The organism is Nonomuraea gerenzanensis (assembly GCF_020215645.1).
GTDB lineage: Bacteria > Actinomycetota > Actinomycetes > Streptosporangiales > Streptosporangiaceae > Nonomuraea > Nonomuraea gerenzanensis.
Window position 1 is genome coordinate 8,661,542 of record NZ_CP084058.1, and the last position, 56,965, is coordinate 8,718,506.

50 protein-coding genes (2 of these 50 cut by a window edge) are annotated in these 56,965 nt (G+C 71.9%); 24 read left to right on the plus strand and 26 right to left on the minus strand.

Going from position 1 to position 56,965, the window contains the following annotated elements; translation table 11 throughout:
* The 4 genes in view from LCN96_RS40250 to LCN96_RS40265 are tightly spaced (each overlapping or abutting the next) and all read right to left on the minus strand, a layout consistent with a single transcriptional unit that may run on beyond the window.
* Positions 1 to 2,092, minus strand: partial view of a DUF5682 family protein gene (locus LCN96_RS40250; protein ID WP_225267654.1) — the 5' portion only. Its footprint begins 137 nt before the window's first position; only the first 2,092 of its 2,229 coding nucleotides appear in the window; its start codon is at positions 2,090 to 2,092; its stop codon lies beyond the left edge, outside the window.
* Positions 2,089 to 3,153 (minus strand): ATP-binding protein, encoded by a 1,065-nt coding sequence (locus LCN96_RS40255; RefSeq protein ID WP_225267655.1) that lies wholly within the window; start codon positions 3,151 to 3,153, stop codon positions 2,089 to 2,091. The genes LCN96_RS40250 and LCN96_RS40255 overlap by 4 nt, the downstream gene beginning before the upstream one ends.
* Entirely contained in the window at positions 3,153 to 4,574 is a 1,422-nt protein-coding gene (locus LCN96_RS40260) for a DUF5691 domain-containing protein (protein WP_225267656.1), read from the minus strand. The genes LCN96_RS40255 and LCN96_RS40260 overlap by 1 nt, the downstream gene beginning before the upstream one ends.
* Positions 4,571 to 6,232: an SWIM zinc finger family protein gene (locus tag LCN96_RS40265; protein WP_225267657.1), complete on the minus strand. Its 1,662-nt coding sequence runs from the start codon at positions 6,230 to 6,232 to the stop codon at positions 4,571 to 4,573. Before LCN96_RS40265 ends, LCN96_RS40260 begins: the two co-directional genes overlap by 4 nt.
* A gap of 91 nt (positions 6,233 to 6,323) precedes the next feature.
* Here LCN96_RS40265 and LCN96_RS40270 point away from each other — a divergent pair, with 91 nt between their 5' ends.
* Complete coding sequence (locus LCN96_RS40270) at positions 6,324 to 6,875, plus strand: cupin domain-containing protein (RefSeq protein WP_225267658.1); 552 nt, start codon at positions 6,324 to 6,326, stop codon at positions 6,873 to 6,875.
* Between the two features lie 180 nt (positions 6,876 to 7,055).
* Here LCN96_RS40270 and LCN96_RS40275 read toward each other — a convergent pair whose 3' ends face one another.
* Positions 7,056 to 7,796: an SDR family oxidoreductase gene (locus tag LCN96_RS40275; protein ID WP_225267659.1), complete on the minus strand. Its 741-nt coding sequence runs from the start codon at positions 7,794 to 7,796 to the stop codon at positions 7,056 to 7,058.
* A 97-nt stretch (positions 7,797 to 7,893) separates the two neighbouring features.
* On the opposite strand from LCN96_RS40275, the gene LCN96_RS40280 reads away from it, so the two are divergent.
* The 4 genes from LCN96_RS40280 to LCN96_RS40295 all read left to right on the plus strand — a co-directional run bounded on the left by LCN96_RS40280 (position 7,894) and on the right by LCN96_RS40295 (position 11,300).
* On the plus strand, positions 7,894 to 8,448 hold the full coding sequence (locus tag LCN96_RS40280; RefSeq protein WP_225267660.1) for a TetR/AcrR family transcriptional regulator: 555 nt from the start codon (positions 7,894 to 7,896) through the stop codon (positions 8,446 to 8,448).
* A gap of 43 nt (positions 8,449 to 8,491) precedes the next feature.
* Positions 8,492 to 8,764, plus strand: a complete 273-nt coding sequence (locus tag LCN96_RS40285) for a DUF1876 domain-containing protein (RefSeq protein ID WP_225267661.1) — start codon at positions 8,492 to 8,494, stop codon at positions 8,762 to 8,764.
* Between the two features lie 95 nt (positions 8,765 to 8,859).
* Complete coding sequence (locus LCN96_RS40290) at positions 8,860 to 9,729, plus strand: UTP--glucose-1-phosphate uridylyltransferase (protein WP_225267662.1); 870 nt, start codon at positions 8,860 to 8,862, stop codon at positions 9,727 to 9,729.
* A gap of 32 nt (positions 9,730 to 9,761) precedes the next feature.
* Entirely contained in the window at positions 9,762 to 11,300 is a 1,539-nt protein-coding gene (locus LCN96_RS40295; protein WP_225267663.1) for an aldehyde dehydrogenase family protein, read from the plus strand.
* Positions 11,301 to 11,348: 48 nt separating this feature from the next.
* On the opposite strand, the gene glnII is transcribed toward LCN96_RS40295, so the two are convergent.
* Entirely contained in the window at positions 11,349 to 12,368 is a 1,020-nt protein-coding gene (gene glnII / locus LCN96_RS40300) for a glutamine synthetase (protein ID WP_225267664.1), read from the minus strand.
* 210 nt (positions 12,369 to 12,578) lie between these two features.
* Positions 12,579 to 13,670: an NAD(P)/FAD-dependent oxidoreductase gene (locus LCN96_RS40305; protein WP_225267665.1), complete on the minus strand. Its 1,092-nt coding sequence runs from the start codon at positions 13,668 to 13,670 to the stop codon at positions 12,579 to 12,581.
* A 113-nt stretch (positions 13,671 to 13,783) separates the two neighbouring features.
* On the opposite strand from LCN96_RS40305, the gene LCN96_RS40310 reads away from it, so the two are divergent.
* A complete protein-coding gene (locus LCN96_RS40310; protein ID WP_225267666.1) occupies positions 13,784 to 14,956 on the plus strand; it encodes a TerC family protein in 1,173 nt (390 codons plus the stop codon).
* A 98-nt stretch (positions 14,957 to 15,054) separates the two neighbouring features.
* Here LCN96_RS40310 and LCN96_RS40315 read toward each other — a convergent pair whose 3' ends face one another.
* The gene (locus tag LCN96_RS40315; RefSeq protein WP_225267667.1) at positions 15,055 to 18,198 is read right to left on the minus strand and encodes an AAA family ATPase; all 3,144 of its coding nucleotides are present in this window, start codon (positions 18,196 to 18,198) and stop codon (positions 15,055 to 15,057) included.
* Positions 18,199 to 18,208: 10 nt separating this feature from the next.
* A complete protein-coding gene (locus LCN96_RS40320; protein WP_225267668.1) occupies positions 18,209 to 18,886 on the minus strand; it encodes an LptM family lipoprotein in 678 nt (225 codons plus the stop codon).
* 261 nt (positions 18,887 to 19,147) lie between these two features.
* Between LCN96_RS40320 and LCN96_RS40325 the strand changes: the two genes are divergently transcribed.
* The gene (locus LCN96_RS40325) at positions 19,148 to 19,468 is read left to right on the plus strand and encodes a carboxymuconolactone decarboxylase family protein (RefSeq protein WP_225267669.1); all 321 of its coding nucleotides are present in this window, start codon (positions 19,148 to 19,150) and stop codon (positions 19,466 to 19,468) included.
* Here the strand turns inward: LCN96_RS40325 and LCN96_RS40330 are convergent.
* A complete protein-coding gene (locus tag LCN96_RS40330; RefSeq protein WP_225267670.1) occupies positions 19,428 to 20,597 on the minus strand; it encodes a PQQ-dependent sugar dehydrogenase in 1,170 nt (389 codons plus the stop codon). The genes LCN96_RS40325 and LCN96_RS40330 overlap by 41 nt on opposite strands.
* Positions 20,598 to 20,632: 35 nt before the next feature.
* On the opposite strand from LCN96_RS40330, the gene LCN96_RS40335 reads away from it, so the two are divergent.
* Positions 20,633 to 21,382 carry an SDR family NAD(P)-dependent oxidoreductase gene (locus LCN96_RS40335; protein WP_225267671.1) on the plus strand — a complete coding sequence of 250 codons (750 nt, stop codon included), beginning with the start codon at positions 20,633 to 20,635 and terminating at the stop codon, positions 21,380 to 21,382.
* Between the two features lie 122 nt (positions 21,383 to 21,504).
* Here LCN96_RS40335 and LCN96_RS40340 read toward each other — a convergent pair whose 3' ends face one another.
* Positions 21,505 to 22,719 carry an ABC transporter ATP-binding protein gene (locus LCN96_RS40340; protein ID WP_225267672.1) on the minus strand — a complete coding sequence of 405 codons (1,215 nt, stop codon included), beginning with the start codon at positions 22,717 to 22,719 and terminating at the stop codon, positions 21,505 to 21,507.
* Positions 22,720 to 22,921: 202 nt separating this feature from the next.
* Between LCN96_RS40340 and LCN96_RS40345 the strand changes: the two genes are divergently transcribed.
* Positions 22,922 to 23,992, plus strand: coding sequence for a LacI family DNA-binding transcriptional regulator (locus LCN96_RS40345; RefSeq protein WP_225267673.1), 1,071 nt, complete (start codon positions 22,922 to 22,924; stop codon positions 23,990 to 23,992).
* Here the strand turns inward: LCN96_RS40345 and LCN96_RS40350 are convergent.
* Positions 23,961 to 25,115 carry a M29 family metallopeptidase gene (locus LCN96_RS40350; RefSeq protein ID WP_225267674.1) on the minus strand — a complete coding sequence of 385 codons (1,155 nt, stop codon included), beginning with the start codon at positions 25,113 to 25,115 and terminating at the stop codon, positions 23,961 to 23,963. The two genes, LCN96_RS40345 and LCN96_RS40350, sit on opposite strands and share 32 nt — an antisense overlap.
* Positions 25,116 to 25,214: 99 nt before the next feature.
* Between LCN96_RS40350 and LCN96_RS56915 the strand changes: the two genes are divergently transcribed.
* The gene (locus tag LCN96_RS56915; RefSeq protein ID WP_263657381.1) at positions 25,215 to 28,553 is read left to right on the plus strand and encodes a helix-turn-helix transcriptional regulator; all 3,339 of its coding nucleotides are present in this window, start codon (positions 25,215 to 25,217) and stop codon (positions 28,551 to 28,553) included.
* 2 nt (positions 28,554 to 28,555) lie between these two features.
* Positions 28,556 to 29,440, plus strand: coding sequence for an alpha/beta fold hydrolase (locus LCN96_RS40365; protein ID WP_225267675.1), 885 nt, complete (start codon positions 28,556 to 28,558; stop codon positions 29,438 to 29,440).
* A gap of 65 nt (positions 29,441 to 29,505) precedes the next feature.
* Here LCN96_RS40365 and LCN96_RS40370 read toward each other — a convergent pair whose 3' ends face one another.
* Positions 29,506 to 29,991: a glutathione peroxidase gene (locus tag LCN96_RS40370; protein ID WP_225267676.1), complete on the minus strand. Its 486-nt coding sequence runs from the start codon at positions 29,989 to 29,991 to the stop codon at positions 29,506 to 29,508.
* A gap of 188 nt (positions 29,992 to 30,179) precedes the next feature.
* Between LCN96_RS40370 and LCN96_RS40375 the strand changes: the two genes are divergently transcribed.
* Both LCN96_RS40375 and LCN96_RS40380 read left to right on the plus strand, forming a co-directional pair.
* Entirely contained in the window at positions 30,180 to 30,569 is a 390-nt protein-coding gene (locus LCN96_RS40375; protein WP_225267677.1) for an aggregation-promoting factor C-terminal-like domain-containing protein, read from the plus strand.
* Positions 30,570 to 30,906: 337 nt separating this feature from the next.
* Entirely contained in the window at positions 30,907 to 31,386 is a 480-nt protein-coding gene (locus tag LCN96_RS40380) for an aggregation-promoting factor C-terminal-like domain-containing protein (protein ID WP_225267678.1), read from the plus strand.
* Positions 31,387 to 31,414: 28 nt separating this feature from the next.
* Here LCN96_RS40380 and LCN96_RS40385 read toward each other — a convergent pair whose 3' ends face one another.
* Complete coding sequence (locus tag LCN96_RS40385; protein ID WP_225267679.1) at positions 31,415 to 32,062, minus strand: TetR/AcrR family transcriptional regulator; 648 nt, start codon at positions 32,060 to 32,062, stop codon at positions 31,415 to 31,417.
* Between the two features lie 86 nt (positions 32,063 to 32,148).
* Here LCN96_RS40385 and LCN96_RS40390 point away from each other — a divergent pair, with 86 nt between their 5' ends.
* Positions 32,149 to 33,264 carry a ferritin-like domain-containing protein gene (locus LCN96_RS40390; RefSeq protein WP_225267680.1) on the plus strand — a complete coding sequence of 372 codons (1,116 nt, stop codon included), beginning with the start codon at positions 32,149 to 32,151 and terminating at the stop codon, positions 33,262 to 33,264.
* Positions 33,265 to 33,407: 143 nt separating this feature from the next.
* Positions 33,408 to 36,452, plus strand: coding sequence for an NACHT domain-containing protein (locus LCN96_RS40395; protein ID WP_225267681.1), 3,045 nt, complete (start codon positions 33,408 to 33,410; stop codon positions 36,450 to 36,452).
* On the opposite strand, the gene LCN96_RS40400 is transcribed toward LCN96_RS40395, so the two are convergent.
* Positions 36,348 to 37,661 carry a sensor histidine kinase gene (locus LCN96_RS40400; RefSeq protein ID WP_225267682.1) on the minus strand — a complete coding sequence of 438 codons (1,314 nt, stop codon included), beginning with the start codon at positions 37,659 to 37,661 and terminating at the stop codon, positions 36,348 to 36,350. The genes LCN96_RS40395 and LCN96_RS40400 overlap by 105 nt on opposite strands.
* 36 nt (positions 37,662 to 37,697) lie before the next feature.
* A complete protein-coding gene (locus LCN96_RS40405) occupies positions 37,698 to 38,177 on the minus strand; it encodes a nucleoside deaminase (protein WP_225267683.1) in 480 nt (159 codons plus the stop codon).
* Between the two features lie 187 nt (positions 38,178 to 38,364).
* Here LCN96_RS40405 and LCN96_RS40410 point away from each other — a divergent pair, with 187 nt between their 5' ends.
* Both LCN96_RS40410 and LCN96_RS40415 read left to right on the plus strand, forming a co-directional pair.
* Complete coding sequence (locus tag LCN96_RS40410) at positions 38,365 to 40,089, plus strand: ABC transporter ATP-binding protein (RefSeq protein WP_225267684.1); 1,725 nt, start codon at positions 38,365 to 38,367, stop codon at positions 40,087 to 40,089.
* A complete protein-coding gene (locus LCN96_RS40415) occupies positions 40,086 to 41,930 on the plus strand; it encodes an ABC transporter ATP-binding protein (RefSeq protein WP_225267685.1) in 1,845 nt (614 codons plus the stop codon). The genes LCN96_RS40410 and LCN96_RS40415 overlap by 4 nt, the downstream gene beginning before the upstream one ends.
* On the opposite strand, the gene LCN96_RS40420 is transcribed toward LCN96_RS40415, so the two are convergent.
* From LCN96_RS40420 to LCN96_RS40445, 6 genes are read right to left on the minus strand one after another with little or no spacing between them, the layout of a single operon-like run.
* Positions 41,927 to 42,427, minus strand: a complete 501-nt coding sequence (locus LCN96_RS40420) for a hypothetical protein (protein WP_225267686.1) — start codon at positions 42,425 to 42,427, stop codon at positions 41,927 to 41,929. The two genes, LCN96_RS40415 and LCN96_RS40420, sit on opposite strands and share 4 nt — an antisense overlap.
* A gap of 56 nt (positions 42,428 to 42,483) precedes the next feature.
* Positions 42,484 to 42,798, minus strand: a complete 315-nt coding sequence (locus LCN96_RS40425) for a hypothetical protein (RefSeq protein ID WP_225267687.1) — start codon at positions 42,796 to 42,798, stop codon at positions 42,484 to 42,486.
* A 48-nt stretch (positions 42,799 to 42,846) separates the two neighbouring features.
* A complete protein-coding gene (locus tag LCN96_RS40430) occupies positions 42,847 to 43,182 on the minus strand; it encodes a DUF202 domain-containing protein (protein ID WP_225267688.1) in 336 nt (111 codons plus the stop codon).
* A 4-nt stretch (positions 43,183 to 43,186) separates the two neighbouring features.
* The gene (locus tag LCN96_RS40435) at positions 43,187 to 43,513 is read right to left on the minus strand and encodes a YidH family protein (protein WP_225267689.1); all 327 of its coding nucleotides are present in this window, start codon (positions 43,511 to 43,513) and stop codon (positions 43,187 to 43,189) included.
* Between the two features lie 58 nt (positions 43,514 to 43,571).
* Positions 43,572 to 43,958 (minus strand): hypothetical protein, encoded by a 387-nt coding sequence (locus tag LCN96_RS40440; RefSeq protein WP_225267690.1) that lies wholly within the window; start codon positions 43,956 to 43,958, stop codon positions 43,572 to 43,574.
* A gap of 9 nt (positions 43,959 to 43,967) precedes the next feature.
* Positions 43,968 to 44,933, minus strand: coding sequence for an alpha/beta fold hydrolase (locus tag LCN96_RS40445; RefSeq protein ID WP_225267691.1), 966 nt, complete (start codon positions 44,931 to 44,933; stop codon positions 43,968 to 43,970).
* 236 nt (positions 44,934 to 45,169) lie between these two features.
* Here LCN96_RS40445 and bla point away from each other — a divergent pair, with 236 nt between their 5' ends.
* The 4 genes from bla to LCN96_RS40465 all read left to right on the plus strand — a co-directional run bounded on the left by bla (position 45,170) and on the right by LCN96_RS40465 (position 49,961).
* Positions 45,170 to 46,114, plus strand: a complete 945-nt coding sequence (gene bla / locus LCN96_RS40450; protein ID WP_225267692.1) for a class A beta-lactamase — start codon at positions 45,170 to 45,172, stop codon at positions 46,112 to 46,114.
* Entirely contained in the window at positions 46,114 to 48,300 is a 2,187-nt protein-coding gene (locus LCN96_RS40455; RefSeq protein ID WP_225267693.1) for a transglycosylase domain-containing protein, read from the plus strand. The genes bla and LCN96_RS40455 overlap by 1 nt, the downstream gene beginning before the upstream one ends.
* 599 nt (positions 48,301 to 48,899) lie before the next feature.
* Entirely contained in the window at positions 48,900 to 49,109 is a 210-nt protein-coding gene (locus LCN96_RS40460; RefSeq protein WP_225267694.1) for a hypothetical protein, read from the plus strand.
* A gap of 39 nt (positions 49,110 to 49,148) precedes the next feature.
* Positions 49,149 to 49,961 (plus strand): endonuclease/exonuclease/phosphatase family protein, encoded by an 813-nt coding sequence (locus LCN96_RS40465; RefSeq protein WP_225267695.1) that lies wholly within the window; start codon positions 49,149 to 49,151, stop codon positions 49,959 to 49,961.
* Between the two features lie 116 nt (positions 49,962 to 50,077).
* Here the strand turns inward: LCN96_RS40465 and LCN96_RS40470 are convergent, their stop codons facing one another.
* The 3 genes from LCN96_RS40470 to LCN96_RS40480 form a co-directional block, all read right to left on the minus strand.
* Positions 50,078 to 50,605, minus strand: coding sequence for a DinB family protein (locus LCN96_RS40470; RefSeq protein WP_225267696.1), 528 nt, complete (start codon positions 50,603 to 50,605; stop codon positions 50,078 to 50,080).
* A 54-nt stretch (positions 50,606 to 50,659) separates the two neighbouring features.
* Complete coding sequence (locus LCN96_RS40475; RefSeq protein ID WP_225267697.1) at positions 50,660 to 51,319, minus strand: GntR family transcriptional regulator; 660 nt, start codon at positions 51,317 to 51,319, stop codon at positions 50,660 to 50,662.
* Between the two features lie 63 nt (positions 51,320 to 51,382).
* Positions 51,383 to 51,595, minus strand: coding sequence for a hypothetical protein (locus tag LCN96_RS40480; RefSeq protein WP_225267698.1), 213 nt, complete (start codon positions 51,593 to 51,595; stop codon positions 51,383 to 51,385).
* A 259-nt stretch (positions 51,596 to 51,854) separates the two neighbouring features.
* On the opposite strand from LCN96_RS40480, the gene LCN96_RS40485 reads away from it, so the two are divergent.
* The gene (locus tag LCN96_RS40485) at positions 51,855 to 53,171 is read left to right on the plus strand and encodes an acyltransferase family protein (protein WP_225267699.1); all 1,317 of its coding nucleotides are present in this window, start codon (positions 51,855 to 51,857) and stop codon (positions 53,169 to 53,171) included.
* A gap of 6 nt (positions 53,172 to 53,177) precedes the next feature.
* On the opposite strand, the gene LCN96_RS40490 is transcribed toward LCN96_RS40485, so the two are convergent.
* On the minus strand, positions 53,178 to 54,275 hold the full coding sequence (locus tag LCN96_RS40490; protein WP_225267700.1) for a VLRF1 family aeRF1-type release factor: 1,098 nt from the start codon (positions 54,273 to 54,275) through the stop codon (positions 53,178 to 53,180).
* 302 nt (positions 54,276 to 54,577) lie between these two features.
* On the opposite strand from LCN96_RS40490, the gene LCN96_RS40495 reads away from it, so the two are divergent.
* Entirely contained in the window at positions 54,578 to 56,368 is a 1,791-nt protein-coding gene (locus LCN96_RS40495; protein ID WP_225267701.1) for an AMP-dependent synthetase/ligase, read from the plus strand.
* 59 nt (positions 56,369 to 56,427) lie between these two features.
* Positions 56,428 to 56,965, plus strand: partial view of an acyltransferase family protein gene (locus LCN96_RS40500; protein WP_225267702.1) — the beginning only. 545 nt of this gene lie beyond the right edge of the window; only the first 538 of its 1,083 coding nucleotides appear in the window; its start codon is at positions 56,428 to 56,430; the stop codon falls past the right edge of the window.

The following is a 56,965-nucleotide window of genomic DNA, read 5'->3' on the forward strand; positions in this document are numbered from 1 at the left end:
CCGGCGCGGCGAAGGCGCCGAACGTGCGGCGCAGCAGCGGCAGCACGTCCGTGAACTGCTCACCCGACAGCCCCGTCAGCCACCCGTCCACCAGCCCCAGCAGCCGCGGATCATGCACCAGCAACAACCCGCCCCCGGCCAGGAACCCCTCCACCCACGCCGCCGCCCGCGCCGGCGCCTGCCCCCTGGACATGGCCCTGGACATGCGGTCACCGGCGTCGTCCAGCTCACCGCAGTCGAGCAGAATCCGGGTGAGCCGCCCCTCGACGAGCCCGTGCAGGTCCTGCCGGTCGCTCATCCCCCGCAACGTGCCCAGCCACCGCCCGCGCGGCCCCGCCGGATCCCGCGCGGCCTCGTCGCCGGACAGGAGGGCGACGGCCGAGTGCACCGCGTCCACGTGCTTGAGCAGGTCGGCCGCCGCGTCGTCGGCCAGCCCCGTCACCGCCACCGGCAGCCCGACGCAGATCCGCTCCAGCATCGAGCGCACGATCACCGCCAGCCCCGCCGCCGAGGTGCCGCGCACATCGCCGTACCGCTGGGCGCGCACCATCGCGGGCAGCGCCGCCATCAGGCCGGTGACGTCCGTGTCGAGGGCCGCCTTGGCCGACAGGGCCGCCAGCACGCCGGGCAGCGCCTCCGGCAGGTCCGCCAGCAGGCAGCGCTCCACCAGCGACGTCAGCTCGGCCAGCGCCGCCGACGGCTTCCCCGCCAGGTCCCTGGCCCGCTGCGCCGCCGCCCCGGCCACGGTGGTGCCGAGGGCGGCGTGCTCGATGAGCGCCAGGTCGTGCTCGGGCCGCCACCGCAGCGTCCACGTCTCCCTGAACGTGCCCTTGCCGCGCGCCTGCCCCGGCGTGCCCCAGCCCACCCCGAGCAGCGCCAGCCGGTGCAGCAGGTGGCTTCGGTCGAGGTCGAGGGGCTTGCGCAGGTCGAGGTCGAGCTCCCGGTCGAGGGCCTCCGGCTTGAGCTTGAGCCGCCGCTGCTGCTCACGCAGGTCGCGCTGCAACGGCACCATGGGGGTGCCGTCGCAGACCTGGCCGAGCCGGTCGCCGACCACCAGGCGCCGCTGGATCAGCTCCACCGCCAGGTCGTCACCCTCGCACAGGACCGCCCTGGCCGCCTCGGTGACCTCCCCCAGCCCGGCCAGCGGCCTGCCGCGCAGGGTGGCCAGGCCGTGCGCGAGCCGTACGGACTCGATGACGTGCGCCGACGACACCGCCAGCCCCTCCTCGCGCAGCACCCCCGCCGCCAGCGCCAGCCACCGCTCCACCGGCCGGTCGGGCGCCTCGAACAGGTGGTGGTACCAGCCCGGCGAGGTGATGCCCGCGCCGTAGCCGCTCCACGAGGCCAGCCGCCCGTACGTCCACGGCACCCACGTCAGCTCCGCCTTCACCTTCGGCAGGCCGCGCAGCACCGCGTTGTCCGCCGCGACGGGCGGCAGCGGGCCGGTCAGCGCGGGCACGTGCCAGGCGCCGCAGATCACCGCGATCCGCTCGTGGCCCTGCTTGAGGGCCGCGCGGAGGGTCTTGCGCATGTACGCCTCGCGCCTGGCCTCCCGCTCGTCCGGCCGGTACCCCTCGCGGACGGCGGCCATCGCCTCGGCGATCACCTCGAACGGCGTGTCTCCGGCGCGGTGCTCGACGACGTCCTCCCACCAGCGTTCCGGGTCGTCGTGACCGGCTGCGGCGGCCAGCGCGCCGATGGGGTCGGTCGGCACCTCCTGCGCGGGCTCGGCCTCGTCACGGTCGGCCACGGCGCGGTCGGCAGCCACGTCACGGTCTTCGGCCAGGGAGTGGGCGGCGGGCAGATCGCAGAAGCGCACCGGGATGCCCGCGGACGTGCCGTACAGGATCGCCTGCCACTCGGGGGAGAACACCGCGAACGGCCAGAACGCGGCCCGTGTCGGCGCGCCCGGCACGTGCGCGAGCAGCGCGACCGGCGGCTCCAGGCCGGGGGCGAGCGCGACCAGGGCGTCGGCCTCCGGCGGGCCCTCGATGAGGATCGCGTCGGGACGCAGCCGCTCCAGCTCCCGCCGCACGGCCCGCGCTGAGCCCGGCCCGTGATGCCGCACCCCCAGAATCGACACGGAGCTCATGACACCTCGCGGCAGGCGCGGTAGAAGTCGCGCCAGTCGGAGCGCTCGCGCACCACCGTCTCCAGGTACTCCCGCCACACCACCCGGTCCGACACCGGCTCCTGCACCACCGCGCCGACGATCCCGGCGGCCACGTCGGACGGCCGCAGCACCCCGTCGCCGAAGTGCGCGGCCAGGGCGATGCCGCTGGTCAGGACCGAGATGGCCTCCGCCGTGGACAGGGTGCCGCTCGGCGACTTGACCTTCGTGCGGCCGTCCTCGGTGACCCCCGTGCGCAGCTCCCTGAACACCGTCACCACCCGCCGGATCTCCGCCAGCCCCGTCGTCGTCTCCGGCAGCTCCAGGGAACGGCCGAGCTGGGCGACACGGCGGGCGACGATGTCGACCTCCTCCTCGGCGGTGGCGGGGACCGGCAGCACGACGGTGTTGAAGCGGCGGCGCAGCGCGCTGGACAGCTCGTTGACGCCCCGGTCGCGGTCGTTGGCCGTGGCGATCACGTTGAAGCCGCGCTGCGCCTGCACCTCGCGGTTCAGCTCGGGGATGGGCAGCGTCTTCTCCGACAGCACGGTGATCAGGGCGTCCTGCACGTCGGACGGCATGCGGGTGAGCTCCTCGACCCGCGCCACCCGGCCCTCGGCCATCGCGCGCATCACGGGCGAGGGGGTCAGCGCGTCCATCGAGGGGCCCTCGGCCAGCAGCCTGGCGTAGTTCCAGCCGTACCGGACGGCCTCCTCCGCGGTGCCCGCGGTGCCCTGCACGAGCAGCGTCGAGTCGCCGCTGATCGCGGCGGCCAGGTGCTCCGACAGCCACGTCTTCGCGGTGCCCGGCACGCCGAGCAGCAGCAGCGCCCGGTCGGTGGCCAGCGTCGCCACGGCCACCTCGACGATGCGGCGGGCGCCGACGTACTTGGGTGTGATGTGCTCGCCGTCGCCCAGGATGTACGTGGTCACCGCCCACGGCGACAGCTTCCAGCCCGGCGGCCTGGGCCGGTCGTCGTCCTTGGCGAGGACGGCCAGCTCCTCGGCGTACTGGTCTTCCGCGTGCGGGCGCAGAACGGTCATCAGGAGAGCTCCTTGTACATGTCAGCACGGAAACGCAGCAGGGCGGCGACCTGCTGGACGGGCTCGGCGGGCGAGTAGTCCTCTGCCAGCTCGAACAGGGCCGGGTCGATGTGCTCGCCGGCCAGCTTGACCAGCTCGCCGAGGTTCCACGGCTGTGTGGTGTTCACCTTCACGATCTTGTTGAGCACGGCCGTCGCCAGGCCCTCGCGCCAGTGGGACGACACGCCGCCCAGCACCATGATCAACTGGCTGTCCAGGTCGTGGGCGCGCACGAACCGGGCGGCCAGCTCCTGCTGCTCCTGCGCAGGGAGCGATTCGAGCAGGTCCGCGATCGGGTCCCAGGCGAACATCGCCCGTGCCCACTCCGGGTCCCTCTGCAGCACGGCGGCCCTGACCCAGGCCGCCTTCACCTCGGCGTCCCAGTCGGGGATCCGCATGCCCAGCACGTCGTGCGGCCGTCCCCAGAAGGACAGGGGCGCGCGGGCGATGATCTGCTGCAGCCACCAGGCCCGCTCGCCGATGCCCCGGGGCGGCTTCGGCCGCACGCCGTCGCGCTCCATCGCCTTGTCGCAGGCCGCCGGCGCCTCGACGGCGATCACGTCCCCGCTGATGGTCACGCAGGCGCGCACCCGCTCGGCCATGCGCCGCGCCAGGCGGGAGCCGGGCAGGCGGGCCAGGAGGTTCGCGGCGGCCTGGCGCACCTCCCTGCGGCGGTCGTCCAGCGCCTGCTCCAGGAACGGCTCGTCGGCCATGCTCAGCCCGTCGGCCAGCACCTCCACGAACCCGGCCCGCTCGTCCGGCGTCTCCCGCTCCCAGGTGCTCTCCAGCAGCCGCCTGGCCTGCGCGGGGTCGGCCGCCCGCAGCACGCTCAGGTGCGCGCGCCGGTCGGCGGCGCCGCCCAGCTCCCAGGTCTCGCCCGTCGGCTCCTCCAGCAGGTACGCCCAGGCGGGGTTGAGCCCGGCCAGCCAACGGCCGCGCTGCCCGGCAAGGACGCCGAGATGCACCCTGATCGAACGGTCGCGGCGGCCTCGCTCCAGCAGCTCGGGCAGCACGTACGGGGGCACCCTGCGGCCGGTGGCGGCAGCTGCGGCCAGCCATTCGGGGATCAGCCTCTCGTGCTCGCCGCCGAGCAGCCTGCCCAGCCGCTCGGCCGCCCGCCTTCCGACCGCTTCCCGCTCCTCGTCGGGCGCTACCTTCTGCTGCGGGTCGGGGCCGCCCTCCTGCGTGCCCGGCGCCTGCTCATCCGCCGCCCCTGGCGCTTGATTGCCCGTCGTCCCTGGCGCTTGATTGCCCGTCGCCACGCGGCGGCCCGCGCGGCGCCGCGCCACCTCGACGGCCGCCGCTTCGAGCAGGTCGCCAGGGTACGGTCTGCGGTCGGTGCCCACGAGTGCCGTCGAGGCCAGCTCGTCCCAGCCGGTCACAGGATCACCGCCGTTCCGTCGTCGTCCCAGGTCGTCAGGGGGCGCAGGCCCTGCGGCGTCCACTCGACCGCCACCGTGACCGGGTGACCGCCGGAGACGGCGATCAGCCGCCAGGGGTCGTGCGCGCGGGGGTGCAGCGGGAGGCCGCCGATGGCGGTGCGTCCGGGCACCACGCCTGCCAGGACCAGCGGCCAGGACTCGGTCCACGGATCCTCGGCCAGCGCCCACGCCACCTCGTCGAGCGCCTCGTCGGGCGACATCCCGGGCGGCACGGTGGCGGATCGCGGGGTGCCGGACGCCGGGGAGGCCATCGCGGGCGCCGGGGTGGCGGTCGGAGATGGGCGGGAGGCTGCCCCAGCGCCGGGTGGCGAGATGGTGATCCCGGGCGCCGGAGTGGCGGTCGCGGAGGGCGTGACGGGGGCGTGGCGGGTGGCCACGAGGGCGCGGAGGGGGGCGGCGCCCGGGTAGTAGGTGAGGTCGGCGTCGATGGTCGTACCTGTGACCAGGGAGGCGTCCAGCGGCTGGCCCTGCGGCGCGAACGACAGGATGAGGGCGGGGCGGCCGGTGTGGCGGCCACGGAGCCAGACGCGGCGGGCCGTCAGCCGGTCCTGTACCTCGTCGCGCCTGCCCAGCACGTCCCAGTGATCCCGCACCGGCGGCCCGGCCAGGACCTCTTCCCTTGTCACAGGGAAGCCGGCGCGGATCAGGACGGTCTGGGCCAGGCCATCCGGCAGGTCGGCCCGGCGGCGGTAGGCGATGGCCAGCAGGTTGACGAGCGCGTACTCCTCCAGGAGCCGCCCCGGCCAGCCCTCCTCGGCACGCACCCGGGCCAGCCGCGACACGACGCCTGCCACGCCGGGCGCCTGGGCGTCGATGAGTCGCTTGGCCAGGCCGTCCCAGTCGTGCTCCTGCGCTCCCGCCAGGCCCTGCCGCACCTGGTCGGCCAGCCACCGCTCCAGCTCGGCCAGCCCGGCGGCGACCCGCTGATGACGTACGGACTCCACCCGCCCACCGGCCCCCGACCGGACGCCACTGCCCTGCCCGGCCCGTCCAGCGCCCATGCCGCCCTGCTCGGCGGGCCCCGGGCCCGTCCGGGCGTCGGAGCCAGCGCCGAGGACCGGATCCCCGGCCGGGCCCTGGGCTGAGGCCGAAGGCGGCGAGCCGTCGGCGGTGGCCGGCTGAGCGCGAGCACCCTCCTGAGAAGACCCCTCCGCGCGAGCACCTTCCCTACGGGCGGCCTCCACACGGGCGGCCTCCAGCCGGGCAGCCTCCAGCCGGGCAGCCTCCGCGCGGGCAGCCTCCAGCCGGGCCGCCGATTTGACCGCCCGTTCGGCGCGCCCATCCATCCATTCCGTCACCCACTGCGGCGCCGCCTCCGCATCAGGCACCCCATCGGCGGACCACAACAGCAGCAACCCCAGCGCATGCTTGCACGGAAACTTCCTGCTCGGGCAACTGCACCGATACGCGGGCTCGCTCAGATCAACGGCCGCGAGGTAAGGCTTGGCACCGCTGCCCTTGCACTCCCCGTACAACACCGTGCCCGTAGTGCCGCGCAGCGACCACTTGCCGGCAGCCGCCACCCCTTGCGCCGCCTTCTGGGACGACGTGTCGGGCGCGAGGGCGAGCACCTGATCGCGGCTCCACCGTTCAATCACCTGCCGCAGACTAGCCAGGCTGACCGACATTTCGCGCGAGAGCGGCGGCGACGGTGAGGCTTGTCCGGAAATATCCTCATAAACTCGGGGTGTGGAGTTGAGGAGCTACCCCGACGGGCCGTCCATCCAGGTGACCGACGAAGAGGCGGCGCTGAAGGCGTCCGGGTCGCTCGACGGCCAGGTCGTCCTCGACGACGGCCGCTTCCTGCGCAGGGACGTCACGGGCGAACCGGTCGCGTTCGTCGCGCGCCCGCCCGTCGCCGCCGCCCTCGACCTGCTCCCGCACCCCGAGGGCGGCTGGTTCAAGGAGACCTACCGGTCGCCTGTCACGTTCGTGCCGGACGGTTACCCCGGCCCCAGGGCCAGCGCCACCGCCATCTACTTCCTGCTGTGTCCGGGCGAGGAGTCCGTGCCGCACGTGGTCACGTCGGCGGAGATCTGGCTGTGGCACCGCGGCGGGCCGCTCGACCTGACGATCGGGGACGAGACGGTCGTCCTCGGTCCCGACGTCGAGCGCGGGCAGGTGCCGCAGGCTGTCGTGCCGGGCGGCGTGTGGCAGGCGGCGCGCCCGGCGGGCGACGCGGAGGTGCTGGTGAGCTGCGTGGTCTCGCCGGGCTTCGACTTCGCCGACTTCCGTGCCTGACGTCCGGCCGGCGCTGTTCGGCACGGCGCTCGTACGCTGGGCGGGCGAGTTCTCCGACCGGCACCGGCTGCCGGAGGGAGCGGTGCGACGGCTGATCGAGGTGGGTGCGGGAGCCGGTGGAGGAGGGTTTCCAGCACGACGTGGTGCGCCCTGACCGGCGAGCAGTGAACGCGGCGGCCGTCAGCCCTGCACGGTCGGGCGGATGACGATCTCCCCGATCTCCACGTCCGCGGGCTGCTCCACCGCGAAGGCGATGGCCCGGGCGACCGCCTCGGGCGCGATGCCCATCCGCTCCATGTCCCGCCGCACCTGCTCCCGCACCTCGGGATCATCGATCCAGTCGGCGAGCCCCGTGCGGACGTACCCGGGCGAGACCGCCGTCGTCCGCAGCACGCCGTCGGTCGACTCCTGCCGCAGCCCCTCCAGCAGCGTCCGCACCGCGTTCTTGGTGGCCGCGTAGACGGCCTGGGTGGGCACGATCTTCAGCCCGGACGTCGACACCGTCGTCACCAGATGCCCGTGCCCCTGGCGGCGGAACACCGGCAACGCCGCGGCGATGCCGTGCAGCACCCCGCGGAGGTTGACGTCGATCATCGCCGACCAGCCGTCCACGTCGAGGTCCGCCACGGGGCCGGTCCTGGCGATGCCGGCGTTGCCCACCAGCACGTCCAGCCGCCCGAACTCACTGACGGCCAGGGCGACGAGCCCTTCGAGATCCTCGCGGCGGGCCACGTCCGTGACGCGGACGGCGGCGCGACCGCCCGCCGAGCGGATGTCCCCCGCGATCTCCTCAAGGCGCTCCGCACGCCGCGCACCGAGGACGACGGCCGCGCCCCGCTCGGCGAGCAGGCGCGCGGTGGCCTCGCCGATGCCGCTGCTCGCCCCGGTGACGACGACGACCTTGCCGCTGATGACAGACATGGCGTACGACCTCCAGCTAGAATGGACACGTGTCCGCTTACGTCTTCCACAGTAGCGGACACGTGTCCGCTTAGCCAACCCACCATGCCGAGGACCGATGAACCCACCTGCCCGCCGCCGCGCCGACGCGGCGGAGAACCGCGAGCGGATCATCGAGGTCGCGCGGGAGGTCGTCGCGAGCGCGGACGAGCTACGGCTGAACGAGATCGCCAAACGGGCGGGCGTCGGCCAGGGCACCCTCTACCGCCACTTCCCGACCAGGGAGCACCTGCTCGCCGAGGTCTACCGCAAGGACGTGGACGACCTCGTGGCCGCCGCCCCGGCACTGCTCGCCGAGCACGACCCGCTCACCGCCCTGACCCGCTGGCTGGCCAGGGTGGCCGACTACGCGCAGGTCAAGCGCGGCGTGCTGGCCGCCGTCGAGGCGGGGGTCTGGCGGGACCTGTCCGCGCACAGCCTCGGCCCCATCGGCGACGCGCTGACCACGCTGCTGGACGCCGGCAAGGCCGACGGGACAATCCGTCCCGACGTGGACGCCCGCGACCTCATCCTCCTGCTCGGCTACCTGACCCGCCTGGAGCAGAGCGAGTGGGACACCCGCGCCCGGCACCTCCTGCGGGTCATCCTGGAGGGCGTACGCAGCCGCGGCTGAGCGCCCATGAGCATGAGCCGGGTTTGCGGGTAAGGGGCGGGACATGGAGACCAAGGAATGGACCGTGCGCATCTCGTTGACCGAGACCGGCGACGACACCTCGGCTCAGGCGACGCTGACCACCGCCAAGGGCGAGCACGTCACCGGCACCGGCCGGGCCCGCCGCAACCCCGCGGACCCGTCCAAGCCGGAGATCGGGGACGAGGTGGCCGCCTCCCGGGCGCTGGCGGACCTGGCGCAGCGCCTGGCCGTCATCGCCAATCACGACATCTCCGGATCCGCCGCCGACGCCGCGCCCCCCACCCGCTCGTGGTGACTCCACGCACCACAGGGAGCACGCCCGGCAGGATCAAAGATCAATCCCTGGGGTAACGTCCTGTCCGTCGCGCCGTCCGCACGAGGAGAGACCCCATGATCCGCAAGGCCGTGATCCCGGTGGCCGGGCTGGGCACCCGGCTGCTGCCCCTGACCAAGGCGTTGCCGAAGGAGATGCTGCCGATCGGCGACAAGCCGGTCATCGAGCACACCATCCGCGAGCTCGTGGACTCCGGCATCGACGACATCACCATCGTCACCTCGGCGCGCAAGGACCTCGTCCAGCGGCACTTCGCCCCGGACGGCGACCTGGAGCGGGAGCTGCGCGCGGCCGGCAAGGACGACCTGGCCGACGCCGTGGCCGAGCTGTCGTCGCTGGCCCACATCACGTACCTGTACCAGCGCGGCCCGTACGGCAACGGCACGCCCGTGCTCAACGCCGCCCGGGTCATCGGCGACGAGCCCTTCATGGTGCTGTGGGCCGACGACGTGTTCGTGGCCGAGGTGCCCCGCGCCAGGCAGCTCAAGTCCGCCTACGAGGCCACGGGCGCCCCGGTGCTGGCCCTGATGCCGATGGAGGTCGAGGACGCCTCCCGCTACGGCGTGCCGATCGTCGAGGAGGACCTCGGCGGCGGGCGCCTGCGCATCTCGGGGCTGGTGGAGAAGCCGCGCCCGGAGGAGGCCCCCTCCCGGTACGCCGCCATCGGCGGTTACGTCGTCACCCCGGGGGTGGTCGCCGAACTGGAGGCCGCCACGAGCCGCTGGCACGAGCACCCCGAGGGCGAGATCTACCTCACCGACGCCCTGCACCGCCACGCCACCGCCAACCCGGTGTTCGGCCAGGTCATCGACGGCACCTGGTGGGACACCGGCTCCCCGCTCAACTACCTGCGGGCGCAGTTCGCCGCGGCGCTGGCCGATCCCGTCTACGGGCCGGAGCTGCGCAAACTGGCCCGGGAGAGCTAGCGTCTACGAAAGAACTTACGAGGAGGGCACCGGTGAGCCGACAAATCGTTTCCATCGTGGGCGGCAAGGACGGGGAGGCCGCGAGCACGTACGAGTCGATCAACCCCGCCCGTACGGGCGAGGTGGTGGCGCGGGTCGGCCTGGCGGACGCACGGACGTTCGCGGCGGCCTGCCGCACCGCCAAGGAGGCGCAGCGCGAGTGGGCCAGGGTGCCCGCGCCGGTGCGCGGCCGGGTGATCGCCTCGATCGGGCGGCTGGTGGAGGCCAACACCGAGCGGCTGGCCAGGCTGGTGACCGAGGAGATCGGCAAGCCGTACGCCGAGGCGCTGGGCGAGGTCAGGGAGATCGTCGACACCTGCGACTTCTTCCTGGGCGAGGGCCGCAGGCTGTACGGGCAGACCGTGCCGTCGGAGATGCCGGACAAGAACCTGTTCACGTTCAGGAACCCCGTGGGCGTGGCCGCGGTCGTGACGGCGGGCAACTTCCCGGTGGCCGTCCCGTCGTGGTACCTCGTGCCGGCCCTGCTGTGCGGCAACGCCGTGGTGTGGAAGCCCGCCGAGTACGCCGCCGCCTCCGCGCACGCGCTGTTCCGGCTGTTCACGGCGGCGGGCCTGCCCGACGGCGTGCTGAACCTCGTCTTCGCCGGCGGCACCGGCACCTTCGAGGGCCTGGAGCTGGCCCTCGAAGAGGGCACCGTGCAGAAGGTGGGCTTCACCGGCTCCAGCGAGGTGGGCAGAAAGATCGGCGAGCTGACCGGCCGCCACCTGCAGTCGGCCTGCCTGGAGCTGGGCGGCAAGAACCCGATGGTCATCATGCCGGACGCCGACCTCGACCTGGCCGTCGAGGGCGCGCTGTTCTCCGGCTTCGGCACCGCCGGCCAGCGCTGCACCAGCCTCGGCACGGTGATCGTGCACGAGAGCGTGCACGACGAGTTCGTGCGGCGCTTCGCGCGGGCGGTCGGCGCGGCCAGGATCGGCGACCCGGAGCAGGACGTGCTGGCGGGCCCGCTGCTGGACACGAAGTTCGCCGACCGGTACGAGGAGTACCTGACCTGGATCGAGCCGCACCACCAGGTCGTCACCGGCGCCACCGGCCGGATCACCAAGGACAACCCGCGCGGCGACTTCGACGGCGGCGACGGGCTCTACTACCACCCGGTCGTGGTGGACGGCGTGCGGCCGGGCGACCGGCTGTTCATGGAGGAGACGTTCGGCCCGATCGTGGGCGTGACCGCGTTCTCCACCCTGCAGGAGGCGCTCGACCTGGCCAACCTGCCCGGTTACGGCCTGTCGAGCTCCATCTACACCACCGACCCGCAGCACGCCTTCCGCTTCCGTGAGGGCATCTCGGCCGGCATGGTCAGCGTCAACAACTCCACCTCGGGCGCCGAGGCGCACCTGCCGTTCGGCGGCAACGGCAAGTCGGGCAACGGCAGCCGCCAGTCCGGCATGTGGGTGCTCGACCAGTTCACCCGCTGGCAGGCGATGAACTGGGACCACTCGGGCCGCCTGCAGAAGGCGCAGATGGACGTGGCGGAGATCGTCCCCGATCTGGACTTCCGCCTGGCATGACGAGAGCGGGGCCCCTTCACGCGAAGGGGCCCCGCTCTTTCAGCGAGATCAGACCTGGCCGGCCTTCTCCAGGGCCGCGCAGCAGGTGTTCACCAGCAGGCGGGTGACCACGTACGGGTCGACGTTGGCGTTCGGGCGGCGGTCCTCGATGTAGCCCTTCTTGTCCACCTCGACCTGCCACGGGATGCGCACGGAGGCGCCGCGGTTGGAGACGCCGTAGCTGTACTTGTTCCACGGGGCGGTCTCGTGGTGGCCGGTCAGGCGCAGCTCGATGTCGGCGCCGTACTGCGAGACGTGCTCCATCGGCTTGTCACCCTCGCCGAGCGCCTCGCACGCGGTGATGATGGCCTCGTAGCCCTCGCGCATGGCCTTGGTGGAGAAGTTGGTGTGCGCGCCGGCGCCGTTCCAGTCGCCGCGGGCGGGCTTGGCGTCGAGGGTGGCCTCCACGCCGTACTCCTCGGCGGTCCGGTAGAGCAGGTAGCGGGCGACCCACAGGTGGTCGGCGACCTCGAGGGGGCCCGCCGGGCCGACCTGGAACTCCCACTGGCCGGGCATGACCTCGGCGTTGATGCCGGAGATCGCCAGACCGGCGGCGAGGCAGCGGTCGAGGTGCAGCTCGACGATCTCGCGGCCGAACACGGCCTCGGCGCCGACACCGCAGTAGTAGTGGCCCTGCGGGGCGGGGAAGCCGCCCTCGGGGAAGCCGAGCGGGCGGCTGCCCTTGAAGAAGGTGTACTCCTGCTCGATACCGAACCAGGACTCCTGCGCGGCGTACTGCTCGGCGATCGGGCGGAGCAGGGCGCGGGTGTTGCTGACGTGCGGCTCGCCGTTGATCTCCTCGACCTCGCACAGGACGAGCTTGTTCGCGCCGCCGCGGATCGGGTCGGGGCAGACGAACACCGGGCGGAGCACGCGGTCCGACGAGTGGCCCTCGGCCTGGTTGGTGCTGGATCCGTCGAAGCCCCAGACCGGAGGCTCGGCCCCGTCGGCAAGGATCTTCGTCTTCGAGCGCAGCAGAGCGGTGGGCTCGGTGCCGTCGATCCAGATGTACTCAGCCTTGTAGCTCACGGCGGTCCTTTCGGGGTTTCTCTCAGCCACGCCGAGTCTTACGGACGGCCGTTTCCCGGTTTTTGCCCGAATGTGAACGCCATGTTAATCGCGGCGCGTCGTCACCTCTCCGACACGCCTCCGTCGCTGCGCCCCGGAGCCGCACGAGGGGACCGCCCTGCCCGCCGTCAGCCGCCGCGTCCTGACCCCGGCGAGCAGGCCCGGTCGGCTCTAGGGCGCGAACGGCGCCAGCTCGGGCACCGGCTCGCCGCCCAGGATGGAGCGGGCCAGCGCGTCACCCGTGTACGGCGCCATCGTCAGCCCCGCCGCCCCGAACCCCGTCACCACGTGCAGCCCGTCCGTCCCCGGCAGCGGCCCGGCGATCGGCACCTGCTCCTGCGCCAGCGGCCGCAGCCCGACCCGCGTCTCGATGAGCGTCGCGTCCGCCAGCCCCGGCGCGATCCGCAACGCGTCGGACAGCACCTGCAGCTGCCCCCGCGCCGTCACCCGCGCGTCGAACCCGCTGCCCGTCTCCCTGGTCGCGCCCACCGCCACCCGCGAGTCGTCGAAGGCCACCAGGTAGTGGTGCGACAGCGGGTGCACCGACGGCCAGCCGCTGGTGTCGACGCCGTCGAGGCGCAGGTGGGAGATCTGGCCGCGCTGCGGCTCGACCGCCAGGCGCAGGCCGCGCGGCTCCAGCAGCTCGTCGGCCCAGGCGCCCGAGGCGACCAGCACGGCGTCGGCCGCCAGCAGGTCGGCGCCCACCTCCACCAGCGGCGGGCCCTGCGGGCGCAGCCTGGCCCGCCCGCGCACCTGCCGGGCGCCGTAGCGGGCCGCGCCCTGGAGCAGCGCGTCGCGCATGGTGCGCCCGTCCACCCGGCCGCCGCCGGAGATGAACACGCCCTCCAGCGTGTCGGCGAGCACCGGGAACAGGGCGCGCACCTCGTCGTTGCCGATGCGCCGCACCTCGCCGACGACCGCGCCGGCGTCGCGGGCGCGCGCCTCGACGCGGGCCTGCGCCTCGTCCAGCAGGGCCGGGTCCTCGTGCACCAGCAGCTCGCCGTTGCGGCGGTAGTCGGTACGCTCCACGCCCGCCTCGGCCAGCAGCCCGATCACCTCGGGATAGTAGGCGGCGCCGGCGGCGTACAGGTCGTAGAAGGGCCCCTCCACGGCGGAGGCCCACGGCGCGATGATGCCCGCGCTGGCGGCCGTGGCCTGCCCGGCCTCCCCCGAGTCGACGACCGTGACGGCCGCGCCCCTGCGGGACAGCGCGAAGGCGGCGCTCGCGCCCGCGATCCCGCTGCCGATGACGATCACATGCATGATCCCCTTCCTACCGTACGGCGCATGGGCTCCCGCCCACCGGGTACCACCTGCCAGGACACGCGTTCGCAGTCGCCTCCCCCCACGACGGCCGGCACACATGGAGCCTTGGAGTGCACGTATCCGCCGCGGTGTGGTGGCTGACGATCCTGGGGATCGTCGGGCTGCTGCTGTTCGACTTCTTCTTCCACGTCCGCAAGTCGCACGTGCCCACGCTGCGCGAGGCGTCGATCTGGTCCGCCCTGTACGTCGGCATCGCCCTGCTGTTCGGCGTGGGGGTCTGGGTGTTCGGCGGCTCGGAGCCGGGGGCGGAGTACTTCGCCGGTTACGTGACGGAGAAGGCGCTGTCGGTCGACAACCTCTTCGTGTTCCTCGTGATCATGTCGAGCTTCAAGGTGCCGCGCGCCGACCAGCAGAAGGCGCTGCTGTTCGGCATCGTCTTCTCGCTGCTGGCCAGGAGCGGGTTCATCCTGGTCGGGGCGGCTCTGATCAACATGTTCGCCTGGGTGTTCTACCTGTTCGGGCTCATCCTGCTGCTCACGGCGGGCAACCTGCTCAAGCCGGAGGGCGAGGAGAGCCACTCCCCCGAAAATCTCATGGTGCGCGTGGCGCGGCGGCTGCTGCGTACCAGTGACACCTACGACGGCGACAAGCTGTTCACCGTCCAGGACGGCAAGCGCGTCATGACGCCGATGCTGCTCGTCATGATCGCGATCGGCGGCACCGACATCCTGTTCGCGCTGGACTCCATCCCGGCCATCTTCGGCCTCACCCAGAACGTCTACCTCGTCTTCACCGCCACCGCTTTCTCCCTGCTGGGGCTGCGGCAGCTCTACTTCCTCATCGACGGGCTGCTGGACCGGCTGATCTTCCTCGCGTACGGCCTGGCGGTCATCCTGGCCTTCATCGGGGTGAAGCTGATCCTGCACGCGCTGCACGAGAACAACGTGCCGTTCATCAACGACGGCGAGCCGGTGCCGGTGGTGGAGATCAGCACCGGCCTGTCCCTGTCGGTGATCATCGGTGTGCTGGCGATCACGATCGCGGCCTCGCTGTTCAGCGCGCGGGGGCGGGTGCAGAACACGGTGTCGATGGTGCGCAGGCTCGCTCAGGAGTACCTGGACGTCGAGCACGATCCCGAGCTGCGCGGGCAGCTCTTCGCCAGGCTGCTGGCCGAGGAGGAGCGGCTCAGGCGGCTGCCGGACAAGCACAGGAAGCTGATCCGCGGCGAGGACAAGCTGGCGGACCTGGTACGCCGCGCCCACGAGGAGCACAGCCGCGCGTGAGGGCGCCGGGCGCGCGGGACGACGCCGGGCGCGCGCGAGGGGACACGAGCGGGCCGAGGCGCTCGCTGGAACGCCCCGGCCCGCACGCGGTCCTGTGCTCAGGTACGGCGGTCGGTTCCGTTGCCGTCGTAACCGAGCAGCCGCATGGCCGTGTCGGGATCCATGGCCGCGGCCAGGAGCTGGGCCCTGGCGTGGGCCTGGTCACGTTCCTGCTCCGCCTTGGCCTGCGCCGTACGGATGCCCTTGATCGCGACGAACGCCAGCCCGGCGCCCACGATCCCCGAGACGACCACCACGAACAGCAGGAGCAGCAGCCCCGGTGAGGCCACCCCGGACACCGCCGAGCCGGCGCCGTTGCCCCCGCCCAGCGTGCCCGTCACCGCGAGCGCCGCGATGATGGACAGCACCACGAGCCCGAGCAGGCTGGCGATCACCAGCCAGATCCGGCCCCCACCCCGCCGCTCAGGGGGCGGCGTGGCGGCGGGGGTGCTCACGACGACGGGGACCGCCGGCTGCACAGGAACCGGCGCCTGCGCGGTGCCGGCCCAGGGCACGAACTCCGGCCGATCCGGCTGCTCGGCAGCCGAACCAGCGGCCGATCCGGTGGGCGGCCCAGCAGCCGGTGCGGCGCCGGGCCCGGCAGGCGGCTCCTGCGCGAGCGGCACGGGCGCGCCCGCAGGCGGGGCCATGGGCGGCGGCGTGCCCGCCGGAGGCGGCGGCGCCTGGATCACGGGCGGCGACCCCGGCGGCGCCTGCATGACGGGCGACCCGGGCGGCGCCCCAGGCACCTGCATGACCGGCCCCACACCCCCCGGCGCAGGTTGCACGACCACCCCGGCGACAGTGAAGGCCCCCGGCACCGCCTGCACCGGCTCCTGGTGTCCGGGCAGCTCCCGCTCGATCCGGCTGTGCTCCTTGTGCGCCCTGACCGCGTCGCGGTGATACTCCTCCAGCTCCCGGTACAGCTCGTCGGAGGCGTAGATGCTGCCGTCGAGCAGCGGCCCCGGCTCCCTGCGGATGATGGCGACCACGTCGTCACCGTTGAGCGTCTTGTGCGTCTCCAGCGCGTGCGCCAGGCAGAGCACCTCCCTGCGATGCTCCTGCAGCAGCTCCTCGGTCTTCTCCAGCAGCCGCACCAGGTTGAACTCGATGCGCTCGCCCAGCACGTCGGGCGTCATGTCCTGCTGACGCCTGGCCGGCTCCCTGTCGGTGATGCCGATGGAGCCGCCGGCGCCCGGCTTGCGCACGGCCTTGCCGCCCATGATCTCCAGCTCCTGGAGGGCGGGCAGCGAGGTGACGCCCGAGCCCATCCCCCAGTACGACTCCATCATCGCCGTCAGGTACGTGGCGGAGTACAGGTCACCGGAGACGCCGGAGGAGTTGTCCTCACCGAAGAACATGCGCTCCCCGGCCAGTGAGGCCAGCGACACCATGATGTCGGCCTCGTGCTCGGACTTCCACCGGGTGAACTGGTCCTCGGGCTTGATCGAGGCGACCATGCCCAGGTAGTCGGCGCCCTTCTCGATGGTGGCGATGTCGATCTCGAGGTGGAAGCGGGTGACGTAGGCGACGACGGCGTGGCACGCCTCGTGCACGGCCACCGCGTGCCGCTCGCGCTCGATGTACTCGACGTCCTCCGGCGGGCCGAGCTGCTTGAGCCGCTTGGCGCGCAGCACGTCCGACCAGGTGATGATCTCGCGCCCGTCCCTGATGGCGGTGATGAGCGACTCGTTGACCAGGTCCTTGATCGTGGCGCCGGTGGCGTACGGGGTGATCGTGGCCAGCTTGTCGATCTGCTCGTGGGTGAGCTCGTGCGAGACCTTGTCGAAGTAGCCCTGGTAGGTGCGCACCCGCCCGGCCTTGGACGGGTAGCCGACCTTGTAGATGCGGTCGATGCGGCCCGGCCGCAGCAGCGCCTCGTCCAGCGCGTCGGGCCGGTTGGTGGCCATCATGACCAGGATGCGGTACTTGGGCGGCGGTTTGGGCCGCATGCCCAGCAGCCGGCGCACCAGCCGGTTGAAGAACCCGCGCGGCTTCTTCAGGCCGGACAGCTCGGTGAGCAGCGCCTGCAGCGTGCCGGGGTCGCCGCTGTTCATCATGCCCCCGCCCATCATGAAGCGGTTGCGCCGGCCCGGCTCCTCCTCGCCGCCGCGCCCGCCGCCGAAGGCGAGCAGCTGACGGGTGGCCTCGGACATGTAGGTCATGCCGTGGCAGCCGTCGAAGCCCGAGGAGTGCCCGGCGAAGCCGCCGCCCTGCCCGGGCGGTCCCTGCTGGGCCAGCCTGCCGCGCTTGCCGAGGGAGTCGGCCTCGTCGAAGAAGACGATCACGCCGCCGTACCGGAGGGCCAGCTTGCGCAGCTTCCTGAACAGCGACTTGACCTTGAGGATGCCGATGCCCATGAACATGTTCGTGAACGCGCCCGGATCCACGAACACGTACGGCTTGCCGGTCTCACCGGCCACGGCCTCGGCCATGAGGGTCTTGCCGGTGCCCGGCGGGCCCCACAGCAGCAGGCCGCTGGGGACGTACCCGCCGCGCCTCTCGATCTCGTCCGGCCGCTCCAGGAAGACGATGTTCTCCTGGACGCGCTCGACCACGTGGTCCTGCCCCCACACGTCGTGGAAGCGGGTCTTGATGTCGTCGGGGAAGTACGTCTCGACGCCGCCCCTGGACAGGAACCAGAACAGGCCGACGAACTGGATGATGACGAAGAAGAACAGGAAGACGATCTGCAGGAAGAACGGCAGCGCCTGCCAGATCAGCGCCGGCGCCTGGAGCAGCGCGGTGAACGGGCTGACGTCCAGCACCGCCCCCAGCACCAGGGCGATCAGCGTGACGAAGAAGAGGATCTTCAGCGCGCGGGCGAGGCGGAAGCGCGTCCAGTCGTCGAAGCGGCGGTGCGTCCAGCGCTCGAACCCGCCGAAGACCTTCTGGCTCCAGAAGCGGTGGTAACCCGACCAGTGCTCGCTGACGAGGAAGTGCACCTGCCGCAGCAGCTCCGCGCCGAGCAGCCAGAAGATCCACTGGTATTCGATCGCGATGCGCCGCGCCGCCTCGGGAAAACCGATGATGCCCTCGTAGTCGGCCATCACCTTCCAGGTGAGGACGAGGTAGGCCAGCACGAGCGCGATCAGGAATTTGCTCCGGTCCCAGAACTGCATCTTCTTTCTGGTGACGGATTCGGGATCATTGGGCCCGCTGCCGGGGGCGCGCAGCCCTTCGTGGTGAACTGTCGTGGTCAATGATGCTCCCTCATCCGGGCAGCCGGAGCAGCTTGAAAGAACTCGCGATCTTGTCGAACTCGGCGGCGCGCTTCAGGTAGCAGACCGACTGGCAGCCGATGAGCATGACGGAGACCGTGGCGCCCTTCTCGTCGAGAATGGCGGTGTGGTCGAAGGTCTGGACGTCGTTGCCGATCTGGTAGTTGAAGCGGACGCGTACTCCCCTGGCCCCGCTGTCGAGGGTGAGCACCTCGTCGCTGAGCGGCTCGAAGCGGCTGAACATCGGCGGCTGGTTCGTCGCCATGGCCTGCTGCAGGTAGGCGGCGCGCATCTCCTCGGTCACTGGGAGGACGAAGTCGCGCAGCCTGTTGAGGGAGATGGCGTCCCGTTGCTCCTCGGTGAGCTGGTGCACGGTGGCGTAGACGAAGGGCTCCGTCGAGCCCAGGAGATGGTTGACCGACGGATCCGCTGACTGGTCGAAGGCCGTCGACCAGACCCGCTGGGCCCGCAGGAGCGCCGCCTGCGAGTTGGGATGGTCGCCGGACAGGTACAGCTCGATGGGATAGGCGTCGAGCTGCGTGAATGAGGCCGGCACCTTGAAGTACGTGGTGCCGCTCTTGTCGCGTACGTAGGTGAACTCCGGCTGTCCGCACGCGGACAGCATCAGGACCGCGACCATGAGCGCGATCAAAGCCCGTGTCTTTTTCACCAGGGCTTACCTCCGCATGACGGACCAACGGAGTTGTTGTGCCCGCTTTGGAGGGAAATCAGCTCGCCGCACGGTGAGAAATCTTGACCAAAACTTGGCCAAGCCTTGGCTTTACTTGTTACAGACCCAAAAGCCCTCCGTGCCGGGGCTGCGCCGCTCCGCTACAACGTTCATGCAACCCCCATTGGTTCATGCCAGGAAGTAGCGAAAGATATGAGGATCCCTATCGACACCCTGGAGCGGACAATGACAGAACCCGCGATGGAGACCGTCGACTCCTTCGGCATGACGGCCGAGCGTCAGTTCGCCGACCTGTGGTCCCGGTCGGTCCTGACGGTCAGGGAGCGTCGCCTGCTCCTCCTCGGGCTGCTCGTCGGCCAGGGGCTGCACGAGATGACCGACGCCCAGCTCGACGTGGCGTTGCGCGCCGGCGAGCTGAGCGAGGCCGAGCTGCGGGAGGTGGCGGTCTTCCTGACCCACTACGCCGGCTGGGCCAGGGGCGCCAAGCTGAACGACCAGGTGGAGTCGCTGATCGCGCGGGTCACGCGGGCTCGATCCGATAGATCGGACCCTGGAGGCTGAGCGCGTACAGCTCGCCGTCGGGGCCCTCCCCGAACGACGAGAGCTGCTCCACCTTGCCGACCTCGGCCGAGCCCGTCACGTCGTCGGCGGGCGCGGCCCTGACCCAGCCGGCGCAGAAGTCGCCGTACAGGAACTGCCCCCGCAGCCAGGGGATCCGCTCGCCGCGGTAGACGTACCCGGCGATCACCGAGCAGTTGCCGCCCTCGTTCAGCGGGTAGACGATCACCGGCTCGACGAGGTCGCGGGCCTGGCCGTCGCGGAAGCGCACCTTGCCCTCGCGCAGGTTCCAGCCGTAGTTCTCGCCGCCGCGCGAGCGGGCGGGCTGGTGGTCGACCTCCTCCCAGGCGTTCTGGCCGACGTCGCCGATCCACAGGTCGCCGGTGCCGCGGTCGAAGCTGAACCGCCAGGGGTTGCGCAGGCCGTAGGCCCAGATCTCGCCCCGCACGCCCCGCCGGCCGGCGAACGGGTTGTCGCGAGGGATCTTGTACGGGGTGCCGCGCGGGTCGATGCGCACGATCTTGCCCAGCAGCGTGCCCAGGTCCTGGCCGTTGCCCTGCGGGTCGCCCGCGCCGCCGCCGTCGCCGAAGGCGATGTAGAGCAGGCCGTCGGGGCCGAAGGCGAGCTGGCCGCCGTTGTGGTTGGCGTACGGCTGGTCCTGCTTGAGCACCTCGCGCCTGCCGGTCGCCCGCTCGCCGTCGTAGGCCCACTCGGTGATGTGGGTGTGGCCCCGCGCATCGGTCCAGTCGAGGTAGACCCAGCGGCCCGTGGGGTGGAACGCGACGCCGAGCAGCCCCTGCTCGTTGCCCGTGCTCACCTCGCCCGACAGGTCGATCACGGTCCTGCCGTCGGTGGTGCGCAGGCGGCCCGTCTGCTCGGCCACGTACAGCCGGTCGTCGCCCTTGCGCACCGCGAACGCCACGGGCTGCTCCAGCCGGGCGATCTCGGTGAAGCGCAGCTCGCCCCGCGCGGGCCTGGGCGTGGACGTGCTGGTCTGCGGCTCGGGCGGGCTGGTGCGGGGTGAGGGGGCCGCGCCCGTGGGCGTGGCGGGGCGCGTCGCCGACCCCGCCGGCTGCTCGGGCGTACAGGCGGTGACGGCCATGAGGCAGAGCCCGGCCACGACGAGGCGCACGTCACCCATCCTGCCACGACCGTTATGGTGCAGGCATGCCAACCGCACTGATCACTGGCGCGACCGCCGGCATCGGCGCCGCCTTCGCGCGCCACCTGGCCGCCGACGCCTATTCGCTCGTCCTCGTGGCGCGCGACGAGCTCCGCCTCACCAAGGTCGCCGACCAGCTCAAGCTCAGGTACGGCGTGTCCGTCGAGGTGCTGCCCGCCGACCTGGCGACCGAGGAGGGCCTGGCCAGGGTCGAGTCGAGGCTGCGTGACGGCGTCGATCTGCTCGTCAACAACGCCGGCTTCGGCAACGCCGGGCACTTCCCCGACGTGCCGGTCGCCAACGAGGTCCGCATGCTGAAGGTGCACTGCGAGGCGGTGCTGCGGCTGACGCTGGCGGCGCTGCCCGGCATGCGGGAGCGCGACCGGGGCGCGATCATCAACGTGGCGTCGGTGGCGGCGTTCTTCACCCGGGGCACCTACAGCGCGTCCAAGGCGTGGGTGGTGAACTTCAGCGAGTCGGCCGCGACGTCGCTCGGCCCCTCGCGCATCCGGGTCATGGCGCTGTGCCCCGGCTTCGTGCGCACCGAGTTCCACCAGCGGGCCTCGATGGACAGCTCGGGCATCCCGTGGTTCCTGTGGCTGAAGGCCGACGCCGTGGTGCGCGCGGCCATGCGCGACCTGGCGCTGGGCAAGCGGGTGTCGGTCCCCGACCTGCGCTACAAGCTCATCGTGGCGATCGGCCGGCTGGTGCCGCGCGGCCTGCAGGCCATGGTGTCCCAGCGCATCGGCCGCTGAGCCCGTTCACGCAAGGGTTCGCGCGAAAGGTTCGCGCAAGAGAACGGGCCCCCGCCGCGGGAGGGGGTCGCGGTGGGGGCCCGGGCGGTCGCGGGCTCACGCCCGCGGCCGGGAATCGGTTGTCAGCGGTTGGCCTCGTGGCCGATCGACAGGCCGGAGGCCGGGTCGAAGAAGTGCAGGTTGTGCGTGTCGACGACCAGCTCGATGCTCTGGCCGGGGCGCACGTGGCTGCGGGCGTTGACGCGGGCGGTCCACAGGGACTTGTCGCCCGACAGCGGCAGCGTGGCGTCCTCGTCGTCACCCGCGTCGGCGGCGGCGACGGTGTCCTTGTGCTCGACCGGCGGGGCGTCGATCAGGAACAGGACGTTGATCTCGGAGCCCAGCTCCTCGGTGACCTCCGCCTTGACGGGCAGCGTGGCCCAGCCGTTGGCGTGGCTGCCGGCGGAGGCGGCGTCCTCGAAGTCGGACGGGCGGATGCCGAGGATGATCTTCTTGCCGATGTACTGGTCGAGGCCCGGCTTCTCGGAGAAGGTCGACTCGGGGATCGACAGCTTGATGTCGGCGAAGGCCACGGCGGCGCCGCCGTCGCCGCGGATCAGCTCGGCGGTGACGAAGTTCATCGAGGGCGAGCCCATGAAGCCGGCGACGAACAGGTTGACCGGCTTGTCGAACAGGTTCTGCGGGGTGTCGACCTGCTGCAGCAGACCGTCGCGCAGCACGCAGACGCGGTCGCCGAGGGTCATGGCCTCGACCTGGTCGTGCGTGACGTAGACGGTGGTGACGCCGAGGCGCTCGTGCATCTGGTTGAGCGAGGCGCGCATGGAGACGCGGAGCTTGGCGTCCAGGTTGGACAGCGGCTCGTCCATGAGGAAGGCCTGCGGCTCACGGACGATGGCGCGGCCCATGGCGACACGCTGGCGCTGACCACCGGACAGGGCGGCCGGCTTGCGCTTGAGGTAGGTCTCCAGGCCGAGCATCTTGGCGGCCTCGTTGACCCGCTTCTGGATCTCCGGCTTGGGCATCTTGCGCAGCTTGAGGCCGAAGGCGAGGTTCTCCTCGACCGTCATGTGCGGGTAGAGCGCGTAGTTCTGGAAGACCATCGCGATGTCGCGGTCCTTGGGCGGCAAGTGGTTGACCACCTTGTCGCCGATGGCGATCTCGCCACCGCTGATGTCCTCCAGACCCGCGATCATCCGGAGCGCGGTCGACTTACCGCAACCGGACGGGCCGACCAGCACCATGAACTCGCCATCCTTGATCTCAAGGTTGAGCCCGTTCACGGCCTTTACGCCACCGGCGTAGATCTTGTCGACGTTCGTCAGAACGATGGATGCCATGACATTCCTTCGCGCTCCAGGGCGGATGGCCCGGATGGTCCCGTCAGATCCACTCGCATGGAGCGGATCTCCCCACTCGGCGTGGATACGTTTTCAAGCATCTCACCCGAAACGGACATCGGTGTCAAGGGTTACGGCGTGACCAGCCCTTGCGCTCACAGGAGACTTCCAGTTTTCCCGGAACCATGATGGAATCGTTTCCATGGACAAGCGGGCGACGATCAAGGATGTGGCCGAGGCAGCCGGCGTGGGCGTCGCCACCGTCTCCCGGGTGCTGTCGGGCGGCTCGGCCAGCCCGCAGACCAGGGAGCGCGTCCTGGCCGTCGCCGCGCAGCTCGACTACCGCCCCAGCGCGCTGGGCCGCAACCTGCGCCAGCGCCGCACGGGCGGCATGGGCCTGCTCGTCCCCGACCTGACCGACACCTTCTACGCCCAGCTCGCCGAGGGCGTGCTCGCCTGCGCCCGCTCGGCCGGCGAGCCGGTCATGCTCGGCTCCACGGCCGGCGACCCCGAGCAGGAGGCCGAGCTGATCGGCATGCTCCTGGAGCAGAGCGTCGACCGCCTCATCGCGGTCCCCTCGGGCGAGGAGGACACCTGGGCGCCGGCCATCCGCGCGGGCATGACGGTGGTCTTCGCCGACCGCCTGCCCGCCCCGCCGGCCCCCGAGGAGGAGGACCCGGCCGCCGCGGCCGTCGGCGACCTCATGCTCCTGGACGGCCTCGCCGCCCCCCAGCCCGCTTTCAGCCGCCCGCCGGAGGTGCCCGCCGTGCTGGCCGACGACCGGGCGGGCATCCGTACGGCGGTCCGCTACCTGCGCGGCCTGGGCCACAGGCGCATCGCCTTCCTCGGCGGCCCCGGCCACGACCGGCGGGTGGCGGCGTTCAGGGAGGCGGTGGGAGCGCCGGTGGACGAGGAGCTGGTCGTGTTCGGCACGGGCAGCCGTGACTCGGCCTACGCCGCCGCCTCCGGCCTGTTCCAGAGCCGTCCCGACCTGTCGGCGGTGGTCGCCGGGGGGAACGTGCTGGGCGAGGCCGCGGTGCTGGCCGCCAGGGAGCTGGACCTGCGGGTGCCGCGCGACGTGTCGCTGGTCATGTACGACGACGTGCCCTGGGCCGAGCTGTGCTCGCCGCCCCTGACGGTGGTCGCCCAGCCGGGTCGCGACATGGGCTACCGCGCGGCCGAGCTGGTGCTGCGCTCGGGCGGCCGCAGGGCCCGCTCCGTCGTGCTGCCCACCGAGCTGATCATCCGGGGAAGCTGCGGCCCGCACCGGTGAGCCCCGTGTAGCGGCGGGGCAGGATCATCACGGGGTTGTCGTCGAGGATCACCTCCGGCGGGCCGAACCGCGCCGCCACCTGCCTGATCTCCGGCTCGTCGAGCAGCAGCAGCCGCCCCCGCTCCACGAACGTCTCCCCGTCCACGACCACGGTCGGCCGGTCCACCTGGCAGTCGCAGTGCGCGTAACCCGGCCCCGTGGTGACCGGCACGCCGTCGGTCAGCCCGTCGAGGCCGCAGTAGAAGGCTCCGGCGTGCTTCTCCCGCTCGAACTGCGTGCCGCCCGCCACGCGGACCTTCGGGTTCAGCCCGAACAGGGCGTGGCGCATGTAGTAGCCGCCGGGCGCGTAACGGCGCAGCTGCGCGGCGGCACTCCCGCCCTCGATCTTGCGCACCAGGTTGCCCTCCAGCGTGATGCGCAGCGGCTCCTCCGGCACGCCGGTGACCGTGCTGTCCTCGACGACGAGCACGCCTTCCGTGCCGGTCGGCCAGCAGTTCACGCCGCCGTACGGGAAGGGCCGCCAGTCGCCGGGCCGCAGGCCGTCCGGGCCGGCGTCCTCGAAGGTGACGCCGGAGAACGTCAGATCCGTGCCGCGCGCCGAGGTCACCCTGATCGAGGCGGCGCCGCCGAGCCGGCGCAGCGCCGCGGCCACCAGCGCGTGGAAGACCTCGGCGGGCAGCCGCGCGCCGGTCAGCAGCGCGCCGGCGGTGGCCGTCATGTGCAGGGACAGGAAGCGGGCCGAGCGGGCTCTGATCTGGTCGAAGAACAGCGGCTTCGTGTGCACCTCGCCCCACCACGTGCCGCTGATCACCACGTCCGCCTCGCGGAAGGCCGCCGTCTCGATCGGCAGCGGCGCCTCACCGTCCCACCCGCCCGCGCTGAACGACGGCACCGACAGGATGCGCACGTCCGCGTCGCGCAGCGCCGCCGCCGCGGCGATGGCCTGGACGACGACCGGGTCCACGGTGTGCTCCATGATCAGCAGCACGCGTTCGCCCGCGGCCAGCCGGACGTACTCGCACAGGTTGTGCACGCCGGGCATCAGCTCGACGATCGCGTACGGGGCCGCGGCCGGCTCGGCGACGTAGCTGAAGGGCGAGGCCGCGTACGGATTGGTCGTCATTTCCTGGCTCCTTCTCACGTTCTACGGGCAGTCGATACCCAGCGTGGTCGGTTGTGTACCGTTCGTGCGGCATTCGTCCCGGCCCTACAGTGGACGTTTGTGCTGTTCGGAAGATCGGCGGAGATCGCCGCCATCGAGGACGTGATCTCCCGGGCCCGCTCCGGCGCGGGCTCCGCGCTGGTGCTGCGCGGCGAGGCGGGCGTGGGCAAGACGGCCCTGCTGGACCTGGCGGCCTCCCGGGGCGGGGACATGCGGGTGCTGCGCACCACCGGCGCCGAGGCCGAGTCGGACCTCGCCTTCGCCGCCCTGCACCAGCTCCTGCGGCCGGCGGCCGGGCTGCTGGACGCGCTGCCCGAGCCGCAGCGCGACGCCGTGCGCGGGGTGCTCGGGCTGGGCGGGGACGCGTCCGGCGATCGGTTCCTGCTGGCGGCGGGCGTGCTGTCGCTGCTGGCCGAGGCCGGTGCGGCCGAGGGGCTGGTGTGCGTGGTGGACGACTTCCAGTGGGTGGATCGGGCCTCGGCGGACGCGCTGCTGTTCACCGCGCGGCGGCTGGGGACGGAGCGGGTCGCGATGTTGCTGGCGGTGCGGGGGGACGCGCCGCCGGTCAAGGGCGTGCCGTCACTGGCGATCGGCGGGCTGCCGGAGCCGGCGGCCACCGCGCTCCTGGACGCGGCCGTCTCACGGCCCTCGCTCTGGGCCGGGGACGGCGCCGCACGAGCGGACTCGGCACCCGCGCCGGGCACCTCCGCCCAGGTGGACCTCGTCCCCTCAGCGGGCGACCCCGCCCAGGCCGATTTCGTCCCCTCGGCGGGCGACCCCGCCCAGGCCGGCATGGCGCCTTCCCCTCCTCTAGCCGGCGCGATGGCGCCTGCCGTGAAGCGTGCCCTGGTGACGCTGACCGGCGGCAACCCCCTGGCCCTGCGCGAGACCGTACGGAGGCTGAGCGCCGAGCAGCTCGCCGGACGTGAGCCGCTGCCCGACCCGCTCCCCGGCGGGACACACCTGTTCGGCGAGCAGGTGGCGGCCCTGCCCGGGGAAGCCCGGCTGGTGGCCCTGCTGGCGGCCGTCGAGGGCGACCTCGACGCGGTGCTGCGCGCCGCCGGCCGGATGGGCGCGGGCCGGGAGGCGCTGCACGCGCTGGAGGCGACCGGGCTGGCGCGGATCGAGGGCACGTCCGTACGGTTCCGCCACCCGCTCATCCGCTCGGCCGTGCACGAGGCCGCGTCCCCGGCGGACCGCCGCGAGGCGCACCGGGTGCTGGCCGGGGAGGCGGAAGGCGACCGCCGCGCCTGGCACCTGGCGGCGGCGGCGCTGGGCCAGGACGAGTCCGTCGCCGCCGCGCTCGCCGAGACCGCCGCACGGGCCCGCGACCGGGGCGGTTACGGCGCCGCCGCCACCGCCCTGACCAGGGCCGCCGAGCTGACCCCCGATCCGGCGGCGCGGGCCGCCCGGCTCAAGGACGCCGCGGTGGCCGCCTGGCTGGGCGGGCGTCCGGGGCAGGCGGAGTCCCTGCTGGCGGAGGCCAGGGAGCACGCGGGGGGTGATGCGGTGCTGGGGATGGAGCTGGCCCAGTTGCGCGGCCGGTTCGAGCTGAACTCCGGCAGCGCCGTCGAGGCCGTGCGGATCCTGGCGGCGGGTGACAGCCTCGACATGCTGGCCGACGCGGCGGAGGCGGCCTCGTACGCGGGCGACGTCGCGGCCATCGTCGAGATCGGCCGACGCGCGGCGTCCCACCCTGAGGGTTTCCTACGGGACGTCCTGACCGGCATCGGCCTGACCCTCGCCGGCGGCACCTTCGGCCCCCCGCACGCCGAGCCACGTGCATCGCACCCCTCCGCCACCGCCCCTGACGTCCTGCAAGGACAGGCACACCCACCCGGCAGCGCCCCTCACAGGCATGCACACCCACCCGGCAGCGCCCCTCACGGGCATGCACACCCGCCGGTCAGCAACGCACACTCACGCGGCGGCACGGCATCCGGCCAGGCCCACCCCCACGGCGCCGCGCACGCCCTTCTGCGGCGGGCGCTGGCAAGGACCGGCGAGTTGTCGGAGGCAGCCGAATTCCTGTGGGCGACGGCCGCGGCCAGTTACCTGGGCGAGGCCGACCTGTCAGCCGAGCTGGCGGCGCGGGCGGGCCGGGTCGCCAGGATGTCGGGCATGGTCGGCCAGCTCCCCGTGGTCCTGGAGTTCGTGGCCACCGCCGACCGCGTCGCCGGCCGGCTGGCGGAGAGCCAGGCCGTCTCGGAGGAGGGCCTGGAGCTGGCCGGGGAGGCCGGCTACACCAACACGGTGGCCGCGCACCTGGCCAACCTCGCGGTCCTGGCCGCGCTGCGCGGCGAGGAGGACGAGTGCCGCCGCCTGGCCCAGGAGGCGCTGGCCATCGCGCTCCCCCACCGCGTGGGCCTGCGCGCGGGCGTGGCGGCGTACGCGCTGGCCATGCTGGACCTGGGGATGGGCCGGTTCGCCGCCGCCCACGACCGCTTCACGGCGCTCGCGGCTGCCGGGCCGGGCGCGGGGCATCCGACGATCGTGTGGCGCTCGACGCCGGACCGGATCGAGGCCGCCGTCGGGGCGGGCGACCGGGAGGCCGCCGGGGCGGCGCTGGCGGCGTACGAGCGGTGGTCCACGCACGCGGCCACCCCCGAGGCGCGGGCACTGCTGGCCCGGTGCCGGGCCCAGGTCACGGAGGGCCACGAGGGTTTCGAGGAGGCACTGCGGCTGCACGCGAACCCGTTCGAGGCGGCCAGGACCGCGCTGCTGCTGGGCGAGCGGCTACGCCGGTCGCACCGCCCCGGCCAGGCCCGTGCGCACCTGCGGGCGGCGCTGGAGACGTTCCAGCGGGCGGGAGCCTGGCCATGGGCGCGGCGCGCCCACGGCGAGCTGCGCGCGGCGGGCGAGACCCCGGTGCCCGTGAGCGCCAGGAGCGGCGGCGTGGACGTGAGCGCGGCAGGCGAGCGCGGCACGGGCAGGGGTGACGCGGGCACGGGCGTGGGCCGCGCGGGCACGGGCACGCACGGCACGGGCGCTGCGGGCAGGCACGGCAGGGACACGAGCGGCGAAGGCGCGGACGGCGTCGGCACGAGCCGCACCGCCGAGGGGGTGGGCGGCGCAGGCTTGGGCCCACGCGGCGCGGGCGGCGCAGGCTTGGGCCCAGGCGGTGAGGGCCGCGCGACGGCAGGCGGCGCGGGTGCGGGCGGCGAGCTGGTTCACGGTCCTGGGCTGGAGGCGCTCACCCCGCAGGAGCTGCGCATAGCCGGGCTGGTAGCCGACGGCCTGTCCAGCAAGGAGATCGCCGCCCAGCTCTTCCTCAGCCCCCGCACGGTCGAGTACCACCTCTACAAGATCTACCCGAAGCTCGGCATCGGCACCCGTACCGAACTGGCGCGCCTAGTAGTTCTACGGAAGGCACCCCCACCCCCACAGGCCATGCTGTGAGCATGCAAAACGACATCTGGAGCGAAGAGTTCGGCAACACCGCCGACGAGCCGATTCTGCTGATCATGGGTTCGATGTCGCAGGGCATCCTGTGGCCGGACGAGTTCGTGGGCAGGCTGACCGCCGGAGGCCGCCGGGTGATCCGGTACGACCACCGCGACACGGGCCGCTCCCGCACCGTGGACTTCGAGCAGGAGCCGTACACCTGGGAGGACATCAAGGACGACGTGCTGCGGGTGATGGACGCGCACGGGCTGGAGAGCGCGCACCTGGTGTGCCATTCGGCGGGCGGGCTGCTCGGGCAGCTGATCGCGGTGGAGCGGCCGGAGCGGGTGCGTACGCTCACCGTCATCGGCTCCTCGCCGCTCGGCGGCGGTGAGGGCATGGTGATCATGCGGGCGCTGATGGGCCAGCCGCAGCCGGAGGGCAGCCTGCCGGAGCCGATGCCGGAGTTCGTGGCGTTCTACCGGGAGCTGATGGCGGCGCCACCGGCGGCGAGCAGGCGTGAGCGGATCGAGACGATGATCGCCGAGCAGCGCCTGCTGCACGGCACGGCGCTGCCGTTCGACGAGGACGCCGCCCGCCGCCTCCAGGAGCGCATCTACGACCGGGCGCGCGACCTGGACGCCGTGGCGAACCACCGCCTGGCCGCGGCGGCCCGGCCGGACTTCGAGCCGGTGGGCGTGCTGGACCGGGTCAAGGCGCCCACCCTGGTCATCGAGGGCACCCACGAGCCGTGCAAGCCCGGCCACGGCGCGCTCATCGCCGAGCGGATCCCGGGCGCGCGGCTGCTGATGATCGAGGGCATGGGGCACACGCTGCCGCCCGAGGTGCACGAGGAGCTGGCGCGGGCCGTCCTGGCGCACACCTCCACGACGAACGGCTAGCCGCGCAGGCCAGGACGCCGACGTCCGCATGTGAACGCCTGGACGCGGGCGCCGGACGCGGACGGCTAGAGCAGCCGCTCGATCGCCGAGATGATCTCCGGGTCCTCCGGAGCGGTGCGAGGCCGGAACCGGGCGACGACCCGGCCCTCGCCGTCCACCAGGAACTTCTCGAAGTTCCACTGCACGTCACCGGCCTCACCCTGCTCATCCGGCGTCCGGGTGAGCTCCTCGTACAGGGGATGCCGCCCGGGGCCGTTGACCTCGGCCTTCGCCAGGAGCGGGAAGTCCACGCCGTAGGTGGTGGAGCAGAAGTGCTGGATCTCCGCGGCGGTGCCGGGCTCCTGGCCGCCGAACTGGTTGCACGGCATGCCGATCACCGTGAGGCCGCGCGGGCCGTACTCCTGCTGGAGCTTGACCAGGCCGGTGTACTGCGGGGTGAGCCCGCATCGGGAGGCCACGTTGACGATGAGGGCGGGCTTGCCCGCCGTCAGGTCGGCCAGCGTGGTCGGGTCGTTCGTCAGGGTGCGAAGCGGGATGTCGCTGAGGCTCATGATTCTGACCCTACAGAACGAGTCAGGGCGAAAATGTGACGCAGTCCTCATTTTTCGGACAAACCCGCAAGAAAAGGTATATATCGAGATCTTTACTGACGATCTACATTTCCTTCGTCAAGTGGTTGTAAAGGGAGCCGATCAGGCAGGGTGGCGCGGTCCACGAAACCCCTCGAAAGGGAACCCGCATGCCCATGCTCCGCCGTACCGGCGTCCTGCTCCTCACCGCCACCCTGGTGGCGGCGGGCGGCGCCCCGGCCGCACAGGCGCAGAGCTCCCAGACCAGGAACAAAGCCATCGCCAAGGCCATGGTGGCCGCGCGCGGCTGGGACAACGCGCAGTTCAGATGCCTGGTGAAGCTCTGGCACCGCGAGAGCGGATGGAACCACCGCGCCGGCAACGGCTCCGGCGCCTACGGCATCCCGCAGGCGCTGCCCGGCCACAAGATGGCCACGTCAGGACGTGACTGGCGGACCAACCCCCGCACCCAGATCAGGTGGGGGCTCGGTTACATCAAGCAGCGGTACGGTACGCCGTGTCGCGCCTGGGGGCACTTCCAATCCCACGGTTGGTACTGAGCCAAACCCCAGAGTTGCTCGCTGTTTGCGGCAAGGCCCGCCCATTCGGGCGGCGGACCGGGCAAAACCGGCCCTGCGAGCAGCCCCTTTATCCGCAACGGTCGCACAAACACCTGTCCTTCGCGTGTCTGGGTGTATGACCCGGCGTGACGACGCGTAATAGGAATCGTGCTAGAGGACACGTCGCGGTGCCCTCCGGGCCGCCCAGCACGACCGGGCGGAGGCAAGATGCGTCCCGGAGGGCCGCGCGGACTCTCTGCGTCCGAGCCACGGACGCGGACGGCGGGGCGCCCGCGCAGGGCGCCCGTCCGCACGCGACCCGACAGCAAGGATCGCCTTGGACAGCAAACGCGTACTCAGCGGCACGCTCGTCTCCATCACCGCGTTCACCGCACTGAGCGCCGCACTCAGCACCACAGCCAGCGCAAGGGCGGCATCGCCCGACTCCAAACAGCCGATCAGGACCGGGATCTGGACCACGTCGGCGCAACCGAAGATGGCGGCCGTCAGGCCCGCCAGCAGGAACAAGAAGATCGCCCTGGACCACGTCGTGCAGCGGGCCTGGAACTTCCAGGAGTTCCGCTGCCTGGACAACCTGTGGACCAGGGAGAGCAACTGGAACCACCGGGCGCTCAACCACTCCTCCGGCGCGTACGGCATCCCGCAGGCCCTTCCGGCAGGCAAGATGAGCGGCGCAGGCCGGGACTGGAAGTCCAACCCGGAGACCCAGATCCGCTGGGGTCTGGCCTACATCAAGGGGAGGTACGGCAGGCCTTGCGGCGCCTGGGGGCACTGGAAATCACACAACTGGTACTAGCCGGCTCAGGAGGGCACCCGCAGCGGCTCTACCGGGTGCCCTCCCGACGCCCCGCGTACGCCTCGATCGCCTTGATCAGCAGCTCGAGGCCGAACTCGAACTCCGCCTCGTGGTCGCACTCGTCGAGCAGCGGCGCCAGCGAGCTGACCTCGGGGAACAGCGCCGGATCCACGCCGTCGGCCCTGATCGTCCTGGTCTGCACCGGCGCGAACGTCGGCGTCACCCCGACCTCGCGCAGCAGCGAGCCCACGATGTAGGCGATGAACATCCGCAACATCCGCACCGCGTCGGCCCCGTCGAACCCGGCGCTGCGCAGCGTGGCCAGCGCCCGCTCGACGGGCAGCAGCCCGGCGGCCGAGTGCAGCTGCCGGCTGACGACGAGCATGGTGGAGCGCGGGTAGTGGTGGGCGATCTGCCGGAACGCCCTGGCCTGCATGCGCACCCGGTCGGTCCAGTGCGCGTCGGGGTCGTCGGTGAACTCGATCTGGCTCAGCACCGACTCGGCCACCCCGTTGAGCAGGGCGTCCTTGCCGGGCACGTGGTTGTAGAGCGACATGACGCCCACCCCCAGCTCGGCCGCGATGCGGCGCATGGAGATCGCGTCGGCGCCCTCCCGCTCGATGAGGTCGATGGCCGCGGCGACGATGCGTGCCCGGGAGAGGGGCTCGGAGCTCATAGCTCATTCTATTGACGGGCGCGCGGCGCGGGCGCAGGCTCGGAGCACGGACGTACGGTGTACGTAGGCCCCCCATCGGAGGTCCCATGTCGACCCACGATCTCTACACCATCCCCGCCGGGCTCTCCACGTGGAACGTCGAGATGGCCGGCGTGAGCCGTTTCACCTGGGAGTACGACGACGGCCGCGACCGCATGCTGGCCCTCTACCAGAAGGGCAAGGACAAGCAGTGGGACTCGGCCAAGCGCATCGACTGGGACCTGGAGGTGGACCCGTACGACGTGCTCGGCGTCCCTGACCAGACCATCGCCATCCACGGCACCCCGCTCTGGGAGCGGATGAGCCCCAAGACGCGCAACGACGTCCGGTTGCACGGCGCGGCCTGGCAGTTCTCCCAGTTCCTGCACGGCGAGCAGGGCGCGATGATCTGCTCGGCCAAGATCGTGGAGTCGGTGCCCGACCTGGACTCCAAGTTCTACGCCGCCACCCAGACCATGGACGAGGCCCGCCACGCCGAGACCTACGCCCGCTTCCTCCAGGAGAAGGTGGGCCTGGCCTACCCGATCAACGAGCACCTCAAGTCGCTGCTCGACAGCACGCTGAGCGACTCCCGCTGGGACATGCCCTACCTTGGCATGCAGGTGCTCATCGAGGGGCTGGCGCTGGCGGCGTTCGGCGTGATGCGTGACATCACCACCAAGCCGCTGCCCAAGCAGATCCTGTCGTACGTGATGCAGGACGAGGCCAGGCACGTCGCCTTCGGCCGGATGGCGCTGCGCGACTACTACCGCGGCCTGTCGGAGGCCGAGCTGCGCGAGCGCGAGGACTTCGTCATCGAGGGCTGCTACCTCATGCGCGACCGGCTGCGCGGCAGGGAGACGTGGGAGTACCTGGGCCTGTCGAAGGCCGAGGTGGAGGAGGCCATGGAGGCGACCGACCGCTCCGACTACCTGCGGGCGTTCCGGTCGCTGCTGTTCAGCCGGATCGTGCCGTGCGTCAAGGACATCGGGCTGTGGAGCCCGCGGCTGCGGCAGGCGTACGCGGAGATGGGCGTGCTGGAGATGGCGGGGCAGTCGCTGGACGCGCTGATGCGGCAGGACGAGGAGATCGCCGACCGGATCGACGCGGAGCGCTTCGCCGCGGAGGAGGCGTCGCGGCACGCCGAGGTGGCCGACACCATCGCGCTCGGCGCCGACTCCTAGGCCGGCGAAGCCGTACCGGGCGCGGGCGGGGATCCCGTGGTGGCGGGCCAGGGGCAGGCAGAGGACGGTGAAGAAGCCGGGCATGCCCGCCGGTGTGTGTAACGGGGCCCGCGCTTCCGCTCGTTTTCGGCAGACTTGAGTGCGTGCGGCAGATCATCACCTATCGCGACGCCGTCGCCCTGCTGGGCGGGCCGACCGCCGTCTCGGGCGTCCTGGACAAGGCCTCGTCCCTGGTGCTGTTCGGGGTGGGCGGGATCGACCTCTTCGACGCCCGCGCCGAGGCCGTGCGGCTGGGGGACGCGTTCCTGCGCGGGCTGCGCGCCAAGGTCAAGGGCCTGAGCAGGTACGACACGACGCAGCGGCTGACGGCGGCGCACGCGGTCATCGTGGTCACCGCCTTCCTCGACGCGCTGGGCGAGGTGGACGTGCTGCGCGAGCTCACCCCGGAGGACCAGCGCCGGATCACCGGGACGGAGGGCCTCGGGGGCCGGCTCGCCGGCCTGCAGGCGCCGATGCCGGGCCCCGCCCTGCCGTTCGAGCGGCTGCTCGACGAGCTGAGGGGCCACTACGAGGCGCAGACCCGCCTGCTGGTCGCCTTCCTGGCGGGGCTGCGCCGCTGGGACACCTGGGACGAGACCACCCGGGCCCGGCTGGCCGAGGGACTCCCCGCGCGGGCGGTCCGCCGCTACGAGGAGCTGTTCCACCGGCTGGTCGCGGACTTCCCCGAAGTGGCCTCCTGGTCCGACCGGGTCGATCACCAGGCCACCAGGAACGAGATCAAGAGCCTGGCCGACGGGCTGGCCGGGGTCTGGGACCAGGTCGCCAGGATGCCCGCGGCCCGTACCCCGTCCGACCGGCTGGCGGCGCTGGTGCGGGCGAACAGGGCCACGCTCAGGCGCCCGATCGTGAGCGCCCCGCGCACGCCGAACGGCGTGATCCCGCCGCTGGAGGAGGGCTACGTCAGCCCGGCCTACCGCCTGCTCGTGTCGGCCTGGCGCCACCTGGTCACCTCGGACGACGTCTGGGACAAGCTGCCCTGTCACAGCAACCTGGACACCTTCCTGGCCGGTCATCTCACGCTGCCGCAGGCCACCGAGTCGCCCCTGCTGGTGCTCGGCCAGCCGGGCGCGGGCAAGTCCGTGCTGACGCGGGTGCTCGCGGCCCGGCTGCCCGCCTCCGAGTTCCTGCCGCTCAGGGTCGAGTTGCGCGGCGTGCCCGCCGACGGCGCCGTGCTCGCCCAGATCGAGCACGGCATCAGGGCCGCGCTGGACGAGCCGATGTCCTGGCCGGAGTTCGCGGCCGGCACCGGCGGCGCGCTCCCCGTCGTCATGCTGGACGGCTTCGACGAGCTGCTCCAGGCGACCGGCGTGAACCAGACCGACTACCTGGAGCGGGTCGCGCGGTTCCAGCGCGACCAGGCGGAGAAGGGCCGGCCGCTGGCCGTCGTCGTCACCTCCAGGACCGCCGTCGCGGACCGGGCCCGCCTGCCGGACAAGACGTTCGTCATCCGGCTGGAGCCCTTCGACGACCACCGGATCCGCCGGTGGATCACCAGCTGGAACCGCAGCAACGACGGCTACTTCCGTGAACGCGGGCTGGCGCCCCTGCCCGTGGACAAGGTGCTGGCCGTCCGCAAGATGGCCGAGCAGCCCCTGCTGCTGCTCATGCTGGCGCTCTACGACGCCGACGCCAACGCCCTGCGCGACCTGCCCGAGGACCTGCACGAGGCCGAGCTGTACGAGCGGCTGCTGCACGACTTCGCCGTGCGGGAGGTGGGCAAGACCCGTCCCGGCCTGGCGGAGGAGGACCTGGCGCGGGCCGTGGAGGACGAGCTGCTGCACCTGTCGATCACGGCGTTCGCGATGTTCAACCGGGGCCTGCAGTGGATCGCCGAGCCCGACCTGGACGCCGACCTGCGAGCGCTGCTGCCCCAGGAGACGCAGCAGTCGGAGGGGTTCCGCCGGGCCGTGAGCCGGGCGGAGGGCGTCATCGGCGGCTTCTTCTTCGTCCACACCTCCCAGGCCCTGCGCGACGAGCAGCGGCTCAAGACCTACGAGTTCCTGCACGCCACCTTCGGCGAGTACCTGGTGGCCCGCCTGCTCGTCAGGGAGCTGGCCGACACGGCCGGGGACCTGGCCTCCGCCGTGTCCCGCCGCCGCCCCGTCCGGCCGGACGACGCCTATCTGCGCGCGCTGCTGTCGTTCGCGGCGCTCACCGTCCGCGCCCCCGTCGTGGACTTCCTCCGGCACGGCCTGCGCCGTACGGTCCCGCACGGGGAGCGCCTGCTGCTGAGGAGGCATCTGTGCGAGCTGTTCTCCGAGTCGCTCCTGGCCAGGCCGGGCTCCCCCTACGACGCCTACCAGCCGGTACGGGCGGAGCTGACGGCCCTGTGCGCCGTCCACAGCGCCAACCTGCTGCTGCTCGCCGTGCTGGCGGCGGACGAGCCGCTCGCGGGCACGGAGCTGTTCCGCGTCGAGCAGCCGGAGCACGCGAACGAGCGGTGGCGCAGGATCGCCCGCCTCTGGCACTCCCAGCTCGGCAGGGCCGAGTGGGACTCGCTCATCCATACGCTCCGGGTCCGGCACTCCCTGCAGGGCGAGACCAGGACGTTCCAGGTCGCCTTCGACCGGGACCCACTCTTCGACTCCCGCGACCTGGTCTTCTTCACCTGGCCAGGCAGCCCCACCGTGAACCCCGCCAGGTTGCGGGCCGGTGACCTGATCTGGATGCGTGAGATCTCCTTCCGCGACGACACCACGCTCGGCCACCTCTTCGCGAACCTGCTCCCCTACCTGACGGAGATCGACACGGACCTGTCCGCCCATCCGCGCAGCCCCGTCGCGGACCTGCTGGCGGTCCTGCTGAGCGAGCGGCCCGAGCCGGAGCTCTTCCGCCGCGCCCTGGAGGGGGCGCCGAGCCGGGCGTACCTGGAACGGGTGCTCGGACAGCTCGAACAGCACGCGCCCCTGATGCCGGGTGACGAGGTGCTGTCCCTGGTGGAGACGGCCGGCGGCGATCGGGTCACCCGGATACTCCGCGGCCTGGCGCGACGCCCGGACGTGGATGGTGACAAGGTGGCGGCGCTACTGGCACGGCAGGGTGAGGACCATCCGGGTCCGCGGCCCCTCGCCGATCGTCAGATCCCCTCCGTGCGCCCTGGCGATGTCCCTAGCGATCGGCAGCCCTAGCCCGGTGCCTCCGGTGTCGCGCGAGCGCGTGCGGTCCAGCCGGGTGAACCGCTCGAACACCAGGTCCCGCTTCTCCTCGGGGATCCCCGGCCCGTCGTCGGCCACCTCCAGCACGGCCTGGTCCTCCGCCCGCCACACCGACACCCACACCGCCGTGTTCCCGTACCGGTCGGCGTTGGACAGCAGGTTCGTCAGGATCCTGGCGAGCCGCAGCCTGCTGCCCTCCACGCACACCCCCGGCTCCACGTCCAGCGTCACCGGCAGCCGGGCGGCCCGCCTGGCCACCTCCTGCTCCACCAGCTGCCCCAGATCGATCCGGTCCGTGCCGATCTCCACGCCCGCGTCGAGGCGGGCCATCAGCAGCAGATCCCCGACGATGTCCGACAGCCGCTGGGCGTCGTCCATGGCCGCCCGCCAGTCCGCCTCCGTCCGCTCGTCGATCCCGGCCTCCAGCCGTACCAGCAGCCCCGCGATGGGTGAGCGCAGCTCGTGCGAGGCGTCGGAGACGAACCGGCGGTGCCGTTCGACGGCGTCCTCCAGCCGCTGCAGCGTGTCGTTCACCGTCTCGGCGAGCCCGGCCACCTCGTCCCCGCTGCAGGGCACCTCGACCCGCCGGCTGAGGTCCTCGGCGTTGATGCGTTCCAGGCCCAGGCGGATCCGTTCCACGGGAGCCAGCACCCGGCCGACCCCGAACCAGGCGGCCCAGCCCAGCAGCGCCACCAGCGTGGCGGCGGACCCGTACAGGACGGCGGGCAGGAAGGTCGAGTGCAGCAGGAACGGCTCGCGCACGGCGGCGTAGGCCACGACGGGCCCGTAGGCGGTGGCGCGGTTGCTGGTGCCGACCACGACCATGCAGCCCCACGGCCGGCACACCCGGTCGCTGACGCGTGAGTCGCCGCCGGTGGGGCGGGCGGAGGTGAGCGGCGGCCGGCCGGTGAGGGGGGCGCTGGCCGCCACGACCTGGCCGTTGGCGTCCACGACCTGGAGCATGCTGACGTTGTCCTGGGGCGGGATGGACCCGGCGAAGCGTTGCCTGTCGACCAGCGTGGTGATCCGGCGGCTGGCCTCGTCGGCCTGCTCCACGAGCTCGGCCCTGGCCCGCACCGGGTACATGGCCGAGATCGCCGTCACCCCGCCCATGATGACGATGCCGAACGAGACCACCGTCGCGATCGTCGCCCGGGCCCTGATGGAGCGGCCGTGCACCATACGTCCGACTGTGCCACGGAGAGTACAAACCGCAGGTCAAATGGGCGTGTGGAAGCGACGGTGCAGGTCGCGCACCTCCTCGGCCAGCTCGGGCACCGGCCCGTCGACGATCACCCCGGGCGCGATCTCACCGACCGGCAGCGTACGCACGGGCGGCGCGGGCACCCCCAGCTCGCTCAGCCAGCCCGCGAGCTGCGCCGAGGAGGCGGCGTAGACGATGCGCCCGAGCCCCACCCAGGCGTGCGCGGCGGCGCACATCGGGCAGTGCTCGCCGGAGGTGTAGACCGTGGCGGCGGCCCGCTCCTCGGGCGTCAGGTGCTCGGCGGACCAGCGGGCCAGGGCGAACTCCGGGTGCCTGGTGCGGTCGCCCGAGGCCACCCGGTTGTGGTCCTCGGCCAGCACCGCCCCGTCGCCGGAAACCAGCACGGAGCCGAAAGGCTCGTCACCCACCTCCAGCGCCCGCGCTGCCAGTTCGACGCAGCGCCGCAGGTACGGCAGCTCAGAAGGCTTGATCACAACAACTCCAACACACGTAACGGCCCGCCGAAAGCGCATGAACATTCATGTTTGCCCACGTCATGTACATAAATCCCGCCCTGGGGCCACAGAAAATCGGTTGATCCCACGTATTAGCCTAGAAGGGATGCCTCCCGATACGCACAAACCTCGCCGTCCCCTGCTGTCTTCCAACTCCCTGTGGCGGATGAAGCCGTATCTCCGCCCCTACGTCGCCAGACTGATCGTCATCTGGCTGACCGCGCTCGTCGGTGTCGGCCTCGTCATCGTGTTCCCCCTCATCATCAAGTCCGTCATCGACGGGCCCGTCGAACACGGTGACTCCGGTGCGCTGCTGCCCCTCGGGCTGCTCGCCGTCGGCGTCGGCGCCCTTGAGGCGCTGCTGATCCTGTTCCGGCGCTACATCCAGGTCAAACCGGTGCTCGGCCTGGAGACCGCCGTCCGTGACGACCTGTACGAGCACCTGCAGCGCCTGCCCATGGGCTTCCACGGAGACTGGCAGTCCGGGCAGCTCTTATCACGGGCCACGACCGACCTGTCGACGATCCGGCGCTTCCTCGGCTTCGGAGGGCTGTTCCTGGTCATGAACGTCCTCCAGGTCATCACGGTCACCGTGCTGCTGCTGAACATGTACTGGCCGCTGGGCCTGCTGGTGCTGGCCTCGGTGGTGCCGATCGTGTGGACCTCGCAGCGCTTCGAGAAGCGCTACATCAAGATCTCCCGCCAGGTCCAGGACGAGCAGGGCGACCTCGCCACGCTCGTCGAGGAGTCCGCGATCGGCATCCGCACCATCAAGGCGTTCGGCCGCCGTCACCACGTCTACGACCGCTACGACGACGCGGCGCTGAAGGTCTACGGCTCCTCGATGGACAAGGTGCGCGTGTCGGCCAAGTTCTTCTCCTTCCTGGAGATCGTCCCCAACATCACGCTGGCCCTGGTGCTGCTGATCGGCGCGCTGGCGGTCGGGTCCGGCGACCTGACGCTGGGCGCGCTGATCGCCTTCACCACGCTGATGCTGCAGCTCGTCTGGCCCGTGGCGAGCCTGGGCTACCTGCTGGTCATGGCCCAGGAGGCGATGACCTCCGCCGACCGGCTCATGGAGGTCATGGACACCGTCCCGGCCATCGAGAGCGGCACCGGCACGATCGAGGAGCCGCGCGGGCACCTGCGCTTCGAGGGCGTCGGCTTCCGCTTCGCCGACTCCGAGGAGCCGGTGCTGCGTGAGGTCTGGCTGGAGGTCAGGCCGGGCGAGACGGTGGCCGTCGTGGGCGCGACCGGGGCGGGCAAGACCACGCTGACCGCGCTGGTGCCCCGCCTGATGGACCCCACCTCCGGCCGGGTCACGATCGACGGGCACGACGTACGCGACCTCGACCTGAAGACCCTGCGCTCGGTGGTGGCCACCGCGTTCGAGGAGCCCACGCTGTTCTCGATGTCCGTGCGCGAGAACCTCATGCTGGGCCGGCCCGACGCCACCGAGGAGGAGCTGGCGCAGGCCGTCCAGACCGCGCAGGCCATGTTCGTGCACGATCTGCCGTGGGGCCTCGACACCCGCATCGGCGAGCAGGGCCTGTCCCTGTCGGGCGGGCAGCGGCAGCGGCTCGCGCTGGCCAGGGCGGTGCTGAGCAAGCCGCGCATCCTCGTGCTCGACGACACGCTGTCGGCGCTCGACGCCGAGACCGAGGCGCTGGTGGAGGAGGCGCTGCGGCACGTCCTGCGTGACGCGACCGGCATCGTGGTCGCCCATCGCGCCTCCACCGTGCTGCTGGCCGACAAGGTGGCGCTGCTGCGCGACGGCACGATCACGCACGTCGGGCAGCACCGCGAGCTGCTGGCGCGGGTGCCCGAGTACCGGGAGCTGCTGGCCCAGGACGCCGACTTCGACGACGCGGCGGAAGGAGCGCTTCGATGACCACGACGGTTCAGGAGAAGAGCGGCTCCTGGCGCGGCGTCGCCTCCGAGGATCAGGACGAGCTGTCGGAGAAGGTGTCCGTGCTGCTGCGGGCGCGTTCGCGGCGGCTGCTCGGCGACCTGCTCCGGCCGTACAAGAAGAAGATCGCGCTGCTCGTGCTGATCATCGTGGTCTCCAACGCGGCCGGGCTGTCGATCCCCTACCTGGTCACGGTGGGCATCGACTCGGGCATCCCGCCCATCACGAACGGCTCGGGCGCCGGGATCCTGGTGACCGTGGTCGGGGCCATCCTGGCCGCGGCGGTCACGCAGGCGCTGACCCGGCAGGCGTTCCTGCGGCTGATGGGCGCGGTCGGCCAGAGCATCCTGCTGACGTTGCGCAGGAGGGTGTTCGACCACTTCCAGCGGCTGTCGCTGAGCTTCCACGAGCAGTACACCTCGGGCCGGGTGATCTCCCGGCTGACCTCCGACATCGAGGCCATCGCCGAGCTGGTGCAGTCGGGCTTCGACGCGCTGGTCAAGGCCGTGCTGACGCTGGTGGGCACGGCGGTGCTGCTGCTGGTGCTGGACGTGCACCTGGGCCTGGTGGCGCTGATCCCGATCCCGCTGCTGCTGCTGTTCACCAAGTGGTTCCAGCGGCAGTCGGCCGTGGTCTACCGGCGGACCCGCGAGACGGTCGCCTTGGTGATCGTTCACTTCGTGGAGTCGATGATCGGCATCCGCGCGGTGCAGGCCTTCCGCAGGGAGCCGCGCAACCAGGAGATCTTCGAGCAGCTCAACGACGACTACCGGGACGCCAACGCGCGCAGCATGATCCTCGGCGCGACGTTCATGACCGGCGTCAAGCTGATCGGCAACATGACGATCGGCGCGGTGCTGCTCTACGGCGGCTACCTGGCCCTGCGCGGCGAGGTCTCCCCCGGCGTGCTGGCCGGTTTCATGCTCTACCTGCGCTCGTTCTACGAGCCGATGCAGGAGATCAGCCAGTTCTACAACACGCTGCAGTCGGCCGGCGCGGCGCTGGAGAAGCTGTCGGGCGTGCTGGAGGAGGAGCCCGGCGTGCCCGAGCCGCGCGAGCCGCAGGCGCTGCCGCAGGGCAGGGCCAGGGGCAAGGTGCGCTTCGACGGCGTCGAGTTCGCCTACGTCAAGGAGATGCCGATCCTGCCGCGCCTGGACCTGACGATCCCGGCTGGGCAGAGCGTGGCGCTGGTCGGCGCGACGGGCGCGGGCAAGACGACGCTGGCCAAGCTGATCTCCCGCTTCTACGACCCGACGCAGGGGCGCGTGCTGCTCGACGGCGTGGACCTGCGCCGGCTCGACGAGCCGACGCTGCGCCAGGCCGTGGTCATGGTGACGCAGGAGAACTTCCTGTTCGACGGCACGGTGGCGGACAACATCAGGTTCGGCAAGCCCGACGCCACCGACCGGCAGGTGCGCGAGGCGGCCAAGGCCATCGGCGCGCACGAGTTCATCTCGGGCCTGCCGCAGGGCTACGACACCGAGGTGGGCAAGCACGGCGGGCGCATGTCGGCCGGGCAGCGGCAGCTCGTCGCCTTCGCGCGGGCCTTCCTCGCCGACCCCGCCGTGCTGATCCTCGACGAGGCCACCTCCAGCCTCGACGTGCCGAGCGAGCGGCTGGTGCAGCGGGCGCTGCGCACGATCCTGGCCGAACGCACCGCGCTGATCATCGCGCACCGGCTGTCGACTGTGGAGATCGCCGACCGGGTGCTCGTGCTGGACGGCGGCCGCATCGTCGAGGACGGGCCGCCCGAGCAGCTCATCGCCGCCGCGGGCCGCTTCGCCGGGCTGCACCGGGCGTGGCTGGAGAGCCTCAGCTCCTAGGGGTGCTGGTGGGCCGCCGCCATGGCGCCGGCGTACAGCTCGTACCCGACGAACAGGGCCAGCGGCACGCCCAGCGCGACGAGCAGCCTGCCGGGCAGGCGCGTCCGCTCCGTCTGCGGAGCGGACGCCCTGTCCGGCGGCCACGCCGGCATGAGCACCGGTTCCGGCTCGGGCTCGTGCTCGGGCTCGGGCTCGGGGTGGCGGGTCGGATACCCGGAGGGGAACCAGGTCACCCGGTACGCGCCGCAGGCCGGGCAGCAGGCGCTCGACCAGGGCGGCTGCACGGGAACTCCCGAGCTGAGCCAGATGTCGCCCCCGTTGCCGTAGGCGTCGGAGAGGTGCCTGACGACGAACTCCTCTTCCCAGACGTGCAGGCAGCGCAGGCATTCGAAGGGCCATGTCTCGCAGGTGTCGAACCCGTCCGGCACAAGGACCACCCCCGGCTTGTCGATCGCCGTGTCACTCCGAGTGTCGGTCCGGTCACGATCTCCCTGCAAGACGGGCTCCTGACACCGGTGGTCAGGAAATCCTTACCGGCAGTCAGGTTACGCCGTCAATACAGCGGTTTCGGCACCGGGCTGAACAGCGGTGTCGCGTCCGGCAGGATCGGCTCGGCCGGCGGGATCAGCTCCGGATGGCGCGCGAGATAGCCGTCCGGGAACGTGGTCACCTGCTGGCAGCCGCACTGCGGGCAGATGGCGCCCGACGACGGCGGCGGCGCGGGCAGCCCGGCACGCAGCCAGATCACGCCCTCGTTGCCGTGATCATCCTCGCTGTGCCTGACGACGTAGTCCTCCTGCCAGACGTGCCAGCAGCCCCGGCACTCGAAAGGCACATTTCTCAGTTCTTCTTCCACGGTGAGGCTCACCCCCTGATTCCGAGTGTCCGCCCCCTTCGCGGATCGGCGCAACCAGGCTCACCGGATGGTGAGGACGAAGGTGAAAGCGCCCGCGACCACGCTCAACGTGCCCAGCCAGGCGAACAGGACGTCCAGCCCGGCGTTCAGCGGCGTGCCGGCGTGCAGCGCGGCCTGTACCCGCCGGTAACGCAGTCGGGTCCTGATCAGGAGCACGCCGCCGCAGAGCGCGGCCATGGTGAAGCCGACGACGGCGAGCGCGGGCAGGCCGTGCCGGACCGCGAGCCCGGCCGCGCCGAGCCCGCCGGTGGACAGGGCCACGGCGGTGCGCACCCAGGCCATCCGGGTGCGCTCGCTCTGCAGCCCCTTGTCCCAGATCTCCTCTTCCGGCGTCATGCGGTCACGCGGACAGGATGATCAGGACGAGGGCCACGACGGCCACGGCCGCGACGCCGTACCCGAAGACGGCCGCCAGTGCGGGCGGCGGGAGCGGCGCCTGCCGGCGCAGCGCGCGCTGGATGTTGCGCCAGCGCGGGTAGGCCATGCCCGCCGCCAGCGCGGAGAGGGTGACCAGCACGATGGCCAGCCCTGTACGGATCCACGGCACGAACACGTCGGACGGCACCGCCGCCATGGCCACCCCACCCGCGCTGAGCGCCAGCGCCGTGCTCAGCCAGGTGAGGAAGGTGCGTTCGTTGGCCAAGGTGAAACGCGGGTCGGGTTCCATGAGTAAAACGCTAATTCGTACCCATTTCCCCTAGAGAAGCCGGGATTATCCCAGCAGGTCAGCTACAGGCCTGGGCCACCTTCTCCACGTAGGCGGCGCTCTCCGTGGTGACCTTCTGCACCGCGTCGACAGCGTCGTTGGCGTCCTGGACGTTGATGCTCGTCAAGGTGCCGGCCATGCTGTCGGTGGCCTCCTTGAGCGTGGTGTTGGCGGCCTGGTCGGCCAGCCCGTTGAGCTTGCCGGCGGCGTCGTCGATGGCCTTGTCCATGGCCTGGGGGTCGTTGGTGAGCTTGCTGATCTCCGCACCCAGCTCAGTGATGATCTTCGGTGCTTCGAGGCATGCCTGAGCCTTGTCGATCGTGCTGTTGACCTCGCTGCACCCGGCAGCCAGGACACCTGCGGCGAACAGGGCCAGTGGCAGGAACCGGCTCTTGAGATGTCGCATGCCTCGACCCTACCCAAGGGCCGGGCTCTCTGCGGTCACCGCGCGCAGCCAATCGCACACGATCCGGTTGACCTCCTCGGGCCGCTCCTGCTGGACCCAGTGGCCGCAGCCCTCCAGCAGATGCACCCCGGCCATGCCCGGCACGGTCTGCGGGAACGCCTCGATGGCGCCGGCCATCCAGGTCGTGCTGGCGTCCAGCGCCCCGCCGACGAACAGCGCGGGCCGCCTGATCGGGGCGCCGTCCCAGGCCGCCAGGTCCTCCCAGTCCCGGTCCACGTTGCGGTAGCGGTTCAGCGCGCCGGTCAGGCCGGTCCGCTCGAACTCGCCCGCGTACACGTCGAGGTCGGCCTCCGTCAGCCAGGACGGCAGGGCCCCTCCGGGGAACCGGTCGCGCAGCCTTCCTCCCCTGGGCACGAAGTAGGCGCCCTGCCCCTCGCCTGACAGGGCGGTGTAGAAGCCGGCCAGCCAGCCGCGCACGTCCGGCTCGATCTCGGCCTCGGCGCGGCCCCGCGCCTGGAAGTAGCCGACGTAGAACTCCTCGTCCCCGCCCATCGCGGCGAACCCGTCGGTGGGGCGGTGCGGGCCGCGCGGCGCGTACGGGACGCTCAGCATGCCCACGGCACTGAACAGGTCCGGCCTGAGCAGGGCGCTGTTCGCGGCGATCGACGACCCCCAGTCGTGCCCGACGATCACGGCCGAGTCCGCGCCGAGCGCGCGCACCACGGCGGCGTTGTCGGCGACGTGGGCCAGCATCCGGTAGTCCGCGACGCGGGCGGGCGCCGAGGAGCGGCCGTAGCCGCGCACGTCGATCGCCGCCGCGCGGAACCCGGCCGCGGCGATGGCGGGGAGCTGGTGGCGCCAGGAGTACCACGACTCGGGGAAGCCGTGGACGAGCAGGACCAGCGGCCCGCTGCCCTGCTCGACCACGTGGATCCGGCCGCCCGGCACCTCGACCAGGCGATGGGTCTGCGACATGTACGTCCTCCGTCTCGTTCTCCCCGCACTCTCGGGCGTGGCGGGGGAACGGGCGAATCCTGTTGCCGTTCCGGCAAACGCGCGGCGGCGCCATTCGCTTACCTTATGGCGCTGACCTGCATTCATACGTCAACAGATATCGCTCGTTTCGCGATATCGCTATTAGACATCACGTGATCGCATCTGCTTTGCTCCTCACCTCCAGACCGATCCCATGACAGCGAGGACACACACGCATGCGACACCTCCGCACCCGGGCCGCGCTCCAGGCGGCCGCCGCCCTGACCGTCTCCCTCGTGGCGGGCGGCGCGCTCACCCCGGGCACGGCCTCGGCCTCCGCCGGCGTCAGCGTCACCGCCGCGCGGCACGACACGGCGCAGGCACAGGTCAAGAAGGAGCTGCGGGCGCTGGAGGCGTCCTTCAAGGGCCGCATCGGCGCCTACGCCATCGACACCGCGACGGGCAGGACCGTCGGATACCGCTCGGGTGAGCGGTTCCCGCTGCTGTCCACGTTCAAGGCGCCGCTCTGCGCCGCCGCCCTGCACAGGGCCCGCACCACCGAGCCCGGCCTGATGGAGAAGGTCGTCAAGTGGACGGCCGCCGACCTCAAGCCCAACTCGCCCACCACCGAGAAGCACGTCGAGGACGGCCTGAGCGTCGCCAAGCTGTGCGAGGCGACCATCACCGAGAGCGACAACACCGCCGCCAACATGATCCTCAAGCAGATCGGCGGGCCGGCGGGGCTGACGAAGTACTTCCGCTCGCTCAAGGACCCGATCTCCCGGCTCGACCGCTACGAGACCGAGCTGAACGACTGGACCGCCAAGGAGAAGCGCGACACCACCACGCCCGCGGCCATCGCCCGCGACCTGCGCCTGCTCACCGCGGGCAACGCGCTGCAGGCCAAGGACCGCGAGCAGCTCAACGCCTGGCTGATCGCGAACAAGACGGGCGACGCCCGCATCCGCGCCGGCCTGCCCAAGACGTGGAAGATCGGCGACAAGACGGGCACGAACGGCGAGATCGGCGGCGCCAACGACATCGCCGTCGTCTGGCCGTCCGGCGCGTCGAGCGCCCCGATCATCCTGGCCGTCTACACCCACCGCACGGTCGCCGCCGCCGACGACGCCGTCGTCGCCAAGACCGCCACGATCCTGGCCCGCGGGCTCGGCAGGCTCTGATGTCGCGTCGGGGGACGAACATCATGCGCCTGGCCGCCGCGGGCGCGGCGGCGGGGCTGGTGGTGGCCGCGATCGCGGTCCCGGCGGTGGGGGGCGCCGGGCTCGGCTTCGTGACGGCGGCGGGTGAGGTGAACCTCAAGCCGCTCGACCTGGCCGAGCCGCCACCGGCGGAGGTCACGATCGTGCGCGACGCCAAGGGCGGCGAGCTGGCCCGCTTCTACGAGGAGTACCGCGAGGTCGTCGGCTTCGACGAGATCTCCGAGACGATGAAGACGGCGATCGTGGCGATCGAGGACTTCCGCTTCTACGAGCACGGGGCGATCGACATCGAGGGCACGCTGCGCGCGCTGGCCACGAACCTGCAGTCGGGCCGGGTCAGCCAGGGCGGGTCCAGCATCACCCAGCAGTACGTCAAGCAGGTGCTGCTCAACTCGGCCGACACGCAGGCGGAGCGGAACGCGGCCGTGGAGGCGAGCTACGCGCGCAAGCTCAACGAGCTGCGGTACGCGATGGGCATCGAGGAGAAGTACACCAAGGACGAGATTCTCGCCAAATATCTGAACATCGCGTACTTCGGCGCCAGCGCTTACGGCGTGGAGGCGGCGGCCAGGCGCTTCTTCGGCGTCTCCGCGGCCGACCTGACGCTCCCCCAGGCCGCCACGCTGGCCGGCGCCGTCCAGGACCCGAACGCCACGGACCCGAACCTGGGCAAGCAGCAGCGCCGGCGCCTGCTCGACCGCCGCGACGTCGTCCTGGACCGGATGGCCGAGCTGGGCAAGATCACCGCCGCCGAGGCGGCCGAGGCCAAGGCCACCAAGCTCGGCTACAAGGGCACCCGCATCCCGGGCGGCTGCGAGAGCAGCAAGCACCCGTACTTCTGCCTCTACGTGCGCCACGAGATCCTCGGCAACCCGGACTTCGGCCGCACCGCCGAGGCCAGGCTCGCGATGCTCAACCGCGGCGGCCTGACCATCACCACCTCCCTCGACCCGGCCATGCAGGCCGCGGCCGACCGGGCGATCAAGCGGTACGTGCACCCCTCGGACGCCCCGGTCGCCGCCCAGGCCCTGGTCGAGCCGGGCACCGGCGAGATCAAGGCGATGGCGGCCAGCCGCCGTTACGGCACGAACGCCGCCAGGAACGAGATCTCCTACAACGTCGTGGCCAACACCGAGCACGGCGGCGGCATCGGCTTCCAGCCCGGCTCCACGTTCAAGACGTTCACCCTGATCACCGCCCTGCGGCAGGGCATGAAGCTGGGCGACGGCATCGCGGCGGGCGCGGGTTACCGGGCGCCCGCGTACTCCACGTTCAAGACCTGCAAGGGCCAGAACGTCGGCGACCCCACCCACACCGTCACCAACGACGAGGGCTCGCCCGGCTGGAAGACGCTCAGAACCGGCACGTGGGACTCGGTGAACACGTTCTTCATGGAGCTGGAGGAACGGGTCGGCCTGTGCGAGACCGTCCAGACGGCCAAGTCCCTCGGGATCCGGCGCGCGGACGGCAAGAAGCTGCAGGAGTACGAGACGTTCACGCTCGGCATCAACGAGTCCGACCCGGTGACGGTCGCCACCGCGTACGCGGCGATCGCCGCCCGCGGCCGGTACTGCGCCCCGCTGGCCATCACCCGCATCACCGACCGCGACGGCCGGACCACCCGCTACCGCCAGAAGTGCCACCAGTCCCTCGACCCGGCCATCGCCGACGCCACGGCCGAGGTCCTGTCGGGCGTCTTCACCGAGGGCACGATGAGCGGCGTCGGCGGCCTCGACCGCGACGCCGCCGGCAAGACGGGCACCACGGACGACTACGCCTCGGCCTGGTTCGCCGGCTTCACCCCCGACCTGGCGTCCGCCGTCAGCCTCGGCGACCCGCGCGGCTCCCAGCAGCACAAGCTGACGGGGGTCACCATCGGCGGGCGGTACTACGGGGCGGTCCAGGGGGCCAGCATCCCCGGGCCCATCTGGCGCGACACCATGGCGTCGGCGCTGCGCGGGGTGCCGGCCACGCCGTTCACGGCCATCGACGAGGGCCGGTTCGAGGGGTGCTCGGTCAGCTGCCGCCCGGCCGAGGGTCCACCGAAGGAGGACGAGGCGACTCCCGAGGTGACCCTGTCCCCCGAGTCCCCCGAGTCCCCGGATTACCCGGAGTCCCCGCAGTTCCCGGAGGACATCCTGGAGTAGCCGGATCGTGGACGGCCCGCGGTGGGCCGTCCACGGCCGCCGGCGCGTAGATGTAGCGATGTGCGTGCAGCAGGCTCCCGTCCGCCTGCGCGGCCACCCCGAACGGGTCCGCCGGGTGCTCGCCCAGCTCGACGGGCATCGCCTCGCGCACCCTGAGGAACCAGGTCATCCCGGCGATCGGCCTGGAACGCGGCTCGTCCCGCCTCGATGAGCTGGCCGAAGTCGTCGACGTGGTGGTCGGTGCGGGTGAGGATGGTGATCACGTCTCCAGATCCGGGGAAGGCTTCTTCGGGCGTCGCGACGCCGCTCTCGCCCGATCGTGCTGTGTCATCCACCACGTGGTCGTCCCTCCGTCTCCCATCCGGCGCAGGTGCTCCGGTTCGTCTCTCGCCGGCCGATGTACAAGAATGATCGGGTGACAGCCCAGGACGCCCAGGTCCACCACATGCCGGTCACCGCGTACCTCGCCAGATTCATCATGACCCTCCAGCTCGCATGGGCTTCGCGGGGATCGCCATCATGATCTACGTCTCCATCGGATCCGGCTCAGCCGCCCACCTGCTGCTCCCGCTCGCCGCCGCAGCCGTCACGGCGCTCCTGTGGCTCCTGGTCGCCCGCTGGCCGTCACGCCGCAGGCCGGTGCGCTGGGGAGCCATCGCCCTCCAGGCGGTCATCTGCGTCGGGGCCTCGCCGGGCCCCTGCTCGAAGGCGACACCGGCCCGACCGGCAGGCTCATCGCCGCCCTCGTCCCCCTGGCCACCATCCTCCTGCTCGCCACCCCGTCCGCGGGCCGCTGGTTCGACCGCTGACCGCCGTTCCCGCGCCCGCCGTGCGGGTAGCGCTCGCCCATGCGCGTCGTCACCCTCAACCTCTGGGCCCGCCACGGCTCCTACCCCAGGCGCAGGCAACTCCTGATCGACGGGTTGCGCGACCTGGACCCCGACCTCGTCGCCTTCCAGGAGTCCGTCGTGACGGACGACCACGATCAGGTCGTCGATCTCCTGGGCCCCGCCTACCACGTCGTCCACCAGGAACGCGGCGAAGCCGACGGCACCCGGGCCTCGATCGCCAGCCGCTGGCCCCCGCACGACGTCCGGCAGGCCAGGCTGGACGTCACCGCCCGGGTGGATCCGTCGGAGTTCGCCGGGTGGGTCGGGCTCACGGAGGTGCACGTCCCCGAGCTGCGGCCGGCGCCCCTGCTGTTCGTCAACCACAAGCCCTCCTTCCGTCTCGGCCACGAGTACGAGCGCGAGCTGCAGGCCGTACGGGCGGCCAGGCTGATCGAGGAGGCCGTCGGGGGCCGGGACGACGTGCACGTGGTGGTGGCCGGGGACTTCGACGCGCCGCCCGAGTCCGCCGGCGTCCGGTTCTGGAGCGGGCTGCAGTCCCTGGAGGGGATGAGCGTGGCCTATCGCGACGTGTGGCGGTGGGCGCACCCGAACGCGCCCGGGCACACGTTCACGCCGGTCAATCCACTGGTGACGAGCGGGAACTGGCCGCTGGAGACGGGCCGGCGCATCGACTACCTGTTTGTACGGTGCCACGGCAACGGGCCGACGCTGCGGCTGGTGGACTGCCGGCAGATCTTCGACCGGCCGGTGGACGGCGTCTGGGCCGGCGACCACTTCGGCCTCGTCGCGGACTTCGCGGCGCTGCCGTAGCGGCGTCCGGGCCGGCGATCACCTCGGCCTCGTCGCGGACTTCGCGGCGCTGCCGTAGCGGCGTCCGGGCCGGCGATCACCTCGGCCCCGTCGCGGACCTCGCGGCGCTGCCGTGGTCAGCCCAGGCCGGCGGCGCGCAGCAACCGCAGCTGCCCGATCTCGGTGACGTTCTTCATCAGCTCGGCGTTCACCCAGGCGAGCATGTGCGCGACGGTCTGCCCGGACTCCTCCGGCCACGGGAACGACGCCACGGCCTCCAGGTCGGCATCGGTCAGCCGCCCCAGCAGCCCCAGCCACTCCTCCCGCAGCCCTCGCAACCACGCCACGGCGCTCTCCCCGTCACCCGGCCACCTCACCTCGGCCCTCTCACGCGGCACCCGCCCCTGGACGTGATCGATGCTCACGCTCCACCACCAGCCGATGTGCCAGCTCACCCAGGCGATCGTGGGCACGGGCACGGGATCGGGCTCGCTCTCCGCCCAGTCCGGCTCCCACCTGCCCTCGGCGTCACGGCGCACGGTCCAGCAGTGCGGCGCGGGCTCCCACAGGAAGTCGCCGGGCTCCAGCCGCTCCAGGTGATACTCGAACAACGACCAGGTGAACTCGAACTGCCACCGCAGCAGCTCACTTCGCGATCCAGACATCGGCCGATGCTCGCACGCCCGGCCCCCGTCCGTAAAACGGTTTAGGGGCGTACCTCAGAACTCGTCGTGACCCGCGACCTGAGCGATGGAGAAGACGTGCCGGCTCGCGGCGCAGATCGTCTCCAGCACGTGCACGGGCACGTCCTCGGTGGAGTAGCTCGCCCGCAGCACCTGCACGACCCACTCCCCCGGATCCAGCTCCAGCGTCTCCCGCTCGAACCCCGTCGGTGGCCGCGCCGTCAGCGTCTCCTCCGCCCGGCCGAACGCGTGGCCGAGGGCGACGAGCGCGGACTGGAGCGACGGCCGCACGAACTCCGGCTCGGCGAGCCTGGTGCCGCCGAAGAGGTCGGCCCGGAAGTAGCTGGTGGCGACGCGCACGGGGACGTCGTTCGCGGTCATCATCTTGCGCCGCGCCACGACGTCCGTGCCCGGCTCGACCCGCAGGCAGGCCGCCACCTGGTCACCGGCCGGTTCCAGCCCGACGTACAACATCCGGCGGCCCGCCTTCAGCCCCTGGCGCTGCGCCTCCGACAGGAACAGCGACGCCGAGCCCCGCACGGCGGGCTCCGTCGGCAACGCCCGCCGCACCAGGACACGCGGCACGCCGCCGGCCCGCTCCCCGGACGCTCGTCCTGCGGGGTCGCCGCCCTGGACGTCTTCCCTGCTCGGCGCCTCGTCGCCCATGCGGATGTCGCCTCCTGTCGGATCCGGCACGATGAGGCACTCTAGTGCCCTGTCATGACGCACCTGTGCGTACCCTCGGGCATTCGGGGCGTGTCAGCCCGTACGTCGCGCGACGGTGAGCACCGCCGACCAGTGGCGGGTGAGCCGGCCGTCCGGGCGTTCGGCGAGGAGGCGGCGGATCTCGCGGTAGAGGCGCGCGTTCCTGGCCCGATCCATGGCGATATGGCCGGAGAACGTGTCCAGCAGCGCGATGTACTCGTCGGCCGTGTAACGCAGCGCCCACACGTACAGCTTCGTCCCGATCACCGTGAAGTGCCCGGAGTCCTCGATCTCGGCGGCGTCGTAGGACGGCCTCGCAATCGGCGTGGCGTTCCAGCGCCGCCTGGGCGAGCCGGCCGCGCCTCACACAGCAGATCGCTGATCGGCCGGCCGAGCACCCGCGCGATTTCGCGGGACAGGCGTCACCGTTTCACCTCGATGAGGGTTGGGGACAGGCCCAGCATGGCCTCTGACCTGGGGCCGAACTGTGCGCGCGATGATCCATGGTGGGCGAGGGGGCGACGTCATGCGCGGGTGGGGGGCGATGGTGCGTGACCTGGCGGTGCGCACGCCGGACAGTCGCGAGCGCGACGTCGACATGTGGCGCGCGCTGGCCATCTGCCTGGTGGTGCTCGGGCACTGGTTCGTCGTCGCCGTGACCTACCGGGACGGCGAGCTGTCCGGGTACAACGCGCTGGACGTTCTCACCTGGATCGATCCGGTCACCTGGTTGTTCCAGGTGATGCCGATCTTCTTCCTGGTCGGCGGCTTCGCCGGCGGCGCCTCGATGGCCTCGCACCGCGCTTCCGGAGGTGACGGCATCGGCTGGGTGCTGAGGCGAACCGACCGGCTGCTTCGGCCCACAACTGCGCTGTTCCTGGTGCTGCCGCTGGTGTCGGTGGCCGCGGTCGCAGCCGGGATGAACGCCGAGCTGGTCGGTCACGCAGCGTGGCTGGCCTCCATCCCGCTGTGGTTCCTGCTGGCCTACCTCGTCCTGGTGGTGTTCACGCCGTGGCTGCACAGGCTGCACCGCCGCGCGGGGCTCGCCGTCCCTGCGGTGATGGTGGTCATCGTCGCGGTCGCCGACCTGCTGCGGCGGGGCCTGCACGTGCCGGTCGTCGGTCTGAGCACCTACGTGTTCGCCTGGCTGGCGATCTACCAGCTCGGGTTCTGCTGGCGGGACGGGCTCCTGCGGCTGAGCCCTGGACGGGCGCTCGCGGTCGCGGCCGGCGGTCTGGCCGCCCTGATCGGGCTGACGGTGCTGGGCCCCTATCCGGTCGGCATGGTCGGCTACAACACGACGCCGCCGAGCCTGGCTCTGATGGCGCTCGCCGTCACGCAGATCGGATTGGTGCTCGCCCTTCAGCCCGCGGCCAACCGATGGCTGCGCCGGATCGGCCCGTGGAGCGCGGTCGTCGCGACCAACGCGGTCATCCTGACCGTGTTTCTCTGGCACATGGCAGCGGCGGCGATCGCGGCCGCCGTGCTGTTCCCGACCGGTCTCATGCCGCAGCCCCCGCTGCGTTCCACGGCGTGGTTGCTGTGGCGAGTGCCATGGCTGGTGTCCTGCGCCGTGGTCCTGGCCGTTCTGGTCGCGCTCTTCGCACGCATCGAACTGCGCAGGTCGACGGCGCGTTCCTCCGAGCGCGGCCTGTGGCGCGATGGCGCGACCGTGCTCGGATCGGCCGCCGTGCTGGCCGGGCTACTCGTCGTCGCCGTGTCCGGCCCCGGCTACCACGGGCCCACGGGTCTCCCATGGGCCGGGGTGCTCTCGTATCTGTGCGGTGCCGCTGTGCTGCGCGTGGCGCGAACCAGACCTGTCCGGTCGGCCGCCGGCCGCTGAACGCCCTCACCAGCGCAGCATGGCAGCCACTCCGCCCGCCTCGGCGAGCTCCTCCGCCGCACCGGTCTCCAGCATGGTGACCTCGCCTCCATGCTCGAAGGTGAGCTCGATCATCTCCTCCTCCAGCTCCTCCGGGGCGACGCCCATGGGCTCGGCGTCCCGCGGGCCCGCCTCGTCGAGCAGGAGGTGCTCGACCCGGCCCTGGCGCAGGAGGGAGAGAATGTCGTCGAGGCCGACCGCGCCGTTGCCGCCCGACAGGGCCAGGTCCCGGGCGCGCACGGCCAGGGCGGCGTCGTGCCTGGCCCGCGCCTCGTCGAGAGCCGGGCGGACGAACTCCAGCACCTCCGACGGCGACAGGGCGTGATCGAGCACGGCGTCCATGGGGATGATCTCCGGGCCGGCCGGCAGCGTCTCGCTCAGCACCGAGGTGTCGCGGGGGTCGCCCACCAGCAGCAGCGTCTCCCAGCCCAGCCGCTGGGCCTGGCCCGCCACGTGCGGGGCCGCCTCGCGCAGGTACTTGGTCAGGTGCTCCTCGATGCGCTGGTCGAAGCGGTCGGGGTGGATGCCGCGCCGGGAGAGGCTGGGCAGCGTCACCGGCCCCTTCTCGGGCGCGTCCGCGGTCGCCAGCTTGAAGCTGACCGGCTCCAGCTCGTCGGCCAGGCCGTATCGGCAGTCGAACAGCCGTACGCCGTCACGCCCCACCCTGGCGACCCCGGCGGGCCTGTCGGCCTGTACGGCGGCGACGAGCGGCAGCAGATAGGCGTGCTCCCTGAGGGTGGCGAGGTGACCCACCGGGAGCTGAAGCCACTCGGTGCGTACCTCGTCGCCGGCCACCTGCGCGAACAGGGCACGCCCGAGACCCGGACCGGCCGGGTCGAGCAGTTCGTCGATCCGCGGCTCCAGCAGGTCGAGGCGGAGGCCCACGAGCCTCGCCCGCTCCTGGTCGGGGCCCGCGGCCAGCTCCTGGCGCAACGCGGCGATCTCGTTACGCAGCCGGGCCCGCCCGGCCTGCGTGCCGGGCTCCATCGTGGTGTAGAGCGACAGCACACCGATCTCGTCGCCGAAGGCCGCCAGCTCGCGTAGATCTGTCTGGTCGAACACCATGTCGCGCTCACCTCCATGGGCAGGGGCCCTTGCGTGGGCCCCAGCGGTGGGGGTGACTTCATTTTATCCGAGCCACCCATCGTCCCTGGTCAACGGCTTTCAGGGGGCCTCAGTCCCGCTTCGCCCGGCTGGCCGGCGAGGATCACGCTGATCGTCATGCACCGGGCCGCCCAGTCGTACAGCCTTCACGTTTGTGCTCACTGACCTGGGGAAACAACACCATCGGCTGCCCATCGCCGCCCTTCACGCGGCGCCCGGTGCCGCACTCCGCCCGGTTTCCTTTCCTCACAGGGAGATGGACGATGCGTGTCCACACGAACCCGGCCCCGGTGACCGTTGCTCCGGACACCCAGCTCGCCGACGTGGTGTTCGCCGACGACCGCGCGAACGGCGACATCATTCTGTTCCAGCGCCGGACGGCCGGCGGCTGGCGCCCGGTGACGGCCAGGCAGTTCGCGGCCGACGTCCGCAGCCTGGCGGCAGGCTTCCTCGCCGCCGGGATCCAGCCAGGCGATCGGGTCGCGCTGCTGGCGGCCACCAGCTACGAGTGGACGCTGCTGGATTACGCCCTGTGGACGGTGGCGGCGCTGCCGGTCCCCATCTATGAGACCTCCTCTGCCGAGCAGGTCCGCTGGGTACTGGAGGACGCCGGCCCGGTCGCCGTGGTGGTCGAGCACGACTCGCATCGCCGCCTGGTCGAGGACGTGGCCGAGGGCTTGTCCAGGCCGCCGCGGGTGTGGCAGATCGACGGCGGCGGGCTGGACCGGCTCCGCGAGGACGGGCGAGACGTGGACGACGCTCAGCTGCGGGAGCGCCGCCGGGCGGTGTCGGCCGACGACCTGGCGACGATCATCTACACCTCGGGCACCACCGGCCGTCCGAAGGGCTGCATGCTGAGTCATGGCAACCTGCTGCACGAGGCTCGCGTCGCGATCGACAGCCTGGAGCAGATCTTCGGCCGGCATGCCTCGACGCTGCTGTTCCTTCCTCTGGCGCACGTGTTCGCGCGGGTGATCCAGGTGGCCTGCGTGGAGCGGGGTGTGTGCCTGGCGCACAACGCCGACCGCGCCAGGCTGACCGAGGACCTGGCCGCCCTGAGACCGTCGTTCCTGCTGGCGGTGCCCAGGGTTTTCGAGCGGGTCCACAACACTGCTCAGCAGCGGGCCCGGGCGCAGGGCAGGGGCAGGATCTTCGACTGGGCCGAGCGCACCGCCGTGGCCTACAGCCAGGCGCTGGACGACGGGCGGCCAGGCTGGCGCCTGCGCCTGGCACACCGTCTGGCCGATCGGCTGGTGTACCGGCGGCTGCGGGCCGCGCTCGGCGGCCGGGTCCGCTACGCCATCTCCGGCGGAGCACCGCTGGGCACCCGGCTGGGCCACTTCTTCCGTGGGATCGGCATCACCGTGCTGGAAGGCTACGGGCTGACCGAGACCAGCGCCGCCGCGACCGTGAACCTGCCCCACGCGCTGAAGATCGGCACGGTGGGGCCGCCCCTGCCCGGGGTCGGCGTCCGGATCGCCGACGACGGCGAGATCCTCGTCAAGGGCCCGATCGTGTTCCAGGGCTACTGGCGCAACGAGCAGGTGACCAGGCAGAGCCTGACCGCTGACGGCTGGCTGCGCACCGGCGACGTCGGCGCCCTGGACGAGAACGGGTTCCTGACGATCTCGGGCCGCAAGAAGGAGATCATCGTCACCGCCGGCGGCAAGAACCTCGCCCCGGAGCCGCTGGAGGACCACCTGCGCACCCATCCGCTCATCAGCCAGGCGGTCGTCGTCGGTGACCGGCGGCCGTACACCGCCGCGCTGATCACCCTGGACGCCGGCGCGCTGACGTCCTGGAAGCGGGCCAACGGCAAGCCCGAGCAGGCCGGCCCGGCCGACCTCCGCGACGACCCGGATCTGCTGGCCACGCTGCAGGCGGCCGTGGACGCGGCCAACACGAGCGTGAGCCGGGCCGAGTCGATCCGCCGGTTCCGCATCCTTCCGGGGGACCTGACCGAGCAGAACGGATATCTGACCCCGACCCTGAAGGTCAAGCGCGCCCTGATCCACAAGGACTTCGCGGCCGACATCGAGGAGCTGTACCGCTGAGCGGCGGACGATCGGCACTCGACCGGCTGGTCTCAGCCACGCCGGAGTCCCGCGACCGCGTGGTTGACGCCGCCCGGGCGCTGTGCATCGTGGTCGTCACCCTCTGGCACTGGACCTTGTCCGTAACCCACCGCACCGCCGACGGCAGCCTGTCCATGCCCAACCCGATCCACGCCGTACCCGGCGGCTGGCTGGCCACCTGGGTGCTGCAGATCATGCCGGTGTTCTTCCTGGTCGGCGGGTACGCCAACCTGGTCGGCTGGCAGCGGGCTCAGGCGCGCGGGACCACCGCCGGCCGGTTCGTCCTGGACCGGCTGCGCCGGCTGCTCTGGCCGACAGCGGCCTGGGCCCTGATCTGGCTCGCCGGCGAGCTGGTCGCGGCTGCCCTGCCCGGCACGCACCGATGGATGTGGGAGTGGTTCCCCGGCTACCTGACGCCGCTGTGGTTCCTGGGCGTGTACGGCCTGCTGATCGCCGTGGTGCCGATCACCACGAGCCTGCACGCCCGCTACGGAGCCTGGGTCCTGGTAGCGCTCGTGCTGCTGATCGCCCTCGGCAGCGTGGCGCACCGCGGCGCCGGCCTGGCCTGGGCAGGTT

Bases quoted from the DNA above. Each gene is read 5' to 3' on its own strand.
- LCN96_RS40485 (WP_225267699.1), top strand. From the start codon at position 51,855: ATGCGCGGGTGGGGGGCGATGGTGCGTGACCTGGCGGTGCGCACGCCG.
- LCN96_RS40390 (WP_225267680.1), top strand. From the start codon at position 32,149: ATGTCGACCCACGATCTCTACACCATCCCCGCCGGGCTCTCCACGTGG.
- LCN96_RS40495 (WP_225267701.1), top strand. From the start codon at position 54,578: ATGCGTGTCCACACGAACCCGGCCCCGGTGACCGTTGCTCCGGACACC.
- LCN96_RS40435 (WP_225267689.1), bottom strand. From the start codon at position 43,513: ATGGAACCCGACCCGCGTTTCACCTTGGCCAACGAACGCACCTTCCTC.
- LCN96_RS40305 (WP_225267665.1), bottom strand. From the start codon at position 13,670: ATGCATGTGATCGTCATCGGCAGCGGGATCGCGGGCGCGAGCGCCGCC.
- LCN96_RS40350 (WP_225267674.1), bottom strand. From the start codon at position 25,115: ATGACGACCAATCCGTACGCGGCCTCGCCCTTCAGCTACGTCGCCGAG.
- LCN96_RS40430 (WP_225267688.1), bottom strand. From the start codon at position 43,182: ATGACGCCGGAAGAGGAGATCTGGGACAAGGGGCTGCAGAGCGAGCGC.
- bla (WP_225267692.1), top strand. From the start codon at position 45,170: ATGCGACACCTCCGCACCCGGGCCGCGCTCCAGGCGGCCGCCGCCCTG.
- LCN96_RS40370 (WP_225267676.1), bottom strand. From the start codon at position 29,991: ATGAGCCTCAGCGACATCCCGCTTCGCACCCTGACGAACGACCCGACC.
- LCN96_RS40465 (WP_225267695.1), top strand. From the start codon at position 49,149: ATGCGCGTCGTCACCCTCAACCTCTGGGCCCGCCACGGCTCCTACCCC.
- LCN96_RS40415 (WP_225267685.1), top strand. From the start codon at position 40,086: ATGACCACGACGGTTCAGGAGAAGAGCGGCTCCTGGCGCGGCGTCGCC.
- LCN96_RS40455 (WP_225267693.1), top strand. From the start codon at position 46,114: ATGTCGCGTCGGGGGACGAACATCATGCGCCTGGCCGCCGCGGGCGCG.
- LCN96_RS40335 (WP_225267671.1), top strand. From the start codon at position 20,633: ATGCCAACCGCACTGATCACTGGCGCGACCGCCGGCATCGGCGCCGCC.
- LCN96_RS40490 (WP_225267700.1), bottom strand. From the start codon at position 54,275: ATGGTGTTCGACCAGACAGATCTACGCGAGCTGGCGGCCTTCGGCGAC.
- LCN96_RS40345 (WP_225267673.1), top strand. From the start codon at position 22,922: ATGGACAAGCGGGCGACGATCAAGGATGTGGCCGAGGCAGCCGGCGTG.
- LCN96_RS40445 (WP_225267691.1), bottom strand. From the start codon at position 44,933: ATGTCGCAGACCCATCGCCTGGTCGAGGTGCCGGGCGGCCGGATCCAC.
- LCN96_RS40280 (WP_225267660.1), top strand. From the start codon at position 7,894: ATGAACCCACCTGCCCGCCGCCGCGCCGACGCGGCGGAGAACCGCGAG.
- LCN96_RS40470 (WP_225267696.1), bottom strand. From the start codon at position 50,605: ATGTCTGGATCGCGAAGTGAGCTGCTGCGGTGGCAGTTCGAGTTCACC.
- LCN96_RS40440 (WP_225267690.1), bottom strand. From the start codon at position 43,958: ATGCGACATCTCAAGAGCCGGTTCCTGCCACTGGCCCTGTTCGCCGCA.
- LCN96_RS40285 (WP_225267661.1), top strand. From the start codon at position 8,492: ATGGAGACCAAGGAATGGACCGTGCGCATCTCGTTGACCGAGACCGGC.
- LCN96_RS40255 (WP_225267655.1), bottom strand. From the start codon at position 3,153: ATGACCGTTCTGCGCCCGCACGCGGAAGACCAGTACGCCGAGGAGCTG.
- LCN96_RS40325 (WP_225267669.1), top strand. From the start codon at position 19,148: ATGGAGACCGTCGACTCCTTCGGCATGACGGCCGAGCGTCAGTTCGCC.
- LCN96_RS40385 (WP_225267679.1), bottom strand. From the start codon at position 32,062: ATGAGCTCCGAGCCCCTCTCCCGGGCACGCATCGTCGCCGCGGCCATC.
- LCN96_RS40275 (WP_225267659.1), bottom strand. From the start codon at position 7,796: ATGTCTGTCATCAGCGGCAAGGTCGTCGTCGTCACCGGGGCGAGCAGC.
- LCN96_RS40365 (WP_225267675.1), top strand. From the start codon at position 28,556: ATGCAAAACGACATCTGGAGCGAAGAGTTCGGCAACACCGCCGACGAG.
- LCN96_RS40375 (WP_225267677.1), top strand. From the start codon at position 30,180: ATGCCCATGCTCCGCCGTACCGGCGTCCTGCTCCTCACCGCCACCCTG.
- LCN96_RS40290 (WP_225267662.1), top strand. From the start codon at position 8,860: ATGATCCGCAAGGCCGTGATCCCGGTGGCCGGGCTGGGCACCCGGCTG.
- LCN96_RS40400 (WP_225267682.1), bottom strand. From the start codon at position 37,661: ATGGTGCACGGCCGCTCCATCAGGGCCCGGGCGACGATCGCGACGGTG.
- LCN96_RS40340 (WP_225267672.1), bottom strand. From the start codon at position 22,719: ATGGCATCCATCGTTCTGACGAACGTCGACAAGATCTACGCCGGTGGC.
- LCN96_RS40410 (WP_225267684.1), top strand. From the start codon at position 38,365: ATGAAGCCGTATCTCCGCCCCTACGTCGCCAGACTGATCGTCATCTGG.